We start from the raw sequence: 57671 nt of genomic DNA, 5'->3' as shown, positions 1-57671 counted from the left end.
TACCACGAAAGGAGCGGTTTATTTGTTCAGTACAACTCAACCAGAGCTTTGGATTCAGAGATTGGGAGAGTTGGAAATGAGGGGATTGGGCGATCGAACTTCTGAAGGCTTCGGTCAAATTCAAATTTGCAACGATTTTCACCTTATATTTAGAGACAAGCCAGTATGAGTATAAGCACAGAGCAAAAAATAGAGTTAGAAGTACAAAGATCTATTCGCCAAGTAGAAGACGATCTAGTCATTTGGATTCAGGATGCTTTAGATACTTGTCAATATGGCAAGTCGGGAAAAGAAGAACTAGAGGAATCACAGTTCCGCAACTTAGTCCGCGTTGCTGACACAACTGATAGTGCAGAAGTTATTAAAAACTTTGTGCGATATCAAGTAGGAAGAGATAGAAAATGGGGAAGGGGGGAAGAATCTTTAGCGACAAGGCTGATTCAAGATATTGATGGTAACATTAAAAATAGTGCTGGAATAATTGCAGAATGTTCTCAAACTGACTTTAAACCTATTTGGCTGGAACTAATTCGCCGTTATTTAGGTTATGGCTCTCGACATCTCAAGTATTTGAAAGATGGACAAAATCTCTAACTATCTATAACAGTCTTCCATAAATTAATAGGAGATTTTGAAATGATTAAGACAGTTATATGCTCCGTGGGTATCAGCGCTGCCAGAAAAATTTCAGGAGTTAAACCGCGGGAGCTAACTAATTGGGTTAGACAGCAACAAAGTATGGAATGTGCTGCTGAAACAATATTTTCTACTTTCCGTGATATCCGTCCAGAAGGAGAAAGCTTGAAGAACGACTTATCCGCGGAAATTCATTCTCTTGTTCGGATTGGGATTACCAATCAAGATAGAATAATTTTGCTTGCTTCAAGTACGGACGACGGATATTGCTGCGCTCTTGCGGTTGAGAAATATCTAAAACATCATTGGGAGGGTATATATGCCAAAGCAGAATCAGTTCCGGGGCTTCAAGTTATAGATCCCGATCTTTTCCGAACAACAGGAGTAGTTGAATTTGTACAGCGCATTATTAAAGAAGTTAATAGCTATGAGGCAAGTAATATTATTCTGAATCCGACTGGAGGATATAAAGCACTGGTTCCTTACACAGTTTTACTGGGGATGTTGAAAGGAGTTAAGTGTGATTATATTTTTGAACAGTCAACTACAGTTATAGAATTACCTCCACTTCCTGTAGAATTTAAGCGATCGCAATTTGAAGCTTATAAAGATTTACTAGAAAAGATTGAGCGTGAGACAGCAATTACTCAAGCAGAATGGGAAAATAATGTCCCTTATTCTGAAAGAGAAGCGTTTAAGCCACTAATTGAGTTTTCCGAGGAAGGAGTAACTATTTCTGGTGTAGGTTTCTTGTTTCTTGAGGAAATGCGTAAACCTTCAGTTTTAGTCCCCTTTCTTTCTCAAAAAGCTATTAGAGATTGTTTTGATAATCTGGCACAACTAAGACAGTGTGATCCATTTGCTTTTTTGTTGAAGGCTGCTAGTTCCAAAGATGGTTTTCAACAATATGAACATATTAACGTTGGGAATGGGTTGCGCTGGCTCAAGCCTGGTAGAACAACCGATCGCTATTTAGTATCTGTGGAAGATTGGCGTATGCTGGTGTGGAGAGCAATCCGCGAAGATCAGGAGGGTCCAAAATATGCAAGTAAGGTTACAGTCGATCCTACAACTGAACGGCGATCGTATGCTCCTTTCATGCGTATGGAATTTGTGAAATAATTGATGTGTTCAGTTGGTTAAGTCTGAATTAACTTAATTACGTAGGTAAGTTTATGTTTGATACATTCAAAAATCGACTGGAAATCACAGGAACACTTACAACAGTAACGGCATTACGCATTAGTGCCGGACGTTCCACTGAGCCCATCGGCTCCGATTTACCAGTAATCAAAGATGCTTTGGGTAGACCTTTAATTCCCGGTTCAAGCTTTAAAGGTGCTCTGCGATCGCGCTTAGAGAGCTTCCTTCGAGGTATTGACCCAAATTTAGCAGAAGATCCGGCTAACTACACAACTTCAACTAGAAACAATCAAGTCAAAGCTTTCAAAGAAAAGTACAAAAATAATGACTTAAATTTAACACAAGAACTCATCGGTATAACCGACGATATTGGTAGTTTATTTGGCACTCCTTGGATGGCTAGTAAATTCCAAGTTCGCGACTTAACCGTACAACCCGATGCGTGGTTTGGACAATATCAAGAACGAGATGGTGTAGCCATTGACAGAGACACAGAAACCGCCGCAGATGGCAAACTTTACGACTACCAAGTTGTCCCCGCCGCAACACCGTTTGATTTTAAAGCAGTAGTTGAAAATGCTCACGATTGGGAATTGGGTTTATTGATGATTGGTTTGCACCAATTTGAGACAGAACAAATACCTCTCGGAGGCGGACGATCGCGCGGCTTAGGTGTGGTTAAACTAGAAATTGACAAAATGCGCTGGATTGATGTCGAAGACCATCCCGAATTTTTGTTAGAATACTTACAAAAGTTAGTCATGGGAGATGAAACGGCTTATGAAGATGCGGCCGATTATAAAGATGAGTGGGTACAAAAGCTGATCGATCGACTGACTCCTAAACAAACCAAATCATCTGAAACTATAACTCAGACACAGTGAGGTAAATATGGCGTTCAGCAATTATCAAGAACTCGGCGAAGTTCTTCAAAATTTTCAGATTTACTACACAGAAGTCAATTTTATAGGCGAAACTGAGTTTGATATTCCTAGCTGCTTTCTAAAAGATTTGGAAATTGTCATTCAGGATGGATTACCTGATGATTCAGAATTTACAATTTGTGAGAACTTAATTTATCCAGTTGTCAAAGAAGTTTGGAAACATTATCGTACTAAGTTTGTTTTGTGGAGTCATAAATATCTCACGGATTGTGAAAACCCTGACAGGTTTCCTGAATATATTTTGGCTAAACGCTCTCATTTGGGAAAAGTCGTTTTTGATAAACCTTATTTGGTATTAGTCGATGCTAAGCAAGATAGATTTCATGAAGGGTGGGTTCAATGTCTTCTTGAAATGATTGTTGCACAGCAGACTGGCGATCGAACAAATAACGCTATCTTTGGAATTGTTTCCCACGGTAGACTTTGGGAATTTGGCAAACTTGAAGGGGATAAATTTATATGCAATAGAAAATCCTATACAATTCAGGAAATCGATCTACTCTTTGCTGCCGTTAACTATGTTTTTCAGCAATGCGAAATTCAGCTAAATGAGTTAGTAGCTGCTTAATTCTAAATCATCTCTCGACCTACTAAACTATGCACAAACGATTTGTCAATCATTGTACCATTGACTTAACTCTCATTCCTGACGGGCCGATTCTGATAAAATCCGGTAAAGAAGGAGCCGATCCGACTAAACCGGATATGGAATTTGTCGAGACTTACCACGCAGGAGGCAAGTCAATTTATCTACCGGGAAGCAGTTTAAAAGGTGCTATTCGCGCTCATGCTGAGAGAATTGTCAGAACCATAGGAACAGATAGTAATCCTAATAATCCAGACATTCTCTGGGCTAACGATCCATTGAATGACAATTACGATTACTTACAGAAGAAATCATCCAGCGATATTTACAAGTTATCTTCATTTACCGATCGCATTTTCGGCAACACTTCAATTGCTAGCAGACTTAGAATAGAAGATGCTCACCCAATTGATAAGAAACAGCTTAAAATTCAAGAACGAAATGGAGTCGCGATCGATCGCGTTTTTGGTTCCGTAGCCGTGGGCCCATTTAACTATCAAGTCTGCACCGCTGGAGAATTTCGCACTAAAATACATCTGAAAAACTTTTCCTTAGCACAATTAGGCTTAATTGGCTTAGTTTTGCGAGACTTAAATGATGGCTGGTTTGGCATCGGTTTTGCTAAATCTCGCGGTTTGGGGACGGTGACAGTAAAATTTAACGAAGCCGTAGTTCAGTATCCCGGTTGTGTATTAGATGAAGATAATCGCCAAATTAAACAAATAGTAAAGCCTGGTCAATGGGGACACGCTTTCTTGCTGGGTGCAGGAGAATTTTTAGAAGTTGATGAAGCCGGAAATTACGGCTTTTCTCAACCCGATCGCGAACAAACTCCAATTGCTGCTGAACCGATGGATTTAGGTTTTGGAGTGCAGCTAAAATGGCAAGGTGATGGTGAGACTGGTGTACCCAATTTATTTAAATGTGCAGTTTCTGCTTGGAGTAAGCTTTTAACAGGTGCTGTAGCATGAATACAGGTTTTGTATATGTTCGATCGCGTTTATCACCGGATGAAGCCAAAAAGTTGCTAGAAGAGTTAGCAACTGAGGAAAGTTACTATTTTGTGCGATCGCCCCACGCAGTCAGTGGCATTTGCAGGAAATTGCCCGATGAGTTGTCTCTCGGCTTTGAAGGGCAGATGTTTAATAGCGATCGCGAATTGCGCTGGAAAAAGCAGGGAAGTACATATGAAGCGTTAATCCTGAGTAGGGTTCCAGCCGATTTAGAGGGATTTGAGGCGATCGGCGAAAATTGGGAATGCTGCGATCGCGCTGCTTACTTTCACAGCCTTGACGAACCCAAATTTCCTAAAACTTTTATCTATAAAGGAGAAAATGACGAAAAAATTGACTCTAAGAATATTACCATAGGTCAGCGATACTTTAAAGACCAAAGAACTGCCACCGTTCATTTTATCGCCCTCACCGTCAGGAGTAAAAAATGACTAATAATCCCGTACCTAAACTCCGAGGTTCTACACCGCCGCCAAGCCGCCCCGTTTCTAATAACTATGCTGGTGAAATCGGAGTGCCTAAACCTTATGAATTAATTAGTTTTCCCAACGAACGCCCGCCGAAAAAAGCTCCTGCCGGACATCACAAATATTTGGTCGATCGCCTGCACGGAACTTTGTTTATCACTTTGAAAGTTCAGACTACTTTGCACGTCTCTACAGGCGTAGTTGTCATGGGTAGCGACATAGGCAGCCGCGTCCCTTTAATCAAAACAATGGTTCAAAATATTGACCAAAAACTATCAATTCAAGGTAGTTCTCTCAAAGGCTGCATCCGATCGGCATACGAAGCCATTACTAATAGCACTTTAGCAGTAATTACATCAAGATACAAAGATAAAATTCCGTCCGATCGCCTGCCTTGTAAAAATAAACAAGAACTCTGTCCGGCAAGTCAAGTATTCGGTGCTTTAGATTGGCAAGGGCTAATTGAATTCAGCGATGCTAAATGCGAAAAAACAGGTTTTGCTACTGGATTTATGCCATCTTTATATCGTCCCCGTCCTGACCAAAGAAGAGCATATTTTGACCAAAGAGGTAATGTAGCTGGACGCAAGTTTTATTATCACACAATTAGAGCGATCGACAAAGGTCAAAATCAAGGCATTACTGTTCAGCAAGCTGCTAAAGAGTATACTTTTAAAACACAGATACAATTCAAAAATTTAACGCCAGCAGAGTTGGGAACGCTTTTGATTGTGCTGGGCCAAGATCCAAAATATGCGATCGCCCTCAAGGTAGGTGGCGGGAAGCCGATCGGCATGGGAACCATGACTGTGGAAGTCACAGCAGCAAGGGTGTTGCAGAACAAGGGAGATTTGCGCGATCGCTATTCTTCCTACAATCCTCCCGAATCTGACAGCATGAATGGCACTGAATTGCAACAGTTCATGCAAAAAAATATTCAAGCTGCTCATTCGAGTTTAGTGCAAGCAACTCAATTGCAAGAACTGGCTGAAGTCTTAAAATATCCGACCGATCGCGAACCTCCAACAGGAATGTATTAAAGATGTCGAATACTGAATTAGTCACAGAATCTTTGACCGAACACCAGTGGGGAATTGCTCACGCGATCGCGCAAACTCTGGTAAAAGAACAAACCGATGTCAATGAATTGGGAAAGGCGATCGCCTATCTTCGCGCTTCAGTCAATGAGTCCAATGCGGGAGCGAGGTTTTTCAAATACTTGAAAACCTTAGTCAGTAATGGCAGACAAATCGGTCACAGCAAAAAAACATCTGACTATTACCAGAATATTGACGAAGCTTGCACCAAGTATCTTCAAAGCGAACAAACTAATCCGCAGAAAATGCTGGAAATTTTAGGTTGGTCAGCACGTCTGATGAGATATTACAGAGAAGCTGTGCCAATTGAGGAAATTGTTGCGCCAGTAGCCGAGTCAGCGCGGCAAGCGGAAATTGCTCAAGTTATGCAGTCTGAAAAGTTTGAAATTGGTCAAATCTTGGCAGCTACTGTTATTGCCGTAAAAGCAAATAAGGTAACTTATGAAATTCTGGGAACTATTAAGCTGACGGAAAAAGAACCCAAAAAAGCTAGTTCTCTCCAAGAAGGACAAGCTGTCGCAGTCAAGATTGTCGCTATCAAGGAAGATGGGAATCTCAAAAGTGTAAAATGTGTGGACTGATCTAGCCATCAAATCTACCAACTTTTACGGATTATAACAATAGTCCGGACAGTGTTTAGGTCGTAGTCTGAAACCCTCGATTTTCCGTTGGCAGCTCGCCCAATCGCCCTAAACCCCTTATTTGAGACTGGACAACCAAAAACTGTCTGCGGAAGTATTGTTACAACAGGGTTGCACATGAGTTATGAAAAGGTTTAGAATGGTTAGTGTAAGATTCTTAAAAACTTTAGTTGTTTATGGATAGCCCCCAAATGGTCAACTCTAAACTATCTCTAGCTAACTCTCAGCCGTTTATGGAGAAATACCAAAACGAATCTGACTATTACTCAGCATTGAACCGTTCCGAGTCCACTCAAAAGAAAGTCAAACAGAAGTATTGTGTAGCTTGCTATACAGTTTTCTGGGGAAATGCTGTTCCAGGCTACTTTGTCTCGTCACAAAAGTCCGAATACCGACTTGTAGCCTAACAGAAAACGGCGCAGCTTAAATAATTAGCTCCTAAAAGCAGCCCATTGTGTCAGCTAGCGTTTGCCTATAAACTAGGAACTGCCCACATGAATATATCCAGTTCCTAGTTTTAAACAAAGCCCAAGAATCTGTGATAGTTTTTCTAAGATAATACCTAAGGATGACACAAATGAATGATGTAGAAAAAAACAAAGTTTATCTGGTGACTGGTGTAGTAATAGCTATTGACGAGAGCGATGGGATATTAATAGCAGGGATGTTATCAGATAGTCCTTTTACTGCGGAAGAGCCAGAGTCAAAACAGACACAAAATTTGGTAGGCAATTTTGCATTTACCAGGCAAAAAGCCAAGTTTTTAAGAGACCGTCTTAATGAATTTTTGCAGGAATAGACAATGACAGTAATCACAAACTCAAGAGCAGAACTTCAAAGCTCAAAATCGAATCCAAAAACTTTTAAATTCTTTGAATTCCCTCCTTCTCCTCTGAAACCAAAGCAGTCATTTAAATCGCCTACTGCTCCTGTTGAAGTACAGGAATTAGTCCAGAAGTTAGCCAAGATAGATGGTGTCGCCAAAGTTAGAGCAATAGCTCCTAGAACGGAAGACATTCACTGGATTGAGTTTGAATTAGAACTATGCCCTGAAACAGAGTTGGATTATGAAACTTGGGACAAAATCCAAGACTTAGTAATTGATTGTGAATGGGATTTACGCGATAAAACTAATGAAAAATGGTACTTTGACGAAAAACTCGTGGAAAAGTTTGTCAAAATCCAAGACGGAGCGAAAGAAGTTGCTCGATCGGAAATAATAACTTTGTCAAGTCCTACAAGTTATTATAATCCAGTTAAGTCTGGCAGTAATTGGTATGTTATAGCTAGAACTTAAAACAATTAGGCGTTGCTGAATAGAGACATAATTCATCGACGATCTCGATACACACGGCAAGGGAGAATAACCGTTCATTCCTACCCAAATTTATATCTGCGATCGGCAACGCCAAAGATTAAATTACTGAACAAACTAGAAAGTAGCTGTTGATTTTTATGCCGAGCGAACAGTCCCATCGCGAACAAGCTAAGAATAATGAAGAGGCGGCACTTAGTATCAGAGATACTTTTCCTGATTGGGCAGTGACAATGTGTTTTTACTCAGCTTTACACTGCATCGAAGCTTATGCAAAGGTTCAGAAAGTCGATCTTGAAGAAAAATATCAAGGTTCCTCATCGCCACACGATCGCCTGTTTGATTATGTTCGTGACATTGCTGACAGGCGAGATAGAAGCTTGGAGAAGGCTTATAAAAATCTGAAAAATGAAAGTCAAATAGCGCGATACTTAACAGGTATGAAAGCAGGTATAAAAACAAGTATAAAAACTAATTCTCGGTTTCATTATACTAGACATACAAAAATAGATGTCGATCGGTCTTTTGATAATCTACAAATAGTTAAAAAGCTATTAAATCCCTGAGAAAAAGATATAAAACTCAGCTTCTAACTTTCACATACTTGAATTTTAAACAAAATAGGGATAGGCTGGTAAGCTTAAGAAGCAAGAGTTTCTTAAGTGAAAAATCAAACAACTGCCAACTTCCCCTAACGGGGACGGAAACAAACTCTTCCGTAATGCTGAATAACAGTCAGATTCATTCTGATAGTTGCTCAGACTTCCCCGCAAGGGGACTTTAATCATCCACCTAATTGACCCAAACTTTCCCGATCGCCCGATCGCCCTTCACCTCCCATAAGGCTAGACTGGTTTAGAGTTTTACCACAAAAATTTCTCCCCCTTCATGAACATCGCCTACCTAGTCAACCAATACCCCAAAGTCAGCCACAGCTTCGTCCGCAGAGAACTCCTAGCCGTCGAAACTTGCGGCCTCAAAGTCGGGCGTTACTCCATTCGATCCTGCGAATCCGAACTCGTAGACGGCGCAGACAAACAAGAACAAGAATTGACCAAAGTCATCCTAGGAGTTGGCGTACAGGGCTTAGCGTTGGGCTTACTCCGCACTGCCGCAACTAGACCAATTCGATTCCTCGAAGCTTTGCGCTTAATGTTCAAAGTTGGCTTACACTCAGAACGCGGGATTTTACTGCATCTAGCTTATTTCGCAGAAGCTTGCATTCTTTTAAACTGGTTCGCAGAATCCGGTACCACACACGTTCACGCTCACTTCGGCACAAATTCCACAACTGTTGCAATGTTATGTCGCGTCCTAGGCGGCCCGACTTACAGTTTCACCGTTCACGGCCCCGAAGAATTTGATAAAGCTACACTTCTTTCCTTAGATGAAAAAATTAAACGATCGACCTTTGTAGCAGCAGTCAGTTCCTTCGGCAAAAGTCAGCTATTTCGGTGGTGCGATCGCGCTTATTGGTCAAAAATCAACGTCATACACTGCGGCGTCGATGCAGCATTTTTAGCCGCACCCCACGTCCCCATACCCGCAGCACCCCGCTTAGCCTGCATCGGGAGACTCAGCGAACAAAAAGGTCATTTGTTACTACTAGAAGCCGCCAGCAAGCTAGCCGTTCAAGGCTTGGAGTTTAAATTGGTATTTGTTGGAGACGGGCCGCTGCGAGCTGAAATTGAACAGCAGATTGCACAACTCAATCTGCAAAACTATATAGAAATTACCGGCTGGGCCAGTGGCGATCGAGTTCAGAAAGAGATTTTAGCTTCCCGCGCCATGGTATTGCCGAGTTTTGCTGAAGGTTTACCCGTCGTAATTATGGAAGCCCTCGCTCTCAATCGACCTGTAATTAGCACCTATGTTGCTGGTATCCCGGAGCTCGTAGAACCCGGTGTTTGCGGTTGGTTAGTTCCTCCCGGTTCCGTAGAAGCATTAGCGGTTGCAATGCGTGCGGCATTGGAAGCACCTTTAGAAAAGCTAGAAGAAATGGGGAAAATAGGAGCCGAACGGGTTGCTCAACAACATAATGTTGATCTAGAGGCAAAGAAATTAGTGGCGCTATTTCAAGGATCTATTCAACAATCATCATAATATAAGAAGACCGGGCGGTTAAAACCGCGTCGATACAGACGAAACCCGCCTCCGCGGGTTGAAGAATTGGCGATTTCAACCGCCGAATTATCTTTAGTCCGCGGAGGCGGACTTTGTTTGTGTAGACGCGGTTTCAACCGCCGTCTTATCTTTTTAAGGAATAGCAACTTCTCTCAACAACTTATCAACAATCGTCTTCGCCTTCCTTCCCCCCGCCGGAATCAACCGATGAGAAAGTACGTGCGGCGCTAAATCCTTCACATCATCCGGGGTAGCAAAATCCCGCCCCGAAATAAATGCCAATGCTTGAGATGCCCGGTGCAACGCCACCGCACCACGGGGACTCACGCCTAGAGTAATCTCTTCATCCTGGCGAGTCGATCGCACCAAATCCACAATATACTGCTTCAAAGAGCCTTCCACCTGCACCGCAGCGCACAAACGGCGCAATTCCTGCACCTGTTCCAAGGAAATACAAGGCTGCAAATCTTCCACAGCAAAAGTATCAGACAGCCGTTCCAACATTTGCAACTCTTCCGACGCAGCGGGATAGCCCAACGTCAAAGACAAAGTAAATCGATCCATCTGCGCTTCCGGTAGCGGAAAAGTGCCTTGATATTCGATCGGGTTTTGAGTTGCAATCACAAAAAACGGCGCCGGAACATTCCGAGAAACTCCATCTACCGTCACCTGCTTTTCTTCCATCACTTCCAGCAAAGCAGATTGAGTTCGCGGCGTCGCCCGATTGATTTCATCCGCCAGCAAAACATTAGCAAAAACTGGGCCCGGCAAAAACTCAAACTTGCCACTGCTAGGATTCCAAATATTAGTACCGGTAATATCCGTTGGTAACAAATCGGGAGTACACTGAATTCGTTGAAACTTCCCATCGATCGATCGCGCTAAAGACTTCGCTAACAGCGTTTTTCCCACACCAGGCACGTCTTCCAGCAGCGCGTGTCCGCCCGAAAGCACGGCTACAAGTACCAAGCGAATAGCATCCGCTTTACCGACAATTGTCTTGCCTAGATTTTGTTTGAGCCGCTCAATATGTTCTCTCATATCCCTGATTTTTAAGTAGAAGGAAGAAGGAAGAAGGAAGAAGGAAGAAGGAAGAAGGAAGCTTTTTAGCCTTCCGCATTTTACCTTAATTACGTTGATTTACTTAATTGCTAATTGCTAGTTGTTAATTGCTTGTTCTTTTATTCTCACTCAGCCTGCGCGGACTTCGTTTTTGTACACGCGATTTCAATCGCCCAAGCAAAACTATACACAATGGATTCATAATTAGGACGGGCTAGAAGCCCATCCCACAATTATTTTTCTTGTGGGATGGGCTTCTAGCCCGTCCGAAATTTTGCTTAAAAAAACTTTTGCAAGAGATCTATTCATCATTGGCAGCTAACACCTTTCTAGCAACATCACAATCTGCCTGAATTTGATTTTTGAGAGCATCCAGAGAAGCGAATTTTTGTTCGGGTCGCAAAAATTCTATCAAACTTGCGCTCAAGGTTTGACCGTACAAATCCCCAGACCAATCTAACAGATGAACTTCTACAGTTAGTTGTAGACCGTTTACCGTCGGGCGGCAACCAACATTCATCACCCCATTTATGAATGATAAATCTGATGCTTGGCGCGGAATTAGAGATTGGGGATTTTCCCACTTATAGGCAGAATTTTCATCTTTTTTGATGATTCCGCCTCCATCCTTCACCGAGACTCGCACCGCGTACACGCCAAAACGCGGCAAAAATTTTTCCGGTGGCAGTTCGATATTAGCAGTCGGAAATCCGATCGTCCTACCCAGCCGCTGTCCGCCCACCACAGGCCCGACTAAACTGTAAGGCCGCCCCAGCAACTTATTCGCTTTTGTGAGGTCGCCGGATGCTAAACCTTCGCGGATCGCGGAACTGCTGATTCGATCGCCCTCATCGCAATTGTGCAGGGGTATCAGCGCAACATCAATACCGTAACCCGAGGCGATCGACTGCAAATCTACAGCCGTCCCAGCACGTCCGCGTCCGAACCGAAAATCCACCCCCACACTAATACGACTCGCTTGCAGTTGCCGCACCAGAATTTCCTCGACAAACTCAGCAGCAGTCAATGCTGCCAATTCTCGATCGAACGGCAGCAGCACAAGTTGCTCGACACCCATTGCTGCGAGCAATTCTACCTTTTCTGCCAGAGGTGTCAGCAGTTTTTTGGGTTGACCTGTAAAAAATTCTTGCGGGTGGGGATTGAATGTCACCACAGTACCGTAAAGCCGATCGCCCGCAGCATCATCGCGACCAGAGAGGCTGTTGCCCTCGGCCCGGGGGTGCGCCACGATCGCACCATTGAAATTCAGGGCGCTGCGGGCTGTTTCCGGCAGTGCTGCTGAGTCGTTTTCCCAGCTTGCCGGATGTTCGCCTTCCAAATTTTGATCTCTGCCAGCGTTTGGGCGCAAGTTTTGCCCCGACGCAGAAACCGTCGCAGAAGTTAGCCCCGGCGATCGATTTAAAATTGGCTGCACGACTTGTTGATGCCCTAGGTGCAAACCATCAAAGTTTCCCAAGGCAACAGAAGTTGGAGTCAGAGCAGCGGTTGAAGAAGAAGTTATCCACACGCTTAAGATTTTGCCATACTTAGCCAGATTGCGATCGCCAGTCGATTTTAGATTTTAGATTTTAGATTTTAGATTTGACTCCACAGAATCGATACTGGGAGTTAGAACTTCGATCTAAACTTTTTGGTTCTCTACGACTTAAGCCGGGGCTTGTATCCGTCTTTGAGTCAGGTCAGCCCTCACTTAAATTTTAGATTTCAGACCTCAAGATTTACCATAAAGAATTGGTTGAAAGCCTCTCTCTTTGAGGGAGAAATAAAAATCAGACTATTCATTACTCCCATCCTCTTCCTTGTAGATGCCGCTCTCAAACTGTCAACTGTCAACTGTCAACTGTCAACTGTTTAAGAACCATCTGGCAATCTCAAATCCATCACGCAGGCACTTTAGGGGCTTCCACCGACCCTTCAGACGACCCTTCAGACAAATCCTTGTTTTGAGGAGGCAGCAACTGTAACGACAAACCTTCCCGCGCCATCAAACTGTTCGGGAACCTTTGAGCCACTTGCTCTCCCACCTTGTCTAAAAACTCGTCATTGTGCAGCGGATCGTGGTGAAAAATCACCAACTTTTTGACATTAGCAGCCTTTGCCACCTTCACCGCTTCCTGCCAAGTCGAATGTCCCCAGCCAACCCTGCTAGACTTTTCCGAATAATACTCATCATCCGTATAAGTAGCATCATAGATCAGCACCTCAGCATCGCGAGCCAAATACAGCACATTTTCGTCCAAACGATCGGGAAAATGTTCAGTATCAGTCACGTAAGCAGCCGCATAACCCCGCCAGTTGACGCGGTAGCCGATCGCTTCACCGGGGTGGTTCAACAAAGCTGTTTCCACCTTAATCTCTCCGATTTCCATGGGTTCACCCACTTCTATATCGTTAAATTTCAGGTCTGCCCCCATAATTTGCAGGGGCACCGGAAAATTAGGGTGGAGCATCTGGTCGTTGAGTCGCTGCTGGATAGTAGCTTGATTAGGAGTAGGAGCAACGGCCCCATAGATGTGAAAACAATTGCCTTTAATAAAAGCTGGGACAAAAAATGGGAATCCTTGAATGTGATCCCAGTGAGTGTGAGTAAAAAACATATGAGCTTCTACGGGCATCTGCGACAGGAGAGTTTGTCCCAAAACCCGCAACCCAGTACCGCCATCGAAAATTAGGCGGCTGTCACCCACTCGCATTTCTATACAGGGCGTGTTGCCCCCGTAACGTACTGTTTCAGCTCCGGGAGACGCTATACTACCTCTAACGCCCCAAAAGTGAACCGTAAATTGGTTTTGCATACTAGACATGGGTTTTCCTGCAAGATTGTTCCGGCGAGCCATCGATAAGGTGTTTACATAATATTAGTAAGGCTTTTACCATCAAACCCAAGCTTTTTGACGGTCTAGTTTCCCACTTGTTGGAAGTGCCAAGAGTCTCGCTTCCCAGAAAATGCAAAACTGTTGGGCTTGATAACTGAGGAATAAATTACAAGGTGGACTGATGAAGTCTCGATCGTAACTATTCTTTTCTCTCTTCACTAGCGTAACCGATACTTTTTTGCTAACATTCGTCAACAAATACATAGGCTGAGATGTTCTCTCAACCAAGGTGTATCAACCGATGCCCGCAAGAAAATCCCGCGAGCACCATTTAGATCCCTGTTCATGCAGCGTCCATCTCGGTCTCTAATAACACGAGAACCGCCAATCTTCTTGACTTCTCCAGTCCAAGAAACTGTCTTTGATGTATAAGCTTCGTTGATGTCAGTCAGGGCTACCTTACCTGACTCCCAAGCTTTCCATTCAAGATGTTTCTTGAACTGATAATGAGATAAAGTCAGCATCTGACGCACGGTTTTAGAGCGAATTTTGCGACGTGACTTGCTAACCATCTTTGAAGATTCAAATGATGGCAATAAGATGACATCGAAATTATCAACTAAGAATTTAGCAGTCTTGTCGTGCAACTCTTTAACCATGTGTTGAACCTTGGACTTCAACCTGTCAGCAGCCTTTTTAAATCTTTTCTTCTGCGCGCTAGGAGATGCGCTCATTTTTGAGATTAACCTGTCTAGCTTGAAGCACAGTTTTTGGATTTGAAGATTGGAGTCATTGCCGAGATATCCGTAAGAACTCTCGGAAATAAAAGTCATGAACGTGCGAACACCGGGATCTAAGGCAACCACGCGACCTTGGTTGTCGGTCTGACGCGGCTGCACTTCTTCGGAGACAATTAGATAATACTCGCCATAGGCAAGCATTAGCCGTCCGTCACTGAAATCCTTGGGTAATGCCTCTTTCAGCTTTGACCGACCCAATATTGTGTGATAGATGCCACAATCTTTGATTGCAGATTTAGGGATGTAAATAGATTGCTTTGTATCCTTGCGACTGCGGAATTTACAGCGACGCACTTGTCCGTCTTTTTTGAAGTCTGCTTTGGCTTTTTTGACGGCTTGACAGGCGTCTTTAATTGCAATTGATTTAATTTGAAATGGAACCGATGACGCCCAGTCAGGTAATGAGTTGAGAATCCCTGTCTTGATCGTTAGCCAGTTGGCTTTGGTTCCCGGCTCCTGTAAGTATTTAATTGTTGCATTAAATACGAATCGGGAAACACCGAACCATCTTTTCAACAGAGCTTTTTGTTCAGGGCTGGGGAATATTCGGATCTTTCTTGATTTTCTGGCTGTAGCTCCTGAGGCCGTGCATTCGGCAACGGTAGCCGTGAAGGATGGCAAGAAAATCGGCTGTGAGTTCGGTTTCAGGGCAGTGAAAAGGGTTTGAGAGAACCAGGAGTTCTCCACCGTTTTGCTTGACCATAAACTCGAATAGCTCAAATCCGAATCTGCTTTAGATGTCTCTACAGGCAACAACAATCTTGAGCTGATCTGTGCGCATAACTCTGACCAGTAGGGCTTGCAGTCCTTTTCTCTTAAAGTTGAGTCCAGAGCCGATGCCTTGGAGGATTTCAGCTTCTGGATATCGTTCTCGCATAAATTCAACTTGCCTAGCAAGGTCGTCTCGCTGTTTGGTTGAACTGACGCGACATTCGCAAATAGTTCCCACGACAATTGCACCGCGCTGGTATGACTCAACATCGTAGAGTCTTTGTCCTGCTTCGTTTTTGATGCTTTTGATCTTGCCTTCATCGGAGAACTTCCTGATATGTGTTTGCGTGCAAGCCCAGAAATTTGACTCATGAGTCTGAGTGGTATATATGCCATTCACTCAATCTAGGCGGTTTGTTACCAAATGTTAACATTCGTTAGAAAACTATATACTGTTGATTTACCCCATCTCAAGTGAAGTTTCTTTCCAGAGGATTATTTAACGGGCGATGCCGCCGTCCTTGGAACTTTTGCCGTCCGATTCCGAGTGACTGGAACTTTTGCCCGATCGCTCCCTAAAATAAAAAGGAAATCCTCTGCGGTCGTACTCGATCGAGGTCGTACCGAGGAATGGGATTCGGTCGTGCCAATTTAATGCCCTACCTGAAAAAATTATAGCTGATGGCAACGCATCTGTTTGCTGGCAACGCTCGACTCCTACTCAGCTTTTGTTCTAGTTTGGGAGGGCGATCGACATTTTCTTCAAAAATCTTAGCCAATGAGGCTGGTTTGAAACGCTGCACAGCTTGACAGCGAGCTGGACGGACCGCCGTAGGTGTCGGCCACAGCATCCAAAAAGTATGATTTGATTCATGGCAGAAGCATTTCTCAACTGTAGGCCTCCGATCCCAACCACGATCGCAATCAGTGATTCTACCCAATTTTTCAATTATTTAATCTAAAATCGGAAATGGTATGACACCGGGCGTAGCGAGATCCCAGACTGTTGGCAAAAGGCTATATTTTCGTCGCGCAGTTCTCGGCGGGCGAATTCCAGCACTCAAAATACCCGAAATTTCTGAAATTGTCAATTTTTGTGTTTTTTGCCGGCACCCAACTCCGATCGCCTTTGAACTCAAAAGTCAGTGAGAAATATTCGTGCGTTACCTGTTGTGCTTTTCCCAACTATCTTCAATCAGTCTTTTGCGAGTAATAAGTTCTCGGAATTTGACTCATCTGTGGCACTCACCACAAGTTGATATTTCTGGTATTCTAAAGTCTCACACTCTTGTTTGGAAAAAATCAAAATCTGTACAAAAGACGCCTGAATAACTTAAAGTTATTTGTGAAAAAAAGTAAGTATGAATCAATTTAAAAAAACTACAACCAAGCTGCATCAAACGATAGGGAAAGATTCCGATCGCACTTTGCAACTAGGTCAGCTTCCTTTGAGCGAGATCTCCTTAGAAATGACTGAGGCCGGAGCTTTGAGGACATTTAGCAGTCTAGACGATCGCCCGCAGGAAACCCCAGCCAGAGCCGAAAAAAGACGCCGGAGGGTTGATGGCAAGAGCAATCGAGCTCGATCGCCTGTGGTTTCTAGCGCCTTTCTCAAGTGGCTGCTACCGCGTTTGAGTCGATCGAAAGGTGGGTTGGCGGCTTTCACCCTGGCAGCAGTTTGGGGGTGGTGGAACAGTCAGTTATTGGTTTCGACAGGGCTGGGGATCGCAGCGATGATGCTGGTTTACCGAGGGCAGTCCGGGGAATGGCAATTGCTGCGATCGAAAGCCGAGCAATTTTGGCAGAGCCCGAACCGCCGGTTGGTTTTAGCAGTAGGCGCCGGCGGGATTGCTACCTTGGGTGCTTACATGAGTTTGGCGATTTGGGCGGACTCTGAGAGCCACTGGATGGCTTTGAGCCTGATTTTGCAGAATTTTGGCACGATCGCGATTGCAGGGCTGTTGCTGCGCCAAGCGCTGAGTCTGGGATCCTCAAAAGATGAAGATGAAGCAGCGCTCGATCGGATCTTGGGAGATTTGACTGATGCTGACCCTGTGAAGCGTTTGATTGCAGTGCGGCAAATGACCGATTTGGTGAATCAGGGTGGGTTTAACCGCGTGACTTCTGTCAAAAGTTGGAGCGCCCGTTCCCGGGCTGCCGAGTGCTTTCGCCTGATGTTGAGTCGGGAACCCGAGGCTATAGTCCGCAATGCCATTCTTGAAGGTTTGCAGACTTGGGACGATACTTATGGCATTGTTTTAGAATCCAAAAATAAAGTCATCGACTATTAGCTGACCGTCAAAAGCATAAAATGTAATGCGATGAATGTTCGGGGCTTTGACGCGCAGGGGTGTGTTGGGCGCGATCGGAGAATTAGACCCTGCTAGATTCGGCGCCGGCATTTCATCTTGAACGATCGGGTTACCGTCGATGTCGCAAGCAGATAAAACCGTTCGCCGCGAACTGGTGACAAGTCCTGCTACGCTGCGAACTGGATACTTGAAACTTACTTCTATCAGTCCGCTTTTTGGGGCGCCCATTAACACTGTTGACCCAGAAACCGTCAGGAATGCTGGGTTTGAAGGTTGGATGGCGACGGTATTGCTAAAAGTCACTCCCCAATGGGCAAACTGGTTTTCTACTACTTCAAAGCATTTCAATTCTTCTAAAGCTAGGCGAACCATTCCCGGTGCGCTGACGCGCGATCGCACATCTAACCCTGAACCCGATCGTTCTGGAGTGGCGACAAATGTCTGTTTGCCGTTTAAATCCATGCTTCGACAGGCAGTATCAAACTCTGCAAACCCGTCAGCTAGAAGACTTTTTGCATCAACCATAAAACCCTCGCGATCCCGTTTCCTAAGCAGTTGCATTTTTTGAACCTCCCTGATATTAGTTGTTTGTTGTGTTTTGGAATTGATAACGGCGAGACTCATGATTTTATTGCCTGCAATCAGAGGTATCGAAAACCCATCGCCCGCCTTTTAACAGAAACCTTCGACGTTAAAAGCCACTGCTCCGTAAAATATGGTAATTAATTATTTGCGATCGGCTCTCGGCTGTAAACCTGCCGCGATTAAAAGCTAGATCTGATACCGCTGCTTTCCGAGTGCCTGCTTTCGGAGTCGGCGAACCGACTTGATTGTGTTGAGGGGTCTTACCCATCATTTTGTTATTATCTCCGATCGCAAGTAGTTTGCAACGGTGAGGATAACTGCACAACCTGAGCGCGCAGATCGCAAAACTTAGTTGCTGTGTGTAGTTTCAGGCTTCACTTGTACTAAAATAGATTGAAATCAATACTGAATCTTTACAAAAACGGCGCCAGCTTTGCAATCTTTTTAAATAAAGACGAGGCGACCCGCGAAACTCTACAATCTCACAGCGATTGAGGCTTATTTATGCTTGTTCCTCTCGGCTTCGGTCAGCGATCGATCGTGACTTCTCTCGGCAGAATGGTATATTACACTGCTGAAAAAATGCCTTGGATCGGATTGCCGAACTCAAATTCGGAAAATAAACCGAACTTAGTATTTTTTCACGGCTTTGGGGGCGGGTCAAGTGCCTACGAATGGTCGAAAGTTTATCCGGCTTTTGCAGCGGAATATCGAGTCTTAGCACCGGATTTAATCGGTTGGGGGCGATCGGAACATCCCCAAAAAAATTATCAGGTCGAAGATTATATCACATCTCTGATCCAATTTATCGAAAAAACTTGCGGAAGTCCTACGGATGTGATAGCTTCTTCGCTGACAGGGGCGATCGCGATTCGAGCTGCGATCGCCCGCCCGGATCTGTTCAAATCGCTGATTTTGACGATTCCCAGCGGTTTGTCAGACTTCGGACAAGATTACGGCAGCAGTTTCTTTGCTAAACTCGTCAACACTCCAATTTTAGACCGCTTGCTCTACAGTACGGGCATTGCCACAGATGGCGGCATTCGCAGCTTTTTAGAAGAGCGCCAATTTGCCGATTCCCGTCGAGTCTACCAAGAAATTGTCGATGCTTATCTGCAATCTGCTTTGGAACCAAATGCAGAATATGCAGCCTTGTCTTTTGTGCGGGGAGATTTGTGTTTTGATTTGTCACTTTATATCACTCAGCTAACAACACCGACTGCGATTATTTGGGGTGAAAAATCTCAGTTTACTAGCCCCGAGATTGGCCAGCGGTTGGCTAATCTCAACCCGGATGCAATTAAGGTTTTTCAAACTCTGGAAAATGTGGGTTTGACTCCGCAGTTGGAAGTTCCGGCTGTGACTATTGGTTTAATTCGGCAGTATTTAAGGTTGTTTTCTTAAGAGTAAAGAAGTTCGGCAACCAATTCTGTAACGGATTTGACGGATGTCACGGATAGAGGTTCCAAGTTCGAGGAAAGAAGAAGGTCTGCTCGTGTCTGGGACGCAACTGTCAAAATTAATCAAGGTACGTAGTTGGGCTTGAGCCTCCTTTAAATATATGTGTAAAGAGGGCTGAAGCCCAACTACGTACCTATTTGACTGTCAACTGACTATTCTTTGACTCGCACGTTGATGACGCTGGCGTTGAAATCGAAGCAGGGTAGTTTTATTGTCGGGAGATGAAAGCATCGCTCAAAATTAATCAAGGTACGTAGTTGGGCTTTAGCCCTCTTTAAATATATGTGTAAAGAGGGCTGAAGCCCAACTACGTACCTATTTGACTGTCAACTGACTATTCTTTGACTCGCACGTCGATGACGCTGGCGTTGAAAATGTATTTTTTGCCTTCAAGTTCGAGAGTAGTTCCGATTTTGACTTTCATATTTCCTAAAACCGGGCCGTTTTCAGTAATTTGACCTTTCCCCTCTAGAGTAAATCTCATATTTCTGCTGAAAGATTCTTCTTCTCTAGGATCTGGGACAGCTTTTAAGGTGCCGTTGGGCTGAGGAACTGCGAGGGTTCTAGTTATGGTTTTTACCTCTTTGATTGTAATCTGACCAGAGGGCTGGTTGCGGATTACTACGTTGATTTTATCGCCGGCTTTGAATAACTCTTGAAAGTTTGTGCCTTTGAGTCCGATCGCAATTGCATCCATTTCTACGGTTTTGACGCTGGCGCCGCCGACTTGGGCGACGGAACCGCCGGAAGTACCGGGAAAGAAGAAGATGCCGACTGCAACTAGCAGCACAATCATTGCTGCACCTACGTCTAGAATGCTGAGTTTGCCGAACAACCGGCCTTGAGAATCCAAAATTTTCATAAATCGCTTACTTAATTCACTGACAGCGACAGGAGTATCTGTACAAGCCAAAAGATATTACCACAACGATCGCCCAAAATCCGCAGGACTTGGAGAGTGGGGGATGGGAAGAGGGGGAGATGGGGAGAGGGGAGAGTGGTTAAAATTTAGGAACAAGTTAAAATAGCAACTAAGTAGCGTTATATTTCGTCTGCCGATTTAGTGACTTTTTGAGTTTTTCCTAAAAAAAAAGACCGGGCGGTTGAAACCGCGTCTATACAAACAAAACCTGCCTCCGCAGGTTGAAGAAGCGACGGTTGAAATTACATTATTTTCTTGAGTCTCGCGTTTCGCGGACGGGTGCATCTGGCGCAAGGAAGAGGGCGAAGCATGACCGCATATAAGTTATTAGTTATAATCTCCTATTTTCTGCGGTCATGCTTCGCCCCTACGAATATATAGCGGTTCTCAGAAAGATGAGGTATGTTGTTGGGCTTCAGCCCTCTTGGTTTAAGCGGTTATATAAGCTGTCAGTCATACCTCATCTTTTTGATAAAGGCTATATTCGCCTTGCGCCAGATGCACCCTAGCGGACTTTGTTTTTGTAGATTCGGTTTCAACCGACATCTTATCTCCTTCTTCCTTCTTCCTTCTTCCTTCTTCCTTCTTCCTTCTTCCTTCTTCCTTCTTCCTTCCTTCTTCCTTCTTCCTTCTTCTAGGGCGTATAAATCATGTTAAAAGGTTTTTGGTTGACTTGTCGGCGTAGTTGTGGCCGGGGGATTTATCTATTTCTGTCGGTGATTGTGGCTGCGGGTATCTGCGTGATTTCCCCACAACCGACTCAAGCATTTTCTTTACCGGAACTGATTTTGCGGGGGATTCAAGTTATTCAATTGTCGAATATGTCCGATCGCCAGGAGGTGACTGTTGGCCGACAAATCAATCAGCAGTTGACGAGTAGGGAGTTTAGGATCGATCGCGATCGGGCTACTACAGCATACATCAACCGCATCGGTCAGCGACTGGCCCAAGAAAGCGATCGCCCGGATATTCCTTATACTTTTCAGGTGATTGACGATAACAATATTAATGCTTTTGCGACGATGGGCGGTTTTGTTTATGTGAATAAGGGTTTGATGGCGGCGGCGGATAATGAGGCGGAATTAGCAAGCGTGATCGCGCACGAAATCGGGCATATTAGTGCTCGCCATTCGATTAAGCAAATGCGTCAAATGGCGATCGCATCTGGTGTTGCTTCGGCGACTGGGCTGGATGGTTCTAAGGCGGTACAGATTGGGGTGGAGTTGGCTTTGCGTCGCCCTCACAGCCGTCAAGCTGAGTATGAGGCGGATCAGTTGGGTTTGCAAACTATGGGGCGATCGGGCTACGCTCAATCTGGGATGGTTGATTTTATGAAGAAGTTGCTAAATAAGCCTTCTCCACCAAGTATTTTGAGCACTCACCCGGCGACTAGCGATCGAATTGCTGCGATTTCCCAGGCTATTGATCCGGATCTGGCTAGCGGTGAGGGTTTGAATAATGCGGCTTATAAGCTGGAAATGCGTCGGTTGTTGCGATCGTAGTTTTTGGTAGGGTGGGTGAGTTGCGTTGAAGTGCGATCGAACCCAAGCTGACGCATTCTATACAACCCATTTGAGATCTATTTTGCGTAAATCTGAGAAACCGGGTTTCTTTCTATATGTCTCGTCACCCAACCGAAAAACTCGTAGAAACCCGGTTTCTTGGCCCTTGCCTAAATCTGAGAAACCGGGTTTCTTTCTATATTTCTCGTCACCCAACCGAAAAACTCGTAGAAACCCGGTTTCTTGCCATGAGCCTAAATCTGAGAAACCGGGTTTCTTTCTATATTTCTCGTATATTTCTCGTCACCCAACCGAAAAACTCGTAGAAACCCGGTTTCTTGCCCCTTGCCTAAATCTGAGAAACCGGGTTTCTCTCTATATTTCTCGTCACACAACCCAAAAACTCAAAGATGTCAAATGGGTTCTATAACTGACACATAAAACTCAAGAAACCGGGTTTTTCACCGAGATTAAGTTTTTGGAGTTTCAATCCCCTTGCGGGGGAGTGGTTTGGGAAAGAAGCAAAATTCCAAGTGATTTGGCAATCAAAATCAAGAAGTTTCAATCCCCTTGCGGGGAAGTCGTTTGGGAAAGTCAACAAAGTCAAAACCTTGAGTTTAACAATTTCATGTTTCAATCCCCTTGCGGGGGAGTGGTTTGGGAAAGTTCAGTGCAGAGAGGTACAAGAAAGCATACCGTTTCAATCCCCTTGCGGGGGAGTGGTTTGGGAAAGACTGTTTCTGTCTCGGGTGCACTCGCACAACGTTGGGGCGTTTCAATCCCCTTGCGGGGGAGTGGTTTGGGAAAGAACCTATAGAAGCGGAAGTTGAAATTCTGACTTTTAATAGAGTTTCAATCCCCTTGCGGGGGAGTGGTTTGGGAAAGCTGACAGAGAACAAACTTCCAAAGTTCCAGAATCTTGTTTCAATCCCCTTGCGGGGAAGTCGTTTGGGAAAGAAGGGGAAATAATAAACCATTGTTGCTTTTTGTTTCAATCCCCTTGCGGGGAAGTCGTTTGGGAAAGTTGTATTTTCGCCATCGTTGGCGGATCGTCGCAGAAGTTTCAATCCCCTTGCGGGGAAGTCGTTTGGGAAAGTGTCTTTTCTGTCCTTATGGCAGCTTTAGCCACTCTCGTTTCAATCCCCTTGCGGGGAAGTCGTTTGGGAAAGTTGGCTAAGAAGCCAGGCGACAATTATTGCGGAATTTGGTTTCAATCCCCTTGCGGGGAAGTCGTTTGGGAAAGCTAACTCAATTTTAATTGTTGGAACAGACATCAACAGTTTCAATCCCCTTGCGGGGAAGTCGTTTGGGAAAGCCACGAAATTATTCAAGTTGCCAAGGAGGTACTTGGTTTCAATCCCCTTGCGGGGAAGTCGTTTGGGAAAGCAGACCAATTACAAGAATTAAATTTCCAGCAACCCTGCGTTTCAATCCCCTTGCGGGGAAGTAGTTTGGGAAAGGCTCGAAGAAATGAGCTATGGAGAATAGAAATGAAAACGTTTCAATCCCCTTGCGGGGAAGTAGTTTGGGAAAGTTTTGCGAAATATTGTTTTCCGAAAGTCAAATACAGTTTCAATCCCCTTGCGGGGGAGTGGTTTGGGAAAGGATTTGGGTTTGTGTATAAATTTTTCTTCGGAAGAAACAATGTTTCAATCCCCTTGCGGGGGAGTGGTTTGGGAAAGTGGATTGTTTGTTGTTTTAGTTTCTGGTTTAATCCAAAAGTTTCAATCCCCTTGCGGGGAAGTCGTTTGGGAAAGTTGACTATCAATTTTTGGAACCGGGCCGTTCAAGCTCAAGAAGTTTCAATCCCCTTGCGGGGAAGTCGTTTGGGAAAGCGACGTGTTTCGTTGCAACTGGCGGACGGCGTTCTCGTTTCAATCCCCTTGCGGGGAAGTCGTTTGGAAAAGGTACTTGTAACAAGACAGTTACGATTTTTACTGAGGAACGGTTTCAATCCCCTTGCGGGGAAGTCGTTTGGGAAAGGCTATACGAAATTCGGAGTACTTTGTACCTCTAAATGTTTCAATCCCCTTGCGGGGAAGTCGTTTGGGAAAGAGTTCGGCTACAAACCCTTACCCAGAGAGCGTTCCAGACGCCAAATCGACGCACCGTTTTTTCACTCTCAATAAATGGGGGGTCATCTTCAACAAGCATAGGATTGAAAACGCTCAACCCCAGACTACAAAGACAATCGACGCACCTCAACGAAAGAATCAGGGTTTCACCGATCGCCCTAGGTGCGTCGAAATCACTTGCGGCAATGAAACCCACCGCAGCCGATCGCCACCTAGATCAAAATCGCTTGCAGTAATGAAACCAACCGCAGGCGATCGCAAAATCTATTCAATTTTCAAAGTTCCGCGTGAAAAACCCTTGCTTTCCACTACTACAAACAATAGAGACTCAAGAACAGATTGTCAAGTTTTTCCCAGCACTTCGTTAGGAATTAAGCCTCTTGTTGAACAACTGAGCTCAACTGAGCTTTCAACTGAGCTTTTGGAGGTGGAATCTGCGGCTTCAATTGTCTGACAACTTCATCAAACGGCAAAATCCGCACTTGATTGTTAAACACATTTACCTGATAAACTCTGCGATAACTCAAGTCAAATCCAGTCAGCCAGCCACTTTTTGGATGATAAGCACCCGTGTCAATATCCAACCACCCTTGGCCCCTGACTAATTCCCCAGGCCTCACACCCTCAAAGGTAAACGTGATCGTGTGACCGGTAATAATTAATTTATCGGGAAAATACGGTTTCGGCATCGCATGAAATTCCTTGCGAATCCAGCACAATTGTTCGATCGACTGTTTGTCAATTGGCATAGTTGGATGCACACCCGCGTGCACCAGCCAGATATCCCCTAAGTCTAAATGCGTTGGGAGCGATCGCAACCACTCTAAGTGTTTGTACGGCATCATCCCTGTATCCTTGTAACTAGCGACAGTCGCATCCCCACCGCTGTACAGCCAAGACTGCCACGCCCGCATATCCACAGAGGGCCCCGACAAAGCATCTAACATCAGTTGTTCGTGGTTTCCCAGCAGCGTTTGGTAGGGGCTTTGCTGCACAAAATCTAATACCTGAGCGCTTTTCGGCCCGCGATCGATTAAATCTCCTAAAAAATATACGCGATCGTCTGAGCTCGGGGCGAGTGCCTCTAGCAAAAGCATTAACCCGTCGTAATGCCCGTGTACGTCCCCAATAACAATGCGCCGCTGGTTCACTGTATTTATCCGCTTTCCTGAATCGAAACCTTAATTACTCGCTTATAGCATCTGATTTAGCTGCTATTTCCTCCGATCTTTCGCTGAGGAGGGGTGTCACCCATTATACTACTTTTATAAACTTTTGGTAAAGTTCACAATTTTGTTTGCGTAGTTACAGATCGCAACACTGAGAAGTTTTCCCAGCTTTCGGTATAAGTGAAGTACAAAGATACCCTAGAAACACGGGAGTGCCCTCTCCTGCAAGTCTTTCAGAGAATTGATAACCGCTGTTAATTGTGCTTTGGCAATTGCTACTACCGAGTCAGTCGATTTTAGATTGACTCAACAATGATTTCACCGAATAGCATGGGTTTGAAGCCCCAGCATGAAGGCAGATTGTGATAATAGCGGAGTTTAAATCTCCGTTCTTATCACTTCGCTGTCAACTGTCAACTGTCAACTGTCAACTGTTTAAGGTGCAGGATGCGCCAGCGATGAGTCGATCGAGCAAATCGAAAATAACTCTAGCTAACGCACTCTACAATACTACTGAGTCAAAGCCTTGAGGAAAGTCTGCATTTCTGCTAACAAACCTTTCTTTTTTAGCGGTTTTGCCGGTGCAGTCGAATCCGGATCGGCGACTCCCATAGCTTTCGCTAAAATCCGTTCTAAATCGTCTCCCACAGGTTTTTGGGCAGTTTCCGAAATTAATTTGTATTCGTCGTTTATTTCCAGCCAGACTTGCCACGGTTGCGGATAGCAGCGGAATAAAGCTGCCGTATCTAGCGGCCTGATGTAATAGCAAGATTCGATTTTGCTCAGGAATCGATCGCGCAACTGACGGCCTGCATACCCTATACCTATAGTAGCAACATCTTCCAGGCGCGGGTTGAGCAAGATCACAGGGCGGCCCGCCGCAGCCATATAAAGTTTTTCGACTTGCGATACCTCTACCGCCGCCGGATTCACCAGCAAAAACAGTTCATCTTCCGGTGCTATATTATCTTCAACAGGAGTGCGGCTGCTGCCCAAATCACTTATTTTAAAAGGTACTTCTCCCCAATCGCGGCGGGCGAGGGCGGCTGCACCAGCATCGGGAAAAAAGACTTTCATCCCGGAGTGGCTTTCCTCAAATTCTGGTAAGAATTGTTGCGTGATCGACTGTGCTTGCAGGGCGATTTCGGGAAAGACTAATTCGACTTGCAGGAGATTCATGCCATCCGAGAGGGCGGCGGCGGTGGCTATGCGCGATTGGGCGATCGCATCATTGAGATCGTTAGGCAGTTCTGTCATTAATCTTATTATTCGTACTCGACTTCTCTCAATCCAATTTTACCGCATTAAGCTAATCAAAATTTAAATTAGACTTAATAAATAATCAAAATCTTGTGGGGTGGGCTTCCAGCCCGCCCGAAATATGCAATTCAAATATGCCACAGCTTAAGCTACAAAAGCTAACACGGACACGGGCGAACCGCAACCTCCCAAAAGGTGCAATATTCCGATCGCCAAAGTGAAGTCTGCCGCAGGTAAAAAGTGGAGATTTGCCAGATTTTCCAGCACAATTCGCTGCTGTTGCAATACCATTTTATTCACAGCAAAACTTTCATCTTGTCCCGGATCGACTCCGTGAGTGTCAATACCAATTCCCGCAATCGATCGCTCTTCCAGCAAAAATTGAGTTGCAGCTTGACCAAATCCCGGAAAGTGGCAAACTCCGCCATCGTCAGGATTGAAAAATGCTCGCTCATCATTCCATTTAGCTTGCCATCCAGTATATAATAGAACTAGATTTTCCGGTTCAATAAATTTGTGCTGGCGTTCCCAATTCAATATATCATCTATCGTTAAAGTGTAATCGGGATTGGCAAGACATTGCTCCCGAAGGTCGATCGCAATTCCGGGCAAAACTAGAGACTGGGGCGCATAACTATCAACACTCGCGCCTGCTGGATAGAAGGTATTCGGTGCGTTGATGTGAGTGCCGCTGTGTTCTCCCATGGAGAATTTTCTCAGGAAATAGCCGTTTTTGTCTATTTCAGATACTATTTCAAATTCCGGCGCTGGATCACCCGGCCAGATGGGAATCTGTGGATGAATTGCATGGGTTAAGTCTATAATGTCGCGGTAGGCGATCGTTTTTAAATTATTTGAGTTACTGTTTGAGTTAAAGTTGTTTGTCATCGACACAAAAACTCAGGTTAGCTGATATACCTACAATATTAGGACGGGCAAGATGCCCATCCCACATTTTTTTTTCTTCTTGTGGAATGGGCATCTTGCCCCTTCCAGATGCCCATCCCACATTTTTTTCTTCTTGTGGAATGGGCATCTTGCCCGTTCCAGATTCAAATCAAAATCAACCTAGCTGAATCACTCTAGAATGCGATCGAGCGTCGCTGCCATCACATCCTTTGTTTGCCCGGAAACAGTATACACCAAAGCCTCTCGATAAACTCTTCCAGCCGGGTGCAGCCTACCGTTAGCCGCACCGCTAGAAACCACCACCGCAGCGTGCCCGCACCGCACAGCCAAATCAATAGCTTCCGCTCGGAGCGCTAATTGTTCGGCTTTTGAGCTATGTTGAGATTGTAGGAAATGCTGTTTTAGCCGATCGAGCTTCTGTTCCAATTTTGTGCAAGCCGCCACAATCGCAGGCGAATCTTTAACTATCGCCGCCGCTACAATTACATCCAATCCCGCGCGAATACAGCCAAAAGTAACCGGCACAAAATTCAGGATATTTTTGCTGTCATTTTCCGCAATCCAACCGACAGCTTTAACCGAAATTATTTCCGATTCATGCAACAACCAATTATTAAGACTTGCTGTCACAGTATTAGTCGAATTCATCGCGATTAACGGCATGATTTCGCTGACAGCTATTTTACCAGATTCCCGTTCAATATTAGCAAAAGGCAGCAAACCAAAAACCGCGCGATTGTCTGGAAGTACCGCAGCCACAATAAACTTTTCAAACAAGCCAAAACCAGTAATCCAAGGAACATTCCCCGACAGTAGATAGCCATCTTTTACGGGAGTTGCGGTGACTGCCGGATTGCCCGTTAGCGAAGCCCTCGAAGAGGATCGCCTCAAATGCGAAAACCCAACACCCAAGCGTAACTCTTTTTGGGCGATCGCGCGCAAGTATCTGCCTTTTAGCATTTCATTGTCACTGCCAGCAATCATCGCAGTTGCGCTGTGGTGCTGAGTTTGCAGAAAAGACAAAGCCCCAGAATATCGCGCCGTCAATTCCTGATATTGGTAAAAAAGCTCCGGTGGAATACCCGCGCCGCCGTATTTTTGGGGAAAGCGCAACGCTAAGAGCGATCGATTTTCCAATCCTAAAAGTGCTGTTTTCAGCGCTTCCGAGTCACTGTCGATAATTTCCGCGCGGGGTGCAACGCACTCTTTTAGGTAACTTTCCGCGCTGTTTAGAATATATTGAAAATCCATTTTTTATGATGATTTTATAGAAGACTGGGCGGTTGAAACCGCGTCTATAGAAACAAAACCCACCTCCGTGGGTTGAATCTTCAGACTCGGCGGTTGAAACCGCGTCTACACAAACAAAACCCACCTCCGTGGGTTGAAGACAATGCGGTTAAAATTATATGAGCTTCTTCAGTCTGCGGAGGCAGACTTCCTTTGTGTAGACGCGGTTTAAACCGCCGTTTCTTCAGTCTGCGGAGGCAGACTTCCTTTGTGTAGACGCGGTTTAAACCGCCGTTTTCCTGGTTTAAACCGCCGTTTTCCTGGTTTAAACCGCCATCTTAATTAATCATTATTCCCAAACTTTCCAAGGAGCCTTCCCTTCATCCCAAAGCTCGTTTAAATACTTATATTCCCGATAAGTATCCATCGCATAAAAGAAGCCTTCATGGCGGTAAGCCATCAACTGTCCATCTGCTGCCAAACGCTGCATTGGCTCCTGTTCTAAAACACAATCATCCTCACCCAAATACTCAAATATCCGGCGGTTAAATATAATATATCCAACACTAATCCAGCCGTCTATTTGAGGTTTTTCAGCAAATTCTCGTACTTGACCTTCACTGTCAACATCCAAAATCCCAAAACGTGAAATCGGGCGAAATGTAGTTACAGTTGCCAGCTTACCGTGAGACTTGTGAAACTCCATCAATTTATCGATATTGACATCAGCAACTCCATCACCATAAGTCACCATGAAATTCTCGCCATCGATATATTTTTCGATCCGTTTTACCCGCCCTCCCGTCATGCTTTCTGCACCAGTATCAGCCAGCGTTACATGAAAATTTTGTTCGCGATGTTCCTGCTGATAAGTGATGGTATTTTTCCGTCCCAGACATATCGTAAAGTCATTGTTCATGGCTTCATAATTCAGGAAATATTCTTTAATCATGTTGCCGCGATAGCCCAAGCAGACAATGAAGTTTTGGAAGCCGTAGTGGGCGTATATTTTCATGATGTGCCAAATAATCGGGCGCCCGCCGACATCAACTAAAGGCTTGGGGCGAAATTCTGTTTCTTCTCTCAGACGAGTACCAAGACCGCCCGCTAGGATGACTACTTGCATTTTTTCACCTTTTGAAAACTTATCAATTAATCTATCATCAATTATCTGGGATTTTTTCAAAGAATTATTAATAATTTCTCAGATTGAGTGAAGCTTTGTAAACCCTAACAAAATTATATTCTAAATACAATGTAGGGTGCGGACTGTGCATCGCGCACTTAAATGCTGCGTGCAATTCCTAACTCACTCAGTCCCGGACGCATCAACCTCAAAAAAACCTGGTTTTTAACCTAATTTGTGGGTGAGAGCGGGGTGCATCTCAATTTTGAAGAGGGCGAAGCATGACCGCATATAAGTTATTAGTTATAATCCTATATTGACTACGGTCATGCTTCGCCCCTACAAACATATTTTCCTTGCGTGAGATGCACCCTGAGAGCGCATAATTTTCGTAAAAAATTTGGTTTCTAGGCACCTGTGCGTCCAGGACTATCACTAATGCTAAACTAGGAAACAGACAAAAACATTAGACAACTATACTGAACATCAAAAACAACAATGAAAAGTCAACTCGATCGCCTAAAAAGATTTTTAGGTATAATCTGCGCGATCGCCTCAATCACAATCTTATTGCACTCGGCAATATCCGCTGTTGGTGGCGCTGTTTTTGCAGGGGAAATCTCAAATATACCACAAACCACCATAGCCTTTGTCCCTAAGATACCGGGCGGCGGATTGGATGTTCACGAAGCCGCAGGAGGACACACTTTAGAGAGACACGTTGGTAAAACAGAAGGAGAATTAGCACAGCGACTCGGACGAGAAATGGAAATTGCTGCTGCATCTTCCTTTGCTAACCGTTCCGTCGCTGAAGCGGCGATTGCGGAAGCAATGTCCAAAAATCAAAGTGCGATCGCCTCCTGGGTAAAAAAAGGAGGCAATCGTTATACGATCGACTACAACGCCAACAGAACAATTGGCATTACTCTGCGCCGCCGCTCATCCAAAGCAACTCCAGTCTCTCGCCTGAAAATCGTCCTCCAGCGCAGCAATAAATTACCTCCCGGATACTTTATTCTCACAGCTTATCCCCAATGATCGATCAATTTCCTAATTTAACCCAATTTTTCAGTTCCTACTTTCACCAAGAGTGGGCGCTAGAAGCTGACACTCCCAGTGATGTAGTCAATAACTACCTGAACAGCGAACCCCCCGCAAGTATTGAAGCTGCATCGCAAGAACTTAGTCAACTGCTAGAAATGTCGATTTCCGAACCAGATTTAGAAACCTTCGTCCTGGATGAATTAGGCTGTTACTATGACCCACAATCGAAAAATCAAACTGTCAGAGAATGGCTGGAATCCGTGCAGCAATCGTTGATAAATCTCCGATGATTCGGCGGTTGGAAACCGCTACTACACAAGCCAAGTCTGCCTCCGCAGACTAAGAGATAGAGGAGTATTTAAGCCTGATTTTTTTGTAGATACTGCCTACTATTTAGTCTCGCGTTGCGCGGACTTCGTTTGTGTAGTCGCGGTTTCCAACCCCCGGGTTTCTAACCACCTCGGATTTAAAATTAGATCGCACATTTCTCTCAAATCCCATCCATATTTCTTCGTCCGCGGAGGCGGACATCGTTTGTGTAGTCGCGGTTTCCAACCGCCGACTCTTGAGTGATTTTACTTGGTAATAGTCAACAAATAACCTTCATGAACTTTGACATTAGGAACAACATAAGTCAAGTTATTGCCAACAACCGAAACACTTTCTTCTTTAACCGTAACCAGCTTTTGCACAGCGCCTTCGAGATTGTTAGGAATCTTCTCTAATTTGAGACTAACTTTTTGACCGTTTTTAATCCCAAGCTGCTGCAAATTTACAAGATTCAAGGTAACGGTTGTGGCTGACGAATAATTGCGATCGAAATAACCCAAAAGTACCTGTGCTTTACCTTCGGGATTTGACTTGCTAGCTAAGGCCACAAGGCGATCGCTATCCGATCGACTCAGCACCCGCGAATTCACTCCATCAGCATAAGCTTTGTAAGTCCACCAAGCAGCCCTCGGCTCAAAAGTATTCGGCGTAACCATCCCTGTCAGCGTATTATTGAAGCAATTACTAACTTTTTTACCTACTGTTGTATCCCAACAAGCTCTGCAAGCACCATCAGCTCTTGCATACTCCAAGTTAGACAAATAACCTAAAATTTCCCCCGGCTGATACTGCGCTAATTCTCCGACAATTTCGTTGACATAAATCTTTTGCAATTTTAGTTCCTTGTAAAAGGGACTTTGTTGGAAATTGCGTTTAGCATCAAATACGTGATCGTCAACAAATAAAATTATGGTATCATTGAGTTCGTGCCAAGCTAGGAAATTTACTTCCAGTTTGTTCGCTTTGCAGTAATCCAAAAAAGCGGCGAGATATTCTTTGTTGTAAGTGCTGATGCTCGGCCCGCCAATCATCGCTGACGGCCCCAATTCTTGCCGCAAGATTTTGTAAGCCCTTTTGTAAGTTTCAAAGAATTGTTCTCTGCTTCCCTTCCAAAACGGATTTACTAAATCTGGTTCGTTCCAGATATCCCAAATAATTTTTTTGCCCTTATTCTGTTGGGCTAACTGTCGGATGAAGGCTTCCCATGCGGGGTAATTTTGATAGGGCCAGCCTTTGGGGTTGCTGCCGTAGCCCCAGAGGTCGCTAACTAATAGTTGAAATTCGGCTCCGCTGGCGATTACTCGATCGTAAATATCGAGTCTTCCGGCGCGCCACAGCTTGGGCTGCAAGGGCTTAATGGAGCTATCGGGGGGCTTGCTGGGGTCGATTCCGTGCAAGAAGCCGCTCATGGAGGTGATACCGGTGGCTGGCTGTCCAAAATCGACTGTGACGTTCGATCGCATTTGGGCAATTGTTGGCTGCTGCCCAAAATACGCGATTAACAGGATTGTTACCAAAGCTAAGCAAATTGGCAGCAGCTTATTAATAGGTTTGAACTTGAAGGTGAATTGCATATTGTATGTGGTTGCAAACAGAAAAAGACTTCAATTCAATCAAGGTATGTAGTTGCGCTTCAGCGCTCTTTGTTTATATATTGAAAGAGCGCTTTCATCGCAACAACGTACCTTAAAATGAGTTCTTTCCAAGGTATGTAGTTGCGCTTCAGCGCTCTTTGTTTATATATGAAAGAGCGCTTTCATCGCAACAACGTACCTTAAAATTTAACGAGACAAGGCGAGTTCAAAACCCTGTACTAATTCCATCAATTCTTGCCAAGCTTCGGAATTAATCAGCGCACAAGTATCGAATTGCTCCCCTTTCTCTGAAGATAAGGCAACAAAATTTACGATCCAACTCAAGATAGTTTCGCTTGTCAACAATGGCGTGCATTTCCAAGCTGAGTGCAACTTCTCCACCATCCCGGACATATCCCCGCGCTCCCAAGCTTGCCAAGCCTGCCATACTAGATAATAGTAATGGAGCATACTGTCAACTTTTTCGATCTGCTTTTGGACTTTGGGGGCGATCCTCTTCGAGGGCTTCGCTAACGCAAATTTGTCTCGATTGCCACTAGCAGACAAGACTTGGGCGACAACTTCTGAGTATTCCAACAGCATCCGTTCTTCCTTAAAAAGCTCTTGGGCCCGCTGTTTGCAAGCTTGTCCTGCAAGCCTCCGCAATTCGGGATTTTGGGCCCATAGTTCTACCGTTGCGGCTAACTCTTGTGCTGTCTGTTGCGCGTCAATTGTCGGATCGGCGATTAACTTTCCGGTATCTCCCAACTCTTCGGGAATCCCGCTGACTGCTGTAGCAATTACGGGCAATCCCTTCGCCATTGCTTCCATCACTGCTAGCGGCATTCCCTCTGCTTTGGATGATAAAATAAAGATGTCGCTGGCATCCAACCAATCGGCAATATCCCACCGCTGGCCGATAAATTTAACTTGTTCGGTGACTCCTAATTCGTTGACAGTTGCTCTCAATTCCGGTTCCATGTTGTCGTGGGTGGTGGAACCGGGGCCGGCCCAAACGAAATATAGCTGGGGCCAAATAGGCAGATTTTTCAGTTTGGCGATCGCCTGCAATTGATACTGATATCCTTTAATTGGAGTCAGTCTCGCCGCCGTGAAACAAACCACAGCCTCTTCGGGAATGCCTTGTTCTTGGCGCAGGCGTTGGCGGGTTGAGAGATTGGGCGGTTCAAAGTAATTGTTCGGCCTGCCGTAATAAATTACTTTACCCCATTCCCGAGGCATTTTGAACAAACTCTTAAACAAGTTTAAATTCTCGTCGGAAACAGCTATCACCGCTTTAGCTAAGTTGTACTGATAGGCCACTGCATCGAAATAGGGAACCTGATCTCCACGGTTAAAAGTCTTATAAGTGCGATCGATATAACCCAGAGTAATTACATAAGGTATGTTCTGTTTGAGTGCAACTTGTTTCGCAGCAAAATTTGCCATCGGCCAGCCATCGCTAAATATAATTAAATCCGGTTTAGCTTCCGCGTAAATTCTTTCAGCATCGCTACAATTGTAGGCAATTCGCAAAAACTCCCTCATCGTATCGAACTCCAGCCAAATATGCTCGATACCTAGTTGTTGCTGTTCGGTAATTAAAGGATTAGAAGCTTTAGTTTGCACGCTAGTAACTCGGTAGCCGTCGGCTGCTAATTTGCAAAGTAGCGAGTGGTTGAACTGCGCCAAACCGCCGATTCCGTGGTCTTCTGCATAGACGAGTACGTGCGGTGCAAGCTGGCGGCCAATTGAACTAGGCTCTGATTTAAATTGATAGGTATTGTTGACTGCCTCCGCCACCATGTCTTGCCATTCTTTTAAATTGGTTAAGGCATAAGCATCAAAGTTGTTCGTGTATTTTTCCGAAGAAACTCTAAAAGTTTCCAACCATTTAAAAACTGTTTCTGTGCCATTATAAGGAGTATAGTACAGGGATTTTCTCAAACACTCGACCATCTCTGGCAAATATCCGTCGCGGTACATCCGCCACGCTATCCACACTAAAGACTTGTAACGTTCTGCCTTTTGTAATTGGCGTATGCGATCGGGCAAATTGGGTTGGGCGAAGAATTGCTCCATTACAATTTCCATGCTTTTCATCACTTTTTCCCCACCGGACATGAGATTGCTATCGTGCTGGCGGTAGCAGGTTAATATCTCTTTTAACCACGCACATTTGCAGCCTTTTAAACCCAAACGCAAAGCAAAATCTAAATCTTCTGTTGGCGGAAAGCGATGGTCAAAACCGCCCAGACGTTCCCACCACTCGCGCCGCACCATCATTGCACTGGGACGCACGCTTTTGTGCAGGACAAAGCTTTCTAAATCTAAGTTGGGCGTGTCTTCCCAAGGCATGACTGGGTAGATGTCTTTTCCGGTTTCATCAACCATCAACCAACCGTTTTGTACCATCCCTAAAGAGGGGTCAGCTTCAAAACAAGCAATTTGTTTGGCGAGTTTTTCTGGCAGGAAAAAGTCGTCGGCATCCAGAAATGCTAAAAATTCGCCTTTGGCCATTTCGCAAGCGCGGTTTCGAGCTTTTGCTGCTCCTTGATTTTCTTGATATACGTACTGAATCACATCGCGGTACGGCTCTAAAGTTTGCCTCGTATTGTCTGTAGAACCATCATCTACGACGATAATTTCCCAGTTTTGGTAAGTTTGATTTACAGCGCTCTCCACAGCTCTAGTAATGTAGTGTTCGCAGTTGTATGCCGGGATAATTACGCTGACTCGCGGTGTTTTTGAGGTAGGTATGCTAGCCATTATTTTTTTCCATTCTGGTAAGTTTCTTAACGATTGAAAATCGATTGTAACTCCGTAAGTTTGAGCGATCGCACTCAGACGCTTCTGCCAATCGGTGACTGTTGGCCTTAGAGGATAAGGACTGTACTGGATAGATTTTTGGAAAAATTCAACCGCCTCTACTGGATAGTTACTATAGTACAATTGCCAAGCCATCCAAGTCAATGCTTCGTAAAAAGCCGGATTTTCTAACTCGCGGATGTGCTGCGGTAAATCTGGTTTGGCGAAAAATTGCTGTTTTAAGGTAATAAAAAGATTGGCTTGTTTGAGAGCTTTTTTTATTGATACATTTTGATCGTGCTGGCGGTAGGATACTGTCACTTGAGGCAGCCATGCTGCTTCGCAACCCAAGAGGGCTAAACGCAGAACTAAATCTGAATCGTCTACTGAATCAAATTCTGAATTAAATCCGCCTGCAAGTTCCAGCCACTGACGTGAAAACATCATGGCGCTGGGAAGTACGGGCATTTGTACTATCCAAGTTTCTAAGTTCAATTTTGGGAAATATTCCCAAGCTTTGATATCGGAAATTTTGTCGCCTTGCTGGTTGACAATGCGCCAGCCGCTGTTAACAATTCCTAAGGAGAGTTGCTGGCGAAATAGGGATATTTGTGCTGCTAATTTATCTGGCAAAAAGAAGTCATCTTGATCTAAAAAAGCGATGAATTCGCCTTTGGATTCCTGAATTCCTCGGTTGCGGGCTGCTGCTACTCCGGCATTTTCTTGATATACGTAGCGAATTCTGTCGAAATAAGGCTGCAATACCTGATGTGTCTCATCTGTCGAACCGTCGTCTACAACGATTATTTCTAAATCTGTAAAAGTTTGGCACAACACGCTTTCTACCGCTTGTACGATGTAGCGAGATCCGTTGTATGCTGCTATAATTACGCTGACTTGCGGTGTGCGTGTGGCTGCTGACATTGTTTACCTGGTTGTTCAGTAGAAGGAAGAGGGAAGAGGGAAGAGGGAAGAGGGAAAAAGATATACACAACAAGCTTAAGCGCGAGCCGTATTTTGAGTTTTATTAGGTGGGTTTACTTAACTGGTTGCTATCTTAGTTTAATCGAAATATGTGTTTGCTCGACTTGCGTACAAATTAACTTAAACAGTCCTCGACGCACTCCGACAAAGAAACCGGGTTTTTTCCCAAATTTGCGAATCACAGCGCGTCTTCTCAGCAAAAACCCGGTTTCTGGCAACCTGTGCGTAAGTCCTATTAAAGTTCGTTAGCGTAGCCCTCGATGACGATCGCATAAATGCCATCCAGGTACTCGGTATTTACAGTCAGGCTGATGTCGGTGCACGATCTGGAGGATATTAGAGAGGTTTTGCTCTACAATTACACAGGGAATTATTACTAAACAGGAACGTTAAAAGTGAATTCAGAAACAGCCGCGGTTGATTTGCAACAACAGGCAGAAATATATTTAGCTTTAGGGAAGTTGGATCGGACGATCGCACTTTGCCACCAAATTCTCGAATCCCACCCCGATTCCGCCGAGACTTGCAAAACCTTAGGAAAGGCGCTGCAAGCTCAGGGTAAGCTAGAAGACGCTCGGTATTGGTATAAAGTTGCGATCGCCCACAAACCGGATTTTGCCGAAGCTTTTGCTAACCTCGGCACCCTCTGCGCTAGTTTGCAACAATGGCAAGAAGCGATCGACTGTTACCAAAAAGCGATCGCCCTACAACCAGACTTTGCAGGATTTTACCGCAATTTGAGCCGGATATTTACCGAAGTCGGTCAAGCTGAGCCAGCAGCCGACTGTTGGTATCAATCACTCAGCGTGGAACCGATCGACATACCGGAAGAATATCTAGATTTGGGCAATACTTTGTTGGCGCAAAACAAGCCACAAAAAGCTCTAGTTTGTTACCACCGCGCTATTTATTTAAACCCTAGTTGTTGTGAAGCTTACACCAAATTAGCCGAAGCTGCTAGCGCCCTAAAACAGTGGGACGAAGCTATTGTTAACTACCGCAAAGCTATCAAGCTGCAACCGGATATTTCGGAGTTTCATTACAAATTAGGCAATGTTTTGCAAGCCAATAAACTCTGGCGCCAAGCCGAAGCTGCCTACCGCGAAAGTATTGAGCTGAATCTGAATTCTTTTTGGTCTTACTACAATTTAGGCAGCGTTCTGCTCGAATTAGAACAATGGCAAGAAGCTATTATTGTCTACCGCACGGCTGTGGCAATTGACCCAAATTTTTCTTGGTCTTACTACAGCCTCGGTGAAGCTTACGGCAAATTAGAAAAATGGTCGGAGTCCGCAGCAGCATACCAGCAAGCTGTTGACTTAGATCCGAATTTTTCTGGTTCTTGTCACAAGTTGGGAGATGCGCTTTTTCAATTAGAAAAATGGTCGGAAGCTGCGACAGCTTACCAGCGGGCGATCGCTCTTAATTCAGATTTTTTTTGGTCTCATTATAATTTAGCATTAACTTTAGTTAAACTCCAGGATTGGTTGGCAGCAATCTTGGCATACCAGCGGGCGATCGAACTCAATCGAGACTTTTCTTGGGCTTACCACAATTTAGGAGAACCGCTGTTAAAAACCCAGCAGTGGAAAGCAGCAGCTACTGCTTATCAGCGCGCTATTGAACTCAACCCGAATTTTTCTTGGTCTTATTATAATTTAGGCGATGCTTTGACTGAGATCCACAACTGGAACGAAGCTGTTTCTGCTTACCTTTGTGCGCTGCAAATCGAACCGGATCTCCCCAACATTTACGCCAAGTTAGGCGATGCTCTCATCAAAAGAGTGCCGTCAGGTTTAGATCCGGCAACGAGTTACTATCACCACGAATTGCAGCCGCTGCACGCTCCTGAATTTTACTGCGAAACAGCCCAAAAGTTTGCCGAGAGCGATCGCCCCGACGCAGCTACAGTCTTGTACTTGATGGCGTTAGAAATTCGGCCGCAAGATGCCGCAATATCCGGGAAATTGGCGGAAATTTTGCAGAAAAAGGACTTGGCGGGCGATCGCAGTATATTATCAGAGTTGGAGAATGACGATATTCGCGATCGCTACATTGCCCGAGTCGTCAAAAATCAGACTTTTGCAGAAGTCGGGGGATTGTGGGGAAAAGTCAACGAAAAAGTATCCGTAGCAAGCAAATACGGTGCAGTTTCTCTGACAATGATTGATGTCACGCCGGCATCCGCACACATTTGGGATGATTTTCGCGATCGCATGGCAAGTTTAAATATTGCTAATTATAATTGTATCAGTCAAGATATAACTCAGATTCAGCTTGCAGAAATTGGTGAGCCTTACGATGTCGTCCACTGTGCAGGAGTTTTGTACCATCACCCCCACCCTTTGCAAATTTTAATGAGCTTGCGTCAAATAACAGGGCAGTATTTAATCTTAACTTCAGCGATTACCCAAGAACTTATAGAAAACGAGCGGGGACGCTACGAAATTCCAGCTTCTGGGGTAATCTTCATTCCCGCTTTGGGCGAAGCAGAACGAGCTATCTTAACAGCTTACTGGCAGCAGTACACCTACGGCACACCAATTCTCGGAGTAATTGATAAAGCCGTTTTTGACATCAACGACTTTGGCCCTTGGTGGTGGCTGCCTACAGCTTATGCTTTAGAATCTATGTGTAAAGTAGCTGGCTTTAAGGTTTTAGATAAAGGATTGACTTGGTACAATAACGCTCTGACTCTATTGCTGGAGATTTAAAGATTGTTCATTCAGTTGACAGTTGACAGTTGACAGTTGACAGTTGACAGTTGACAGTTGACAGTTGACAGCTTGAGGGCGACCTCTACCTAGAAGGAAGAGGATTGGAGTAATGAATCGTCTAATTTTAATTTCTTCCAAAAGGGAGAGGATTTAAACCAATTCTTTCTGGTAAACGAACAATTCCAAAAAATCCGCACAAACAAATGATAGAAAATTCTATGTCTGAGATGATTCCTAGTTCTATTTCCCCAATATTCCTACTAGAACCCAGTCTGTTTTTAATTACGAAATAAAATATACGAACCGCACCCGAGGGTTAGGATTTTATTAATTACCGAAATCCTTGCTTTATTGCTTCTGACTTCTCTTCTACATATAGCGGTTCTCAAAAAAGTGAGGTATGCGCTATGCCCTATGCCCTATGCGCTATGCCCTATGCCCTATGCCCTATGCCCTATGCCCTATGCCCTATGCCCAGTCGTACCTCATCTTTCTCAGAAAAGCTATAACTAAGCCTTATTCCATCCGTTACATCTTGTGTTACATAATCCATTGCCGAACTTCCTTCTTCCTTTATATTGGGAAAACACTCAATGAACAATCAGCAACCAGAGACGCCATTAGGAAACATTTTAGTAGTAGACGATACGCCAGAAAATCTGCGCCTGTTGTCTACAATGTTGACTCATCGGGGGTACGCGCCCCGCTGCGTGATTAATGGGCAAATGGCTCTGAGAGCCTGCAATTCTAATCCGCCCGATTTGATTTTACTCGACATAATGATGCCGGAAATGAACGGCTACGAAGTGTGTCAGCATCTAAAATCTGAACCTAAAACTCGCGAAATTCCGGTAATTTTTATCAGCGCTAAAGATGAAGTTTTCGACAAAGTAAACGCATTTGCAGTAGGAGCAGTTGACTACATCAGCAAGCCATTTCAGTTTGAAGAAGTGCTCGCCCGCATCGAAAGTCACCTTACCCTGCGGAACTTACAAAAACAGCTAAAAGAACAAAATGTGCTGCTTCTAGAAGAAATCACCAGCCGTTTAGCCGTTGAAAAAACTCTTTACGAAAAAAACCAGATTTTGCAAGAAGAAATCAGCAACCGCCTCGCCGTTGAAAAAGCCTTGCAAGAGCAAAATTTGCTCCTCCAACAAGAGATATCGAACCGCAAGCGCGCTGAATCTGCCCTCTTAAAATCTAACCAAGAATTGGCGCGGTCGAATGCCGAACTAGAACAATTTGCTTATGTAGCTTCTCACGACTTGCAAGCGCCTTTAGCAACTATTGCCAGCTACGCTCAACTTTTAGAAAAACGCTACAAAGACCAACTCGACAGCCAAGCTATTAAGTTTATCACCAATATCGTTCAGGGCTGCACGAGAATGCAAACTTTAATTGACGATTTGCTCGAATATTCGCGAGTTGGTCGCAGTCAGAAACCCTTTGAATTGGCAGATTGCAATCATGTAGTCCAGCAAGCAATTGCCAACCTGCAAGGGGCTATCCGCAACGATCAAGCAGTTGTTACCTACAGTGAATTGCCAGAGATAATGGGAGATATTTCTCAACTGGTACAGCTTTTTCAGAATTTACTCAGCAATGCAATTAAATATCGCCACGATGCACCGCCTACGGTTCATATTACCGCTTCCAAACAGGAGGAGAACTGGTTGTTTTCTGTGTCAGATAATGGGATTGGGATTGCTCCACAGCATCAAGAACGCATCTTTCAAATTTTCCAGCGCTTGCACACTCAAAGAGAATATTCTGGAACAGGTATTGGTTTAGCAATTTGTCAAAAGATTGTGGAACGTCACGGTGGATCTATGTGGGTGGAGTCGGAACCTGGTCAAGGTTCAACTTTTCACTTTACTCTCCCTTAATCGAGACATCAGGCACGCACTTATAGCGGTTATCGGAAAGATGAGGTATTGACCAATTCATTAACAATTCCCCAATTCCGCAATCCCCGAATCCTCGAATCCTCGAATCTCCTAATCTCAAATCTCAAATCTCAAATCAAATTTGTACCTCATCTTTCGCTCGAAAGGCTATATAGCGGTTCTCAAAAAAGTGAAGTATTCCCGATGCCCTCTTTGCCCCATGCCCGATGCCCTATGCCCTATTCCCGATGCCCTATGCCCTATGCCCATGAGTACCTCATATTTTTGAGAAAGGCTATATCCAGAAGCTAGATGGCAGGAGAAGCTGAATTAAATCCTATATTTTCAGGGCGAAGCTTGAAGGTAGCAGTTAAATTGCAAGTTAGAATAAAACATATTTCGCGTTGACAGCCGAGTGAATTTGTGATATAATTATAACTCTTAAACACAAGTTTTGTAGCGTTCAGTCACACCGCAATCCGATCGCCGATGTATGTGTAGGTGCAATTCGATAACTCCCCCGGAAATAAAAGATAAAATCCAAGTTAGCTTGAGACAACTTTTAATTAATAAATATTATGAAAGCAGTTTTTAACTTAGCTGTACCTCCTACGTGCTTCAAGGTTCTGTTAGTAGAAGACCACCCTCAGGAAGCTGAGCTTATTGAAGATTTGCTGTCAGGAATTAGCGGTCGGCAGTATATATTGCTGACGAAAGTAGAGTGCCTCAGCGAAGCGCAGCAGCGATTGAATCAAGAAAGTTTTGACATAATTTTATTAGACCTTTCACTACCAGACAGTCAGGGCATCGAGACGGTGGCTCGGATACAAGAGTATGGGGTAAATGTGCCGATCGTAGTTTTGACTGCCCAAAACGACGAAGAGCTGGCGCTGCGGTTGATTTCGGTGGGCGTACAGGATTATTTAGTCAAAAGAAAAATCGACGGCGAACTGTTAATGCGATCGCTCCGTTACGCCATAGAACGCCAGAACAGTCAAGATGCTTTGCGAAAAAGCGAAGAAAAATATCGCTCGGTGGTGGAAAATTCCCTGATCGGAATTGCCATCGTCGCTCCAATTATTGACCCCGCAATTGCTGAAAATTGCAATTGGATTGAAGTTAACGACGCTCTGTGCGATTTGCTCTTATACGATCGCGACGAACTCGTGCACAAGCATTGCCTGGAGCTTACTCATCCAGAGGATTTTGAGGCCAATTTTGAAAAATTTTCTCAGATGTTAGCAGGTAAAACCGACGGTTACATCTCAGATAAAAGGTGGTTTAGAAAAGATGGCGAAATAGTTTACACGCGAGTTTCGCTGCGCTGCATCCGCGGCCTAGATGGATCTATTGACCGGATAATTGAAGTGGTGTTGGACGTGAGCGATCGCTACCGCTACGAAGCACAACTGAAAGCATCTGAAGAATTTTTAAACCACACTCTAAATGCGACCCCAGATCCAATTTTTGTCAAAGATGACCAGAACCGGTGGATGATATTAAATGATGCTTTTTGTCAGTTGATAGGGAAATCTCGACAAGAACTGATCGGCAAATCAGAATATGACTTTCTTCCAAAATCAGAAGCGGATGTTTTTTGCAGAAAAGATGAAGAATTATTGGCAAAAGATATCTGTTTGGAAACAGAAGATAAATTCACCGACACTGCGGGAAAAGAATGGATAATTTCTACCAAAAAAAGCGTTTTTAAAAGAGCTGATAACAGTAAAGTAATAGTTGGCACAATCAGAAATTTTACCGAATACAGACGGCAGCAAATAGCTCTGGAACAAAGCGAAGCTCGATTTCAAAAACTCGTAGCCAACCTGCCCGGAGTAATTTATCAATTCCGACTCTCAGCTAGCGGAGAAAAATATTTTCCTTACGTTTCTTCAGGCAGTCGGGAACTTTACGAATTAGAGCCAGAAGCAATAGAGCAAAATGCAGAATTGATTTTCAGCAGAATTCATGCAGACGATCGCTTAGATTTAGAAGCATCGATCGCAATTTCAGCCGCTATGCTGGAACCTTGGCGGCAGCAGTGGCGGCAGATTATGCCATCCGGAAAAGTTAAGTGGCTGCAAGGAGCATCCAGACCGGAAAGGCTCACCAATCAGAGCAAATCTGGGAGCAAAGGCGATATTCTCTGGGACGGTTTAGTGATGGATATCACTGAGTTAAAGCAGGCACAGACAGAGCGCGATCGCTTTTTTACTATATCCTTAGACTTGCTTTGTATTGCTGGTTTCGACGGCTATTTTAAACGATTAAACCCTGCTTGGTCAAATGCTCTGGGCTACAGCAGTGCCGAACTGCTCGCCAAACCATTAATCGAATTTATTCATCCAGACGATCGAGTAGCCACTCTAATCGAAGCGGAAAAGCTAATAAGTGGCACGCCCAGTATTTACTTTGAAAACCGCTATATTTGCCAAGACGGTTCTTACAAATGGTTGCTGTGGACGGCATCGCCTTTTAGCGAAGAAGGTTTGATTTATGCAGTGGCTCGCGATATTACTTCTCGCAAAAAAGCTGAGTCGGAACTTCAGCGACAAGCAGTCGCTATGGGCGCTGCTCATGACGGCATTGCTATTTTTAACGAGCGTAAAGAATGTATTTATTCAAACGACGCTTATCTTAAAATGTACGGCTTGGCTAGCGCTAGCGAACTGTATGGGAAGAAATGGAAAATGCTCTACAGCCGTGCTGAAATTCAATATCTTGAACGTGAAATAATCCCGGTGCTCCAGGAAAAAGGGTACTGCAATATAGAAGCGATCGGTCAGCGGCGCGACGGTACTAAGTTCCCTCAAGAATTGTCGCTGACAATGCTTGCAGGGGGCGAGATAATTTCGATCTTCCGCGATATCACCAAAAGAAAACAAGCAGAATCAGAACTGCAATCTAGCCAGCGCCGCTATCAAACTTTGGCAGAAGCATCGCCGGTTTGCATATTTCACAGTGATGCGTTTGGTAATTGTCTTTATGTGAATCAGCGGTGGAGCGAAATCACGGGATTAAATGCAGAATTAGCAGCCGAAACTGGCTGGATGAATGCCCTACATCCCGATGATGCGGATCGGGTGAAGAATGAATGGTATGGAGCAATTATTCACAAAATTCCTTTTAAATCAGAATACCGCTTTCTGCGTCCAGACGGTCGGGTAATTTGGGCGATCGCTCAGGCGATCGCCGAAATCGGAGACAAGCACGAAGTTAAAGGCTATATCGGCAGCATTACTGATATTAGCGATCGCAAACAAGCTGAATTAGACCTACTGCGGGTGACTCAAGCCGTAGAAAGCACCAGTGATGCGATCGGCATTGCTGACTTGACAGGGCGATCGATCTACCACAATCAAGCCTTTATTCAGCGGTACGGCTACACAGCAGAAGAACTGAACGCAGCGGGTGGAGCAACGGCAATTTATCCGCAAAATTCAGTGCTGCAAGAAATGTTTAAAACGATTCGTAAAGGCAAATCTTGGCAAGGCGAACTCAAAATCAAAACTAAAAGCAAGGAACTGGTAACAACCTTATTTCGCGCTGACTGTATTAAAGATGAAACTGATAATTTAATCGGGTTTGTGGGAGTAATTACCGACATCACAGACCGCAAACAAGCTGAGATGGCGCTGCTAAAGCAATTAAGGCGAGAACGCCTGGTAGTTGCCATGCTCGATCGCATTCGCTCTTCCCTCAATTTAGAAGAAGTCCTCACCGCTGCTGTCGATCAAGTGCGGCAATTATTGCAAACAGACCGCACAGTTATTTACCGCTTTAATCCCGACTGGAGCGGCACTGTAGTTGTCGAATCCGTGGCAAAGAATCGAATTTCTCTCCGAGGTTTTAACAATCTTGACCCCTGTTTTAAAGATAAATTTGTTGCTATTTACCAGCAAGGCTGTATTCGAGCTATCGAAGATATTTATGGTGAAAATCTGAGCGAATGCTACATTAAAATTCTTGAAAATTTTGAAGTTAGAGCTAACTTAATAGTGCCAATTTTACAAGCACGAGAAAGCATTTACCCTGCCCAACCCACCGCAGAAAATCAACTTTGGGGACTGCTGATCGCCCACGATTGCAGCGGCCCCCGTGTCTGGGATTCCTCAGAAATAGAATCCCTGCGGCAATTGTGCGTGCAATTGGCGATCGCGATCCAGCAATCGACACTATTTGAACAAGCACAAACCGAAATAGCCGATCGCAAACAAGCAGAAGCAGCCCTAAAATTAGCTAAAGAAGCCGCCGAAACCGCCAACCGCGCCAAAAGCGAATTTCTCGCCAACATGAGCCACGAACTCCGCACGCCTTTAAACGGGGTTTTAGGTTACGCTCAAATCCTCAAAACCGACAGAGACTTAAGCTGCGATCAACAAGAAAGTCTCAGCAATATTCAACAGTGCGGTCAACACCTGCTGATGTTAATCAACGATGTTTTAGACCTTTCTAAAATCGAAGCTAGAAAAATGGAACTCTACCCGGAAGAGTTAAATTTTCTAAATTTTACGAAAAACATTGCGGATCTGTTTCAGATGCGGGCAGATCAAAAAGGAATTTGTTTCAATTACGAACAAGTATCGCCCCTGCCCACCTGCGTCCAAGTCGATCAAAAAAGATTGCGCCAAGTTCTGATAAATTTACTCAGCAATGCCGTTAAATTTACTAACAGCGGCGGAGTAACTTTCAAAGTCGGCTATGTCGGCACAGAGGCCTGGAGTCGCAGCCAAGGAGAAACATACGAATTCTCGCTTTTGAGTTCTGAACTCAAAGAAACTTATCTGCGCTTTTCCCACAATGCGATCGCAGCTAAACACGCTTTAAAAATCCGATTTCAAGTCGAGGATACCGGGACAGGAATAGACAAAAGCAAGTTAGAAGAAATATTTTTGCCGTTCCACCAAGTAGGAGGCAATACCTTTGTTGAAGGTACGGGTCTCGGACTCTCGATCAGCCAGAAATTAGCTAAACTGATGGGCAGCAAAATTCGCGTCAACAGCACTTTCGGAAAAGGCAGCACTTTCTGGCTAGATTTAGAATTGCCCGCAGCCAAACGCTACTTAGAGGTGTCTCCTTTGCGGGAAAAACGCTGGCTGGTCGGTTTTGTGGGCAATAAGCGGAAAGTGCTAATCGTGGACGACAATCAACTAAATCGCGATTTGTTGTGCAGGATGCTGGGGCGTTTGGGATTTGAAGTTGCAGAGGCACAAAATGGTCAAGAATGCCTCTACAAAGCAGTCAAATTTCAACCTGATGTGATTTTAATGGACTTGCAAATGCCTGTAATGGATGGCTTAGAAACTACAAGGAGACTGCGGCAGTTGCCGGAATTAAAAGATGTCGTGTTAATCGCTTTGTCAGCTAGCGTTTTCGAGTCGGCGCAGCAAGAGAGCATCCTTGCAGGGTGCGATGATTTTCTTCCCAAGCCGATCGAAGCAAATCACTTTTTGGAACAGTTGCGCGTGCATTTGGGACTAGAATGGATTTACGAGGAATCTCCGGAAAACCAAAATTGTAAAACTCCCAGTTTGTCACCAGCATCTGATTTTCCTGCTTATGCTGCTCTGTTACCTGCGGCTTCTGAGTCGGTAGCAAAAATTGTGAAACTTGCGGCTATGGGCGACATTGAAGAAATTTTTGAGGAGAGTGCTAAGCTGGAAAGTTTGGAACCAAAATTAGTGCCGTTTGCCACGAAGCTCCGCCAACTTGCTAAGGGATTTCAGCTCAAACAAATTCGGAATATTTTACAGCAGTATATCGATGGTTAGTAGTTATTAGTTATTGGTTATTAGTTATTGGTTATTAGTTATTGGTTGTCAGATCCAATCCCTCCGCTACGCTGGGCCCAATCCCTCCGCTTCGCTTCGCCCAATGCGTAACTCATGTTAGTGAGAAAGGCTATATAATATTCTGTTGTTTCACTGTAACAGCCAACCAAATAAATCTCCTACTGTCAGTTGCAATTCCCTGGCAAAAGATGGCACGGGCAATAACTGTTCCGGTTCGTCAAACACCTCGGTTGATTGAGCCGGCCGATATACAAAAACCGATCGCTCTTCTGGATCGATTAACCAACCCATTTGAGTTCCGTGTTTGAGAGAATGTAAAATATTTTTAGTAACTTTAGTTTGGCTTTGGTCAGGGGAGAGGATTTCAATTGTCCAATCCGGGGCGATCGCAAACACATTTGCCACACCGCCATTTTCGTTACGGGGAATGCGCTCCCAAGTGAATACAGTCACGTCGGGAACGATCGCGCGACCGCCAAAAACACACCGCAGTTCGGGAAATGCTCGCGCCACCTTTTGAGGTTTGAGAGCAGCATTAGCAGCACTTGTCAACTCGCCTTGAATTACACTATGTTCTCCTTGAGGCATGGGTTTTTGAATGATTTTACCGTCAATGTACTCGCTGGCTGGTTTGGTTTCTGACAACTTCAGAAACTCTTCGAGTGTCAAAGATTTTGGCAGGGTTTGTAGCATCCGATTTTACCTCTAAAATAGGAGTTTCATCCGCTATTTTACCAAAAAGTGCCCGACTCGCGCGGGTCTACTTACTTCATTTTTTCTGCTATATAGTAGTTCTCAAAAAAGTGACGTATGCCCAATGCCCTGTTTGGCCGATGCCCTGTTTGCCCGATGATAATATGAGAGACAGTTTTTTGAGAGATTTGGGATTGAAAATACTTTGCCTCAGTAACGGCCACGGAGAAGATGCGATCGCCCTTCGCATCTTGCGAGAACTGCAACAGCACCCGCATCCCCCAGAAATAGCCGTGTTTCCGCTAGTGGGCGAAGGGCAAGCTTTCGCTCAACTAGAAAGCGCCCGCATCATCGGCCCGGTGCAGCGGATGCCTTCGGGTGGCTTTATCTACATGGACGGAAGGGAATTTTTGCGCGATGTCAAAGGCGGGTTGCTTCAGTTGACCCTAGCTCAGTTTAAAGCTATCCGCGCTTGGGTGCGATCGCCACAACAGTCTGGAAATCACAAGCCAGCAATCTTAGCTTGCGGAGATATTGTACCGCTGCTGTTTGCTTGGCTGGGCGCCGCGCCCTATGCCTTTGTCGGCACGGCCAAGTCGGAGTATCACGTGCGGGACGAGCAGGGGCCTCTGGCTGGCAAATCCCGCCCGTGGGCTTGGAAGATTTGGTCGCGATCGGTTTATTTCCCTTGGGAGCGCTGGTTGATGACTAGAAAGCTCTGTAAAGCCGTTTTTGTCCGGGACGCCCTCACCGCCGAGACTTTAGAAAAGCTGGGAATTCCCGCCTACAATCTCGGCAATCCCATGATGGACGGACTCGAACCGGAAAACCCCGCCCGTTTTTACGGCCCTGATGCAGAGTTTCGGGAAATGGAGCGATCGCTCGTCATCACCTTACTGCCCGGTTCCCGAGCGCCGGAAGCCTATGCTAATTGGCTGCTAATAGTAGAGGCTGTAGCCGGAATTTTGTCTCTGTTTGGCGATCGCAAATTGTTATTTTTCGGAGCTATTTCTCCCGAGTTAAACTTAGAAGCTTTGCGACCTAGTTTAGAATTTTTCGGCTGGCGTCAAGACGGCGAAACTAAAACCCAGCGGCGAGAAGGCAGTATTTTGCGACCTCCTGTTTCTAGCGCTCAAGAAATTAGGAAAGAATCTCCTAATTTGCTATTGCCCTTGACTTTTGTGCAAAGAAAAGCCACGATGATTTTAACTCAGCAAAGTTTTAACGATTGTTTGTACCAAGCCGATTTAGCGATCGCAATGGCCGGAACCGCTACAGAACAATTTGTCGGTTTAGGAAAACCGGCGATCGCCATTCCCGGAAGCGGCCCGCAATTTACTCCCGCTTTTGCCGAAGCTCAAAGTCGCCTCTTAGGCCCCTCATTAATTTTAGTCAAACATCCCGCCGAAGTTGCCGGCACCATCCAGTCTTTGCTTCGCGATCCCGACAGGTTGCAGCTAATCGCTGAAAATGGCTGGCGCCGCATGGGAGAAGGCGGTGCATCAGCCAGAATTGCCGAGTGTTTAATTCAACGGTTCGGCGAATCCAACAATTCTTAATTGTCTGGAATACACTAGGAATACAACAATATTGTCTCCCTACTCAATATCTTTAATTGCACTTTATTGAAAAAATATTGTTCGCTAATTACTAACTTCCGTCGTTCGTAGTGAGGACTTCAGTCCTCCGATTGGATGCGGACTCGCAGGGAGCATCTCATTTTGGTAAAAAGCATTTTTTCTTTGAGTGCGAGCTTAAGAGCTCGCGAGTATAATACCCGCGAGCTCTTAAGCTCGCACTACAAATGCAAAACTGAGATGCTCCGGGAGCATCGGGAGCATCTCAGTTTTGTAAAAAGCATTTTTTTTATTGTAGTGCGAGCTTAAGAGCTCGCGTATTGTACAATACGCGAGCTCTTAAGCTCGCACTGTTGTAAATGCAAAACTGAGATGCTCCCAGCGTACCTACCAATACTGCACTCGCAGACAATTTCAATTCGCCGTTTCTTCCGAAGATAAAACCCAGAAATCAGCCTAAGAAATTTTAAAATCCGACTTCACCAACACACCCGGTTCTCGCTGCATAGGAAGCACATCTAAAGTATCTAATTGCGCGCAATATTTTAAATCTTCAATCACACCCAAACCCAGGAGGCGCTGGCCGTGACTGGCTTTTTCCAACAATTCATGCAGCCGATCTTGCCAGTGCAGATAAAGAGCGATCGCCCCAAACACTTCATCGTTACCAGCAAAATCGATCGCAGGAATACCGCTTTCTGCTAAAAGACTTTGGGCGATCGCACCAGCACACACCGTATCCTCCAACGAATAACTCCCTTCCCAACCAGAACCCACAATCCAAATACTTTCCGGCTTTTTGCTTAACAGAAACTGCACCACAGATTTGCGGTTGTTCAAAGCCGCCGTCAACACCGTAGCAGCATCTTGCACTCGTTGCAGAGCCCGAGTACCGTTAGTTGTGCTGATAAAAATTCGCTTTCCAGTCACCTTTTCTGGCGGGCAGTCCAGCGGCGAATTCCCCATGTCAAAACCGTCAACTTTCGCGCCACCGCGCTCTCCGGCGCGAATCCGCTTGTCTCCAGGCCATTTTTCGCTCTCGGCCATCAGCTTATCTAAGTCGCTGAAAACTTGCACAGCTTCCGCCCCATTATTCAAGGCCGTCGCCATCGTCGTAGTCGCCCGCAGTACATCAACTGCGATCGCGCAAGCCGGCATCTTGTCTGCTGGCGTAAGTTCCGGGGTATGGTAAATAAAAAGCTTCACTTTTGGGGCTACCTGCAATAAATCCTCATACGTAATAATAATAGAATTTGTACCCTGAGCGTAGTCGAAGGGCTTTCTTCCTTCTTCCTTCTTCCTTCACCGAATAGCCGGGTTTGAAGCCCTTACTCATGAAGGCAGATTGTGATAAAAACGGAGTTTAAATCTCCGTTCTTATCAATTCGCTGTCAACTGTCAACTGTCAACTGTCAACTGTTTAACCATATGTCAAAACAGCTCAATTCAAATCCCGCCCGCGCTGCCATTAGTGCACCAATTGGACTCCTCGCAGGTTTCACCTATCCCCTTCGAGCTTTCACGCTGATTTTGCAAACTCCCAAGCTGTGGACTTATGTATTAATTCCCGTCGTCCTAAATTTTTTAATTGGTATCGGTCTTTATTTAAGCTTGCTATTTCCTAGTTTGGCAGGCATAGACATTTTAGTTGCCGATTTGTCAGTCAGATTTAATGATTTAATTGCGAGTTTGCCAGCTTGGCTGAGCTTTCTTGGCGTCTTAACAATCGGTTTCGGCTGGCTGCTGCGCGTACTTTTGGTTTCAGGACTTTTGTTAATAATCGGGTTTTTATTAGTCCAGTTTGGCGTGATTTTAGGTTCGCCCTGGTACGGCAAATTATCCGAACAATTGGAACTTCTGCGGAACGGTCAATTGCCCGCAGAAGCACCAATGAACTTGGCGAGTATTTTTCGGGATCTACAAATGGCGATCGGCTTTGAAATCCGAAAACTACAACTTTTGTTCAGCATCGGGATACCGCTCCTGCTGCTGAATTTTCTCCCCGGCCCCGGCTCTATTCTTAGCAGTTTAGGAGGCGTAGCTTTGGGCGCGACTATTGTCTGTTTGGACTTTTTAAATGCACCTTTGGAGCGTCGGAAGCTACCTTTTCAGGATAAATTTGAGATAATTCGGGCGAGTTTGCCGGCTAGCGGGAGTTTTGGTTTGGTTTGTTTGGGTTTGGTGAGCATTCCCCTGTTGAATCTGTTGGCGATTCCGCTGTGCGTGACGGCGGGGACTTTGTTTTTTTGCGATCGCATTTGGCCCGCCCGCTTCGCCACAGAAGAAACCAACAGCCCGACCGAATCTAACATAACAACTTAGGATCGCAAATTAAATAATTTACACTCTTGAAAGTGGGATGGGCGTCCCGCCCGTCCTTTCTGGACGGGCGGGACGCCCATCCCACAAGAACAATAAAGATTGTAAGTTATTTAATTCTCATTCCTTAAAAACTAGCGAGATGCTTCTACTTTCTGCCGAATGCCTTCTACCTTCCGCTGACTCTGGGAGTTAGAACTCAGAAACGGGCTTAAAAAAATCCAACTAACGAAAAAGAAGGAAGCTGTAAATAGCTGGACAATATCGATCGCGGACAGATATCCGTCAGACAATAGTGCAATACTTCTATCTGTCAGCCCGAATATCCAAGACAGAATCCCAAACAGCCAAATGCCTTTTTGGAGCATTGGCAAAAATGCTGAAACTTCGGAGTTTTGCTGCTTGTTCATTGATTTAGCCCTTGTTTGCGAAGAATCTGGTTAACCGAGCACCCCAAGGGCTTAAGGATTTTTGGTCTCCTCGGATTCCCTTTGTTATCTATATGTTAAGAAATGTTTCCCAATATTGCAATTTGCCCCTGGAGGTATTTGCACATCTATCTCAGGAGGTAGTCGCAGCGTGAAAAATAGGTAAACTTTGCTACACTTTTGCAGGAAGCGCGATCGACCTCTCACCACGAGTCCGCTCTTGGCATTAGTGCCACTCCTTGATATAGTGAGTGATAACTTTTTCGATTTTCGATTTTCGCTTTTTGCATAGAAAATCAAAAAGTTGGAAATGACTTACTATGTATGGGTTTAAAGCTTGCCAACAGTTGCATTATTTTAGGAAAATGGTGTCACAACTTAGGTAAAAAACTCTGAGACGCAGAAACTGGGTTTTTTCACAAAAATCCCACCAGACAACGCGAGGGATATCGGTTGAAAAACCGATGAAAAACCAAAGTAATCAACCCGCTGTCCGTTAGACTTATCAAAGACCGAAATCAAAAGAATATGTTATTTAACAGTATTGAATTTCTAGTATTTTTTGCAATTGTTTTCACCATATATTATTTGCCTCCCTTACAAAAACTGCAAGTTCCCATCCTCATAATTGCCAGCTTCATATTTTACAGTTGGAACGCTCCCGCACTGCTGTCAATCCTGCTCCTCTCAATTGCGATCAACGCTACAGCCAGCTTTCAAATTGCCAGAATTTCAGACAAGAAACAGCGTTTTTTTTGGGCCTTATTAGGAGTAGTTCTGAATGTATTAATTTTGAGCTTGTTTAAATACGCCGGTTTGCTCACTAACTTTGTTGCAGATGTTTTTAATATTGCTCGAACCGAAGGCAGTATTGCTTATTTATTCTTAAAATTACCTCTGCCAATCGGTATTTCTTTCTACACCTTTGAAGGCATAAGTTTAGTGGTAGATGTACTGAGTCAAAAAGATAAAAGCGAAAGCGAAACAGAATCCCACGCTTACGTATCACCCAAATTTAGCCAACACCTGCTCAATACTTCATTTTTTATTAGCTTTTTTCCCAATTTACTCTCAGGCCCTATTTTAAAATCCAAGACATTCTATCCCCAGATTGAGCCTAAATATTTAAAAGACATTTCTTTCAATTTCATTTTTAGATCGCTCACAGTCGGCTACTTCCTAAAAATGGTCGTCGCCGACAACTTAAAAGACTATACCTTCTGGATCAGCTTTCCCTACTACCAAGGATTTGGAACTATTACCAACCTGACGCTGCTGTTCGGCTACTCAATCCAAATCTTTGCCGATTTTGCCGGTTACTCCTTAATTGCGATCGGTTTAGCAGCGGCTTTGGGCTACGCAATTCCCGACAACTTCAACTTTCCCTACATCTCCCGTTCCCTCTCCGAATTCTGGAGAAGGTGGCACATTTCCCTATCAACTTGGCTCAGAGATTATCTATACTTTCCCCTAGGAGGAAACCGTAAAGGAAAAATCAGAACTTATCTTAACTTAATGACAGTAATGACTTTAGGCGGATTGTGGCACGGTGCTGCTTGGAGTTATGCAGTTTGGGGCATTTATCACGGATTTGGTTTAGCAGTAGAACGCTTTTTTGGGTTCGACAAATCCAAAAATAAATCCCCAGAACCCAATTCAGCAGAAACCAAACCAATCTGGCAGCAATTATTATTTGACAGCGTTAGCGTTGTAGGAATTTTCTCTTTTGTTTCCTTCGGATGGCTGCTTTTCAAACTCCCACGATTTGAAGAAGCAGTTGACTTCGTAGTTACTTTAGTTCGCAACTATAAAGTCAAGCCTGGTTGGACTCACATTATTCCGACGCTAACTTTTTCCCTACCAGTAGTAATTTATCACATTCCTCATTTTCCCACTTGGCAAAATCTGATGAAACATGATTCACTTAAAAAAAATCAAAAATTCTGGAGTATTTATCAAGATGTAGCTTTAGGAATTATGCTAGCAATGATATTCCTCAACAGTGGCAGCTCGAAACAATTTATTTATTTCCAATTCTAGAAGGTGTTCAATGTTTATAAAATACAAGTTGCGATCTATTCTGCGCCCGGTACTAATTTTCCTGTTTGTAATAAGTTTTTATCAAGTTCTCGTCAGTGGCGGAGTGTTGCCAGCTTCTGACGGAGTTAGCCTGATTCAAAATAATATTGTCAAAGCTCAAAGGTATGTATATGATGATTCCGATCTGAAAATTGTCATGGTGGGTAGTTCTCTATCTGCCAACCTTCATGTTACAGACATTGGAAAGGGCGTAAAGAGCATAGCTTTGGGGGGAGGATCGAGCCAGACGGGTTTAGAAATAGTTAAAAAAAGTAATAGCAACCCTCCGATTATTTTGGTAGAAATTAACGATACTATTAGTCGCACAATAGATAGGGATTTAGTTGAATCTTTGTACAATCCTGTTTTTTATTGGATGCGCCAGTATTTGCCAATACTGAGAGAAGAATATCGTCCAGTTAGTATTTTTATACATTCGTTAAAACAACGCTCTAAACAAAATCAAAAAGCAACAAAAGAGGCACTAGATAGCGGAGAGGCTCGCAATCTTACTCCGGAATTATCGCAAAAAGCTATCCAAACAACAGTTGACATTCAAAGCCAACCTTTGTCTAAAAAAGATGCAGAAGATATCAAAAAAGAAGCTGCTGTAATTAGAGCTCAAATCGCTGAAATCAATAAAAATAGCGGGGCAAAAATAATTTTATTTGACATTCCTCAAGAGTCGCGAGTTGACGCTGCAATCAGGAGAAAACAAGTCCGAGAATTGACTAAAAAGCTGTTTCCGTCCGATCGCTTTGAGTGGTTGCCCCCCCCGCCCCCGCGAGAATGGCGCACCAATGACGGCATTCACTTGATCCGCAGCGATGCTAGGGATTTTGCCAAGTTTTTGAGTCATAAATTGTTGGGCTAGTCAGGGCGGGGACTCTTGGCATGGCCCCTCCAAAGGAAAGGTTGTCATTCTATTTGAAGTATGTCATACTACAAATGTCTGTGATGTCAGCTTAAAAATCGTAAGGTTTGCAGTCAGGACTTCAGTCCTCAAAGCCCTAAAAGCCACACGAGAAAGAGTTTGACGATCGCCCTGCAACCATACTCGACGTGAGTTCAGCATCAATAATATAGAACTATGGCACGATTAAATCAGATTATTGCGATCGAGAAAGGCATCAAAAGCCGATCGATCCAAGAACTAGCAGAAGCCCAAAAAGCCCTCCAGAAGCCCGCCGTGCTTTCGGGAATCTCCCGCACGTACCGCCCCAAAGACGAAGAAGGCGAACAACTGCCGCCCGAGTCCAAAAAAGTCGAAGTCAAAGCCGAAGAGATTATCCGCAAAACAACAGAAGTTTTGACCAAACTCTTCGACGTAACCGCAACCAAAGACTGGACAAATTGCAGAGCCCGTGCCGACGTAACTGTAGACGGAAACGTGCTTTTGAGCCAAGTGCCAGTCAGCTATTTACTATTCATTGAAAAGCAACTGTCAGAGTTGCAAGCATTTATCAAAAAACTTCCTGTTTTAGATGCTTCCGAGACTTGGAACTTTGATGCTTCAGCCGACTGTTGGGCAACAGAACCGGTGCAAACTCTCAAGACTTTTAAAACTCCCCGCAATCACGTTAAAGCTGAAGCTACGGAACACCATCCGGCTCAAGTGGATGTCTATTACGAAGATATTACGATCGGCTACTGGCGCACTGTCAAGTTTTCTGGAGCTTTACCAGCGCAGCGGATCAATGAGTTGCTGCAAAGGGTGGAAATATTGCAGAAAGCTGTGATGTTTTCCCGCGAAGAAGCTAACAATTCTGAAGTTGAAGAACAGAGAGTAGGAGAGCGAATTTTTCAATTTATTTTCCGCTAATAGCTTGCTTTTTTGATAGTTATGGTTTAAGATATAAACAGAGTACAAGTTCAATCTCAAACTTCAACTTAAACCGTACAACTGTGACAGTACAGGTTCGACTCCTGTCCCTTCAACCTAATAATGAGGGGTAGCCCAAATTGGCAGAGGCAGCGTTGCGTACAAATTCAATAGCAAGTTATTACTCTAAACTCAGCATTCACCGCCGATCGCCAAAACGAATGTCAGGAACAATCAGGTCATCGAGGTTGCTGGTTCAATTCCAGCCTCCCCAACCAAACACTGGGGAGTAGCTCAATCGGTAGAGCGCGATGATATTAATCTTAAATCCTTGACTTAAATGTGGTAGCGTGTAAAATGGCCGGTAATAGAAACCCAGTAGTAAGGTCAGAACTACTGGGTTTCGCGCTAATAATTGAATCAATCCGTTAAATCCGTCAGTCCAGGACGCATCAAGACAGATGAGTTACTGTATCAATCCTCAATGCGAACAACGGGAAAATACTGCTGCTACTCAAAATTGTCAGGCTTGTGGCACGGCTTTACTAATTGCCGATCGCTATCGTATCATCAAGCCAGTGCGATCGCCCAATCCCGCACGCCCCACAGACATCTTTGAAGTCAAAGATTGGGGAACAGGGGAAAACGAATGGGGAACTGTCAAAGTTTTAAAAGTCTTGAAACACACCCACAATCCCGACTTAGTTCGCTTGTTCAAGCAAGAAGCGCGAGTTTTGATTTGGCTGGCGGGAAGTGGTGGAGTTCCCAAAGTCGAACCTGACGCTTATTTCCAAATTAAACTCCCCAATAACTTCCAGAAATTGTCTTGTTTGGTAATGGAAAAAATTAGCGGAGAAAACTTGGCGGAATTCTTAACTAAAAACCAGTACGTTTCTCAAGAATTAGCTTTCGATTGGCTGCAACAAATGCTTGATATTTTGCAGGAAATTCACAAATATCATTTAGTGCATCGGGATATTAAGCCATCCAACCTGATGGTTGCAGCCGATGGGAAATTGAGACTAATTGACTTTGGGGCTGCAACAGAAGCAGGGATTGATACAACGCCCGTAGGTTCTGCGGGATATTGCGCGCCGGAACAAGTTGCAGGTAAAGCTGAAGTGCGATCGGACTTTTTCGCCCTGGGGCGTACTTTTGTACATTTATTAACGGGTTTACAGCCGATCGACTTTCCCGTCAATCCAACAACAGGTAAAATAAATTGGAGAAATCAAGCTGTAGGCGTTGACGAGTTGTTCGTAAGCTTGATCGACCAATTGATGGAACCGCTACCCGAAAACCGACCTGAAAATACCCAAGTTATTTTAGAAAAACTCAAAAATATTAACCTTTTGATTACCGACGCAGAACCGAAGTAACAATCACCGTGATCGTGGCACTAGCAATCAGAGTAAAAGCAAGCTGCACAACCCATTGAGTCGCTTGCTGGTAGTTGGAAAATCGATCGTTGAACTTCTCGACATCAGTCGCTAGGTTGTCTACACGGCTTGATAGGTTGTCAACACGGGTTGATAGGCCGTCTAATTTTTCGATTACATCTGTCAGTGTTGGTTCGGTGGGTGGTGTGGCAATCATCGTCTGGTTTCTCAACTCAATAATTCTATGATACCAGATCGGAATTGCCGATCGAAAAAATAGTAAGGTGCGTCGGGTGCATCTCAATTTTGTAA

50 protein-coding genes and 1 CRISPR repeat array (1 of these 51 cut by a window edge) are annotated in these 57671 nt (G+C 44.6%); of the genes, 30 read left to right on the top strand and 20 right to left on the bottom strand.

Going from position 1 to position 57671, the window contains the following annotated elements:
• The 14 genes from csx10 to JGK16_RS04055 form a co-directional block, all read left to right on the top strand.
• Window positions 1–169, top strand: partial view of a CRISPR-associated RAMP protein Csx10 gene (csx10, locus tag JGK16_RS04120; RefSeq protein WP_293174781.1) — the 3' end only. It extends 1100 nt beyond the left edge of the window; only the last 169 of its 1269 coding nucleotides appear in the window; its start codon lies beyond the left edge, outside the window; its stop codon occupies window positions 167–169.
• Window positions 166–594, top strand: coding sequence for a hypothetical protein (locus JGK16_RS04115; protein ID WP_293174778.1), 429 nt, complete (start codon window positions 166–168; stop codon window positions 592–594). Before csx10 ends, JGK16_RS04115 begins: the two co-directional genes overlap by 4 nt.
• A 42-nt stretch (window positions 595–636) precedes the next feature.
• Window positions 637–1758 carry a putative CRISPR-associated protein gene (locus JGK16_RS04110; protein WP_293174775.1) on the top strand — a complete coding sequence of 374 codons (1122 nt, stop codon included), beginning with the start codon at window positions 637–639 and terminating at the stop codon, window positions 1756–1758.
• A gap of 53 nt (window positions 1759–1811) precedes the next feature.
• Window positions 1812–2663 carry a CRISPR-associated RAMP protein Csx7 gene (gene csx7 / locus JGK16_RS04105; RefSeq protein ID WP_293174772.1) on the top strand — a complete coding sequence of 284 codons (852 nt, stop codon included), beginning with the start codon at window positions 1812–1814 and terminating at the stop codon, window positions 2661–2663.
• Window positions 2664–2670: 7 nt separating this feature from the next.
• Window positions 2671–3291 (top strand): hypothetical protein, encoded by a 621-nt coding sequence (locus tag JGK16_RS04100; protein ID WP_293174769.1) that lies wholly within the window; start codon window positions 2671–2673, stop codon window positions 3289–3291.
• A gap of 29 nt (window positions 3292–3320) precedes the next feature.
• Complete coding sequence (locus JGK16_RS04095; RefSeq protein WP_293174767.1) at window positions 3321–4280, top strand: RAMP superfamily CRISPR-associated protein; 960 nt, start codon at window positions 3321–3323, stop codon at window positions 4278–4280.
• Window positions 4277–4753 carry a hypothetical protein gene (locus JGK16_RS04090; protein WP_293174764.1) on the top strand — a complete coding sequence of 159 codons (477 nt, stop codon included), beginning with the start codon at window positions 4277–4279 and terminating at the stop codon, window positions 4751–4753. The genes JGK16_RS04095 and JGK16_RS04090 overlap by 4 nt, the downstream gene beginning before the upstream one ends.
• Entirely contained in the window at window positions 4750–5829 is a 1080-nt protein-coding gene (locus JGK16_RS04085) for an RAMP superfamily CRISPR-associated protein (protein ID WP_293174761.1), read from the top strand. The genes JGK16_RS04090 and JGK16_RS04085 overlap by 4 nt, the downstream gene beginning before the upstream one ends.
• A 2-nt stretch (window positions 5830–5831) precedes the next feature.
• On the top strand, window positions 5832–6467 hold the full coding sequence (locus JGK16_RS04080; protein WP_293174758.1) for a hypothetical protein: 636 nt from the start codon (window positions 5832–5834) through the stop codon (window positions 6465–6467).
• Window positions 6468–6703: 236 nt separating this feature from the next.
• Window positions 6704–6934, top strand: coding sequence for a hypothetical protein (locus tag JGK16_RS04075; RefSeq protein ID WP_293174755.1), 231 nt, complete (start codon window positions 6704–6706; stop codon window positions 6932–6934).
• Between the two features lie 170 nt (window positions 6935–7104).
• Window positions 7105–7326 carry a hypothetical protein gene (locus JGK16_RS04070; RefSeq protein WP_293174752.1) on the top strand — a complete coding sequence of 74 codons (222 nt, stop codon included), beginning with the start codon at window positions 7105–7107 and terminating at the stop codon, window positions 7324–7326.
• A 3-nt stretch (window positions 7327–7329) separates the two neighbouring features.
• On the top strand, window positions 7330–7824 hold the full coding sequence (locus JGK16_RS04065) for a hypothetical protein (RefSeq protein ID WP_293174749.1): 495 nt from the start codon (window positions 7330–7332) through the stop codon (window positions 7822–7824).
• A 158-nt stretch (window positions 7825–7982) separates the two neighbouring features.
• Window positions 7983–8408, top strand: a complete 426-nt coding sequence (locus tag JGK16_RS04060; RefSeq protein ID WP_293174746.1) for a hypothetical protein — start codon at window positions 7983–7985, stop codon at window positions 8406–8408.
• Between the two features lie 322 nt (window positions 8409–8730).
• Window positions 8731–9945, top strand: coding sequence for a glycosyltransferase (locus tag JGK16_RS04055; RefSeq protein ID WP_293174743.1), 1215 nt, complete (start codon window positions 8731–8733; stop codon window positions 9943–9945).
• 153 nt (window positions 9946–10098) lie between these two features.
• On the opposite strand, the gene JGK16_RS04050 is transcribed toward JGK16_RS04055, so the two are convergent.
• The 5 genes from JGK16_RS04050 to JGK16_RS04030 all read right to left on the bottom strand — a co-directional run bounded on the left by JGK16_RS04050 (window position 10099) and on the right by JGK16_RS04030 (window position 15542).
• Window positions 10099–11007 carry a MoxR family ATPase gene (locus JGK16_RS04050; RefSeq protein ID WP_293174740.1) on the bottom strand — a complete coding sequence of 303 codons (909 nt, stop codon included), beginning with the start codon at window positions 11005–11007 and terminating at the stop codon, window positions 10099–10101.
• 322 nt (window positions 11008–11329) lie between these two features.
• Window positions 11330–12556 carry a bifunctional riboflavin kinase/FAD synthetase gene (locus JGK16_RS04045; RefSeq protein WP_293174737.1) on the bottom strand — a complete coding sequence of 409 codons (1227 nt, stop codon included), beginning with the start codon at window positions 12554–12556 and terminating at the stop codon, window positions 11330–11332.
• Window positions 12557–12929: 373 nt separating this feature from the next.
• On the bottom strand, window positions 12930–13853 hold the full coding sequence (locus tag JGK16_RS04040; RefSeq protein ID WP_293174734.1) for an MBL fold metallo-hydrolase: 924 nt from the start codon (window positions 13851–13853) through the stop codon (window positions 12930–12932).
• Window positions 13854–14116: 263 nt separating this feature from the next.
• Window positions 14117–15352, bottom strand: coding sequence for a transposase (locus tag JGK16_RS04035; RefSeq protein WP_293174989.1), 1236 nt, complete (start codon window positions 15350–15352; stop codon window positions 14117–14119).
• Between the two features lie 46 nt (window positions 15353–15398).
• A complete protein-coding gene (locus JGK16_RS04030; protein WP_293174987.1) occupies window positions 15399–15542 on the bottom strand; it encodes a hypothetical protein in 144 nt (47 codons plus the stop codon).
• 515 nt (window positions 15543–16057) lie between these two features.
• Here JGK16_RS04030 and JGK16_RS04025 point away from each other — a divergent pair.
• The 3 genes from JGK16_RS04025 to JGK16_RS04015 all read left to right on the top strand — a co-directional run bounded on the left by JGK16_RS04025 (window position 16058) and on the right by JGK16_RS04015 (window position 17667).
• Window positions 16058–16186 (top strand): hypothetical protein, encoded by a 129-nt coding sequence (locus JGK16_RS04025; RefSeq protein WP_293202787.1) that lies wholly within the window; start codon window positions 16058–16060, stop codon window positions 16184–16186.
• A gap of 165 nt (window positions 16187–16351) precedes the next feature.
• A complete protein-coding gene (locus JGK16_RS04020; RefSeq protein WP_293174728.1) occupies window positions 16352–16525 on the top strand; it encodes a hypothetical protein in 174 nt (57 codons plus the stop codon).
• A 212-nt stretch (window positions 16526–16737) separates the two neighbouring features.
• The gene (locus tag JGK16_RS04015; RefSeq protein ID WP_293189667.1) at window positions 16738–17667 is read left to right on the top strand and encodes a hypothetical protein; all 930 of its coding nucleotides are present in this window, start codon (window positions 16738–16740) and stop codon (window positions 17665–17667) included.
• Here the strand turns inward: JGK16_RS04015 and JGK16_RS04010 are convergent.
• Both JGK16_RS04010 and JGK16_RS04005 read right to left on the bottom strand, forming a co-directional pair.
• Window positions 17635–18249 carry a hypothetical protein gene (locus tag JGK16_RS04010; protein ID WP_293189669.1) on the bottom strand — a complete coding sequence of 205 codons (615 nt, stop codon included), beginning with the start codon at window positions 18247–18249 and terminating at the stop codon, window positions 17635–17637. The two genes, JGK16_RS04015 and JGK16_RS04010, sit on opposite strands and share 33 nt — an antisense overlap.
• A gap of 130 nt (window positions 18250–18379) precedes the next feature.
• A complete protein-coding gene (locus JGK16_RS04005; RefSeq protein ID WP_293189671.1) occupies window positions 18380–18544 on the bottom strand; it encodes a hypothetical protein in 165 nt (54 codons plus the stop codon).
• A gap of 233 nt (window positions 18545–18777) precedes the next feature.
• On the opposite strand from JGK16_RS04005, the gene JGK16_RS04000 reads away from it, so the two are divergent.
• Window positions 18778–19677 (top strand): alpha/beta hydrolase, encoded by a 900-nt coding sequence (locus JGK16_RS04000; protein ID WP_293174716.1) that lies wholly within the window; start codon window positions 18778–18780, stop codon window positions 19675–19677.
• 391 nt (window positions 19678–20068) lie between these two features.
• Here the strand turns inward: JGK16_RS04000 and JGK16_RS03995 are convergent, their stop codons facing one another.
• Window positions 20069–20596 (bottom strand): DUF4330 domain-containing protein, encoded by a 528-nt coding sequence (locus JGK16_RS03995; RefSeq protein WP_293174713.1) that lies wholly within the window; start codon window positions 20594–20596, stop codon window positions 20069–20071.
• Window positions 20597–21306: 710 nt separating this feature from the next.
• Here JGK16_RS03995 and JGK16_RS03990 point away from each other — a divergent pair.
• A complete protein-coding gene (locus tag JGK16_RS03990) occupies window positions 21307–22158 on the top strand; it encodes a M48 family metallopeptidase (protein WP_293189673.1) in 852 nt (283 codons plus the stop codon).
• Between the two features lie 483 nt (window positions 22159–22641).
• Window positions 22642–24213: direct repeats of the CRISPR family, unit length 36 nt; unit sequence GTTTCAATCCCCTTGCGGGGAAGTCGTTTGGGAAAG.
• Window positions 24214–24604: 391 nt separating this feature from the next.
• On the opposite strand, the gene JGK16_RS03985 is transcribed toward JGK16_RS03990, so the two are convergent.
• The 6 genes from JGK16_RS03985 to rfbF all read right to left on the bottom strand — a co-directional run bounded on the left by JGK16_RS03985 (window position 24605) and on the right by rfbF (window position 29927).
• Window positions 24605–25384, bottom strand: coding sequence for a metallophosphoesterase family protein (locus tag JGK16_RS03985; RefSeq protein WP_293189675.1), 780 nt, complete (start codon window positions 25382–25384; stop codon window positions 24605–24607).
• A gap of 528 nt (window positions 25385–25912) precedes the next feature.
• Window positions 25913–26659, bottom strand: coding sequence for a DUF1995 family protein (locus JGK16_RS03980; protein WP_293189677.1), 747 nt, complete (start codon window positions 26657–26659; stop codon window positions 25913–25915).
• Between the two features lie 147 nt (window positions 26660–26806).
• The gene (locus JGK16_RS03975; protein ID WP_293189679.1) at window positions 26807–27550 is read right to left on the bottom strand and encodes a cyclase family protein; all 744 of its coding nucleotides are present in this window, start codon (window positions 27548–27550) and stop codon (window positions 26807–26809) included.
• On the bottom strand, window positions 27534–27698 hold the full coding sequence (locus JGK16_RS03970; RefSeq protein ID WP_293174698.1) for a hypothetical protein: 165 nt from the start codon (window positions 27696–27698) through the stop codon (window positions 27534–27536). Before JGK16_RS03970 ends, JGK16_RS03975 begins: the two co-directional genes overlap by 17 nt.
• Before the next feature lie 41 nt (window positions 27699–27739).
• Entirely contained in the window at window positions 27740–28822 is a 1083-nt protein-coding gene (locus JGK16_RS03965) for an acyl-CoA dehydrogenase family protein (RefSeq protein ID WP_293189681.1), read from the bottom strand.
• A gap of 328 nt (window positions 28823–29150) precedes the next feature.
• Window positions 29151–29927 (bottom strand): glucose-1-phosphate cytidylyltransferase, encoded by a 777-nt coding sequence (gene rfbF / locus JGK16_RS03960; RefSeq protein WP_293174692.1) that lies wholly within the window; start codon window positions 29925–29927, stop codon window positions 29151–29153.
• A 498-nt stretch (window positions 29928–30425) separates the two neighbouring features.
• Between rfbF and JGK16_RS03955 the strand changes: the two genes are divergently transcribed.
• A complete protein-coding gene (locus JGK16_RS03955; RefSeq protein ID WP_293174689.1) occupies window positions 30426–30965 on the top strand; it encodes an RNase A-like domain-containing protein in 540 nt (179 codons plus the stop codon).
• Window positions 30962–31261, top strand: coding sequence for a contact-dependent growth inhibition system immunity protein (locus JGK16_RS03950; protein WP_293174686.1), 300 nt, complete (start codon window positions 30962–30964; stop codon window positions 31259–31261). The genes JGK16_RS03955 and JGK16_RS03950 overlap by 4 nt, the downstream gene beginning before the upstream one ends.
• Window positions 31262–31546: 285 nt before the next feature.
• On the opposite strand, the gene JGK16_RS03945 is transcribed toward JGK16_RS03950, so the two are convergent.
• Both JGK16_RS03945 and JGK16_RS03940 read right to left on the bottom strand, forming a co-directional pair.
• Window positions 31547–32875, bottom strand: a complete 1329-nt coding sequence (locus JGK16_RS03945) for a beta-xylosidase (RefSeq protein ID WP_293189683.1) — start codon at window positions 32873–32875, stop codon at window positions 31547–31549.
• A 207-nt stretch (window positions 32876–33082) separates the two neighbouring features.
• A complete protein-coding gene (locus tag JGK16_RS03940; RefSeq protein ID WP_293189685.1) occupies window positions 33083–36607 on the bottom strand; it encodes a glycosyltransferase in 3525 nt (1174 codons plus the stop codon).
• 455 nt (window positions 36608–37062) lie between these two features.
• On the opposite strand from JGK16_RS03940, the gene JGK16_RS03935 reads away from it, so the two are divergent.
• From JGK16_RS03935 to JGK16_RS03925, 3 genes are all read left to right on the top strand, one after another.
• Window positions 37063–39381 carry a tetratricopeptide repeat protein gene (locus tag JGK16_RS03935; protein WP_293189687.1) on the top strand — a complete coding sequence of 773 codons (2319 nt, stop codon included), beginning with the start codon at window positions 37063–37065 and terminating at the stop codon, window positions 39379–39381.
• A gap of 596 nt (window positions 39382–39977) precedes the next feature.
• A complete protein-coding gene (locus tag JGK16_RS03930) occupies window positions 39978–41270 on the top strand; it encodes an ATP-binding protein (RefSeq protein WP_293174674.1) in 1293 nt (430 codons plus the stop codon).
• Window positions 41271–41848: 578 nt separating this feature from the next.
• Window positions 41849–47041 (top strand): PAS domain S-box protein, encoded by a 5193-nt coding sequence (locus JGK16_RS03925; RefSeq protein ID WP_293189689.1) that lies wholly within the window; start codon window positions 41849–41851, stop codon window positions 47039–47041.
• Window positions 47042–47191: 150 nt separating this feature from the next.
• Here the strand turns inward: JGK16_RS03925 and JGK16_RS03920 are convergent, their stop codons facing one another.
• Complete coding sequence (locus JGK16_RS03920) at window positions 47192–47755, bottom strand: Uma2 family endonuclease (protein WP_293174668.1); 564 nt, start codon at window positions 47753–47755, stop codon at window positions 47192–47194.
• Between the two features lie 164 nt (window positions 47756–47919).
• On the opposite strand from JGK16_RS03920, the gene JGK16_RS03915 reads away from it, so the two are divergent.
• The gene (locus JGK16_RS03915; protein ID WP_293189691.1) at window positions 47920–49314 is read left to right on the top strand and encodes a lipid-A-disaccharide synthase-related protein; all 1395 of its coding nucleotides are present in this window, start codon (window positions 47920–47922) and stop codon (window positions 49312–49314) included.
• A gap of 474 nt (window positions 49315–49788) precedes the next feature.
• On the opposite strand, the gene JGK16_RS03910 is transcribed toward JGK16_RS03915, so the two are convergent.
• A complete protein-coding gene (locus JGK16_RS03910; RefSeq protein ID WP_293174662.1) occupies window positions 49789–50538 on the bottom strand; it encodes a 2-phosphosulfolactate phosphatase family protein in 750 nt (249 codons plus the stop codon).
• Window positions 50539–50760: 222 nt separating this feature from the next.
• On the opposite strand from JGK16_RS03910, the gene JGK16_RS03905 reads away from it, so the two are divergent.
• Window positions 50761–51654, top strand: coding sequence for an EI24 domain-containing protein (locus JGK16_RS03905; protein WP_293189693.1), 894 nt, complete (start codon window positions 50761–50763; stop codon window positions 51652–51654).
• Window positions 51655–51785: 131 nt separating this feature from the next.
• On the opposite strand, the gene JGK16_RS03900 is transcribed toward JGK16_RS03905, so the two are convergent.
• Window positions 51786–52061, bottom strand: a complete 276-nt coding sequence (locus JGK16_RS03900) for a hypothetical protein (RefSeq protein ID WP_293174656.1) — start codon at window positions 52059–52061, stop codon at window positions 51786–51788.
• A gap of 546 nt (window positions 52062–52607) precedes the next feature.
• Between JGK16_RS03900 and JGK16_RS03895 the strand changes: the two genes are divergently transcribed.
• From JGK16_RS03895 to JGK16_RS03880, 4 genes are all read left to right on the top strand, one after another.
• Window positions 52608–54119: an MBOAT family O-acyltransferase gene (locus tag JGK16_RS03895; protein WP_293174653.1), complete on the top strand. Its 1512-nt coding sequence runs from the start codon at window positions 52608–52610 to the stop codon at window positions 54117–54119.
• 10 nt (window positions 54120–54129) lie between these two features.
• A complete protein-coding gene (locus JGK16_RS03890; RefSeq protein WP_293189695.1) occupies window positions 54130–55032 on the top strand; it encodes a hypothetical protein in 903 nt (300 codons plus the stop codon).
• Window positions 55033–55248: 216 nt separating this feature from the next.
• Entirely contained in the window at window positions 55249–55980 is a 732-nt protein-coding gene (locus JGK16_RS03885; RefSeq protein WP_293189697.1) for a hypothetical protein, read from the top strand.
• A gap of 461 nt (window positions 55981–56441) precedes the next feature.
• On the top strand, window positions 56442–57359 hold the full coding sequence (locus JGK16_RS03880) for a serine/threonine-protein kinase (protein WP_293189699.1): 918 nt from the start codon (window positions 56442–56444) through the stop codon (window positions 57357–57359).
• Here the strand turns inward: JGK16_RS03880 and JGK16_RS03875 are convergent.
• Complete coding sequence (locus JGK16_RS03875; protein ID WP_293189701.1) at window positions 57337–57576, bottom strand: hypothetical protein; 240 nt, start codon at window positions 57574–57576, stop codon at window positions 57337–57339. The genes JGK16_RS03880 and JGK16_RS03875 overlap by 23 nt on opposite strands.
• Window positions 57577–57671: the final 95 nt, after the last annotated feature.

This window comes from Microcoleus sp. PH2017_09_SFU_O_A, assembly GCF_020738625.1.
GTDB lineage: Bacteria > Cyanobacteriota > Cyanobacteriia > Cyanobacteriales > Microcoleaceae > Microcoleus.
Note: the sequence above shows the minus strand (reverse complement) of the source record. Positions and strands in the feature narration are given on the sequence as shown.

What these genes read in the sequence shown, in the direction of transcription:
- JGK16_RS03930 (WP_293174674.1), top strand. Translation starts at nt 39,978, where the DNA reads ATGAACAATCAGCAACCAGAGACGCCATTAGGAAACATTTTAGTAGTA.
- JGK16_RS03895 (WP_293174653.1), top strand. Translation starts at nt 52,608, where the DNA reads ATGTTATTTAACAGTATTGAATTTCTAGTATTTTTTGCAATTGTTTTC.
- JGK16_RS04115 (WP_293174778.1), top strand. Translation starts at nt 166, where the DNA reads ATGAGTATAAGCACAGAGCAAAAAATAGAGTTAGAAGTACAAAGATCT.
- JGK16_RS03920 (WP_293174668.1), bottom strand. Translation starts at nt 47,755, where the DNA reads ATGCTACAAACCCTGCCAAAATCTTTGACACTCGAAGAGTTTCTGAAG.
- JGK16_RS04085 (WP_293174761.1), top strand. Translation starts at nt 4,750, where the DNA reads ATGACTAATAATCCCGTACCTAAACTCCGAGGTTCTACACCGCCGCCA.
- csx7 (WP_293174772.1), top strand. Translation starts at nt 1,812, where the DNA reads ATGTTTGATACATTCAAAAATCGACTGGAAATCACAGGAACACTTACA.
- JGK16_RS03880 (WP_293189699.1), top strand. Translation starts at nt 56,442, where the DNA reads ATGAGTTACTGTATCAATCCTCAATGCGAACAACGGGAAAATACTGCT.
- JGK16_RS03980 (WP_293189677.1), bottom strand. Translation starts at nt 26,659, where the DNA reads ATGACAGAACTGCCTAACGATCTCAATGATGCGATCGCCCAATCGCGC.
- JGK16_RS04060 (WP_293174746.1), top strand. Translation starts at nt 7,983, where the DNA reads ATGCCGAGCGAACAGTCCCATCGCGAACAAGCTAAGAATAATGAAGAG.
- JGK16_RS04095 (WP_293174767.1), top strand. Translation starts at nt 3,321, where the DNA reads ATGCACAAACGATTTGTCAATCATTGTACCATTGACTTAACTCTCATT.
- JGK16_RS03990 (WP_293189673.1), top strand. Translation starts at nt 21,307, where the DNA reads ATGTTAAAAGGTTTTTGGTTGACTTGTCGGCGTAGTTGTGGCCGGGGG.
- JGK16_RS04010 (WP_293189669.1), bottom strand. Translation starts at nt 18,249, where the DNA reads ATGCAACTGCTTAGGAAACGGGATCGCGAGGGTTTTATGGTTGATGCA.
- JGK16_RS04000 (WP_293174716.1), top strand. Translation starts at nt 18,778, where the DNA reads ATGCTTGTTCCTCTCGGCTTCGGTCAGCGATCGATCGTGACTTCTCTC.
- JGK16_RS03940 (WP_293189685.1), bottom strand. Translation starts at nt 36,607, where the DNA reads ATGTCAGCAGCCACACGCACACCGCAAGTCAGCGTAATTATAGCAGCA.
- JGK16_RS03875 (WP_293189701.1), bottom strand. Translation starts at nt 57,576, where the DNA reads ATGATTGCCACACCACCCACCGAACCAACACTGACAGATGTAATCGAA.
- JGK16_RS04110 (WP_293174775.1), top strand. Translation starts at nt 637, where the DNA reads ATGATTAAGACAGTTATATGCTCCGTGGGTATCAGCGCTGCCAGAAAA.
- JGK16_RS03900 (WP_293174656.1), bottom strand. Translation starts at nt 52,061, where the DNA reads ATGAACAAGCAGCAAAACTCCGAAGTTTCAGCATTTTTGCCAATGCTC.
- JGK16_RS04025 (WP_293202787.1), top strand. Translation starts at nt 16,058, where the DNA reads ATGGCAACGCATCTGTTTGCTGGCAACGCTCGACTCCTACTCAGCTTT.
- JGK16_RS03885 (WP_293189697.1), top strand. Translation starts at nt 55,249, where the DNA reads ATGGCACGATTAAATCAGATTATTGCGATCGAGAAAGGCATCAAAAGC.
- JGK16_RS03945 (WP_293189683.1), bottom strand. Translation starts at nt 32,875, where the DNA reads ATGCAATTCACCTTCAAGTTCAAACCTATTAATAAGCTGCTGCCAATT.
- JGK16_RS03995 (WP_293174713.1), bottom strand. Translation starts at nt 20,596, where the DNA reads ATGAAAATTTTGGATTCTCAAGGCCGGTTGTTCGGCAAACTCAGCATT.
- JGK16_RS04100 (WP_293174769.1), top strand. Translation starts at nt 2,671, where the DNA reads ATGGCGTTCAGCAATTATCAAGAACTCGGCGAAGTTCTTCAAAATTTT.
- JGK16_RS03965 (WP_293189681.1), bottom strand. Translation starts at nt 28,822, where the DNA reads ATGGATTTTCAATATATTCTAAACAGCGCGGAAAGTTACCTAAAAGAG.
- JGK16_RS04020 (WP_293174728.1), top strand. Translation starts at nt 16,352, where the DNA reads ATGACACCGGGCGTAGCGAGATCCCAGACTGTTGGCAAAAGGCTATAT.
- JGK16_RS04050 (WP_293174740.1), bottom strand. Translation starts at nt 11,007, where the DNA reads ATGAGAGAACATATTGAGCGGCTCAAACAAAATCTAGGCAAGACAATT.
- JGK16_RS03890 (WP_293189695.1), top strand. Translation starts at nt 54,130, where the DNA reads ATGTTTATAAAATACAAGTTGCGATCTATTCTGCGCCCGGTACTAATT.
- JGK16_RS04070 (WP_293174752.1), top strand. Translation starts at nt 7,105, where the DNA reads ATGAATGATGTAGAAAAAAACAAAGTTTATCTGGTGACTGGTGTAGTA.
- JGK16_RS03925 (WP_293189689.1), top strand. Translation starts at nt 41,849, where the DNA reads ATGAAAGCAGTTTTTAACTTAGCTGTACCTCCTACGTGCTTCAAGGTT.
- JGK16_RS03975 (WP_293189679.1), bottom strand. Translation starts at nt 27,550, where the DNA reads ATGACAAACAACTTTAACTCAAACAGTAACTCAAATAATTTAAAAACG.
- rfbF (WP_293174692.1), bottom strand. Translation starts at nt 29,927, where the DNA reads ATGCAAGTAGTCATCCTAGCGGGCGGTCTTGGTACTCGTCTGAGAGAA.
- JGK16_RS04015 (WP_293189667.1), top strand. Translation starts at nt 16,738, where the DNA reads ATGAATCAATTTAAAAAAACTACAACCAAGCTGCATCAAACGATAGGG.
- JGK16_RS04075 (WP_293174755.1), top strand. Translation starts at nt 6,704, where the DNA reads ATGGATAGCCCCCAAATGGTCAACTCTAAACTATCTCTAGCTAACTCT.
- JGK16_RS04040 (WP_293174734.1), bottom strand. Translation starts at nt 13,853, where the DNA reads ATGTCTAGTATGCAAAACCAATTTACGGTTCACTTTTGGGGCGTTAGA.
- JGK16_RS04055 (WP_293174743.1), top strand. Translation starts at nt 8,731, where the DNA reads ATGAACATCGCCTACCTAGTCAACCAATACCCCAAAGTCAGCCACAGC.
- JGK16_RS04065 (WP_293174749.1), top strand. Translation starts at nt 7,330, where the DNA reads ATGACAGTAATCACAAACTCAAGAGCAGAACTTCAAAGCTCAAAATCG.
- JGK16_RS03905 (WP_293189693.1), top strand. Translation starts at nt 50,761, where the DNA reads ATGTCAAAACAGCTCAATTCAAATCCCGCCCGCGCTGCCATTAGTGCA.
- JGK16_RS03970 (WP_293174698.1), bottom strand. Translation starts at nt 27,698, where the DNA reads ATGCCCATTCCACAAGAAGAAAAAAATGTGGGATGGGCATCTGGAAGG.
- JGK16_RS03915 (WP_293189691.1), top strand. Translation starts at nt 47,920, where the DNA reads ATGAGAGACAGTTTTTTGAGAGATTTGGGATTGAAAATACTTTGCCTC.
- JGK16_RS03950 (WP_293174686.1), top strand. Translation starts at nt 30,962, where the DNA reads ATGATCGATCAATTTCCTAATTTAACCCAATTTTTCAGTTCCTACTTT.
- JGK16_RS04030 (WP_293174987.1), bottom strand. Translation starts at nt 15,542, where the DNA reads ATGCGAGAACGATATCCAGAAGCTGAAATCCTCCAAGGCATCGGCTCT.
- JGK16_RS04090 (WP_293174764.1), top strand. Translation starts at nt 4,277, where the DNA reads ATGAATACAGGTTTTGTATATGTTCGATCGCGTTTATCACCGGATGAA.
- JGK16_RS03955 (WP_293174689.1), top strand. Translation starts at nt 30,426, where the DNA reads ATGAAAAGTCAACTCGATCGCCTAAAAAGATTTTTAGGTATAATCTGC.
- JGK16_RS04005 (WP_293189671.1), bottom strand. Translation starts at nt 18,544, where the DNA reads ATGATGGGTAAGACCCCTCAACACAATCAAGTCGGTTCGCCGACTCCG.
- JGK16_RS04080 (WP_293174758.1), top strand. Translation starts at nt 5,832, where the DNA reads ATGTCGAATACTGAATTAGTCACAGAATCTTTGACCGAACACCAGTGG.